General features: G+C 48.2%; 51 protein-coding genes and 2 tRNA genes (2 of these 53 running past the window's edge). 30 read left to right on the top strand and 23 right to left on the bottom strand.

From position 1 onward, the window contains the following. On the bottom strand, window positions 1-784 hold the 5' portion of the coding sequence (locus H7F15_RS07225; RefSeq protein ID WP_185196283.1) for a nodulation protein NfeD. 563 nt of this gene lie to the left of the window's left edge; the window shows 784 of its 1347 coding nt (coding positions 1-784); the start codon lies at window positions 782-784; its stop codon lies off the left edge, out of view. Window positions 785-879: 95 nt separating this feature from the next. Here H7F15_RS07225 and H7F15_RS07220 point away from each other — a divergent pair, with 95 nt between their 5' ends. From H7F15_RS07220 to H7F15_RS07200, 5 genes are all read left to right on the top strand, one after another. Continuing rightward, window positions 880-1647: a DUF4905 domain-containing protein gene (locus H7F15_RS07220; protein WP_185196282.1), complete on the top strand. Its 768-nt coding sequence runs from the start codon at window positions 880-882 to the stop codon at window positions 1645-1647. A gap of 14 nt (window positions 1648-1661) precedes the next feature. Next, window positions 1662-2672 (top strand): LysM peptidoglycan-binding domain-containing protein, encoded by a 1011-nt coding sequence (locus tag H7F15_RS07215; RefSeq protein WP_185196281.1) that lies wholly within the window; start codon window positions 1662-1664, stop codon window positions 2670-2672. A 951-nt stretch (window positions 2673-3623) separates the two neighbouring features. Continuing rightward, complete coding sequence (locus H7F15_RS07210; RefSeq protein ID WP_185196280.1) at window positions 3624-4400, top strand: TIGR02757 family protein; 777 nt, start codon at window positions 3624-3626, stop codon at window positions 4398-4400. Window positions 4401-4554: 154 nt separating this feature from the next. After that, on the top strand, window positions 4555-5349 hold the full coding sequence (locus tag H7F15_RS07205) for an alpha/beta fold hydrolase (protein WP_185196279.1): 795 nt from the start codon (window positions 4555-4557) through the stop codon (window positions 5347-5349). 55 nt (window positions 5350-5404) lie between these two features. Then, a complete protein-coding gene (locus tag H7F15_RS07200; RefSeq protein WP_185196278.1) occupies window positions 5405-5836 on the top strand; it encodes a hypothetical protein in 432 nt (143 codons plus the stop codon). Between the two features lie 17 nt (window positions 5837-5853). On the opposite strand, the gene folK is transcribed toward H7F15_RS07200, so the two are convergent. Then, complete coding sequence (folK, locus tag H7F15_RS07195) at window positions 5854-6336, bottom strand: 2-amino-4-hydroxy-6-hydroxymethyldihydropteridine diphosphokinase (protein WP_185196277.1); 483 nt, start codon at window positions 6334-6336, stop codon at window positions 5854-5856. Continuing rightward, window positions 6329-7186: a S9 family peptidase gene (locus H7F15_RS07190; protein ID WP_185196276.1), complete on the bottom strand. Its 858-nt coding sequence runs from the start codon at window positions 7184-7186 to the stop codon at window positions 6329-6331. Before H7F15_RS07190 ends, folK begins: the two co-directional genes overlap by 8 nt. A 312-nt stretch (window positions 7187-7498) precedes the next feature. On the opposite strand from H7F15_RS07190, the gene H7F15_RS07185 reads away from it, so the two are divergent. Together H7F15_RS07185 and H7F15_RS07180 are read left to right on the top strand one after the other, a co-directional pair. After that, a complete protein-coding gene (locus H7F15_RS07185; RefSeq protein WP_185196275.1) occupies window positions 7499-8476 on the top strand; it encodes a polyprenyl synthetase family protein in 978 nt (325 codons plus the stop codon). Window positions 8477-8833: 357 nt separating this feature from the next. After that, the gene (locus H7F15_RS07180; protein ID WP_185196274.1) at window positions 8834-9451 is read left to right on the top strand and encodes a class I SAM-dependent methyltransferase; all 618 of its coding nucleotides are present in this window, start codon (window positions 8834-8836) and stop codon (window positions 9449-9451) included. 308 nt (window positions 9452-9759) lie between these two features. Here H7F15_RS07180 and H7F15_RS07175 read toward each other — a convergent pair whose 3' ends face one another. Beyond that, on the bottom strand, window positions 9760-11037 hold the full coding sequence (locus H7F15_RS07175) for a peroxiredoxin (protein ID WP_255481130.1): 1278 nt from the start codon (window positions 11035-11037) through the stop codon (window positions 9760-9762). Between the two features lie 171 nt (window positions 11038-11208). Here H7F15_RS07175 and H7F15_RS07170 point away from each other — a divergent pair, with 171 nt between their 5' ends. Next, window positions 11209-13488, top strand: coding sequence for an aconitate hydratase (locus H7F15_RS07170; RefSeq protein WP_185196273.1), 2280 nt, complete (start codon window positions 11209-11211; stop codon window positions 13486-13488). A 185-nt stretch (window positions 13489-13673) separates the two neighbouring features. Here H7F15_RS07170 and H7F15_RS07165 read toward each other — a convergent pair whose 3' ends face one another. Continuing rightward, window positions 13674-16988, bottom strand: coding sequence for a S8 family serine peptidase (locus tag H7F15_RS07165; RefSeq protein WP_185196272.1), 3315 nt, complete (start codon window positions 16986-16988; stop codon window positions 13674-13676). A 190-nt stretch (window positions 16989-17178) separates the two neighbouring features. Between H7F15_RS07165 and paaN the strand changes: the two genes are divergently transcribed. After that, on the top strand, window positions 17179-18852 hold the full coding sequence (gene paaN / locus H7F15_RS07160; protein ID WP_185196271.1) for a phenylacetic acid degradation protein PaaN: 1674 nt from the start codon (window positions 17179-17181) through the stop codon (window positions 18850-18852). Window positions 18853-18911: 59 nt separating this feature from the next. On the opposite strand, the gene H7F15_RS07155 is transcribed toward paaN, so the two are convergent. Beyond that, on the bottom strand, window positions 18912-19208 hold the full coding sequence (locus H7F15_RS07155) for a hypothetical protein (protein WP_185196270.1): 297 nt from the start codon (window positions 19206-19208) through the stop codon (window positions 18912-18914). A 191-nt stretch (window positions 19209-19399) separates the two neighbouring features. Here H7F15_RS07155 and H7F15_RS07150 point away from each other — a divergent pair, with 191 nt between their 5' ends. Together H7F15_RS07150 and H7F15_RS07145 are read left to right on the top strand one after the other, a co-directional pair. Continuing rightward, complete coding sequence (locus tag H7F15_RS07150; RefSeq protein ID WP_185196269.1) at window positions 19400-21802, top strand: TonB-dependent receptor; 2403 nt, start codon at window positions 19400-19402, stop codon at window positions 21800-21802. Window positions 21803-21874: 72 nt separating this feature from the next. Next, the gene (locus H7F15_RS07145; protein ID WP_185196268.1) at window positions 21875-23005 is read left to right on the top strand and encodes a PepSY domain-containing protein; all 1131 of its coding nucleotides are present in this window, start codon (window positions 21875-21877) and stop codon (window positions 23003-23005) included. Between the two features lie 49 nt (window positions 23006-23054). On the opposite strand, the gene H7F15_RS07140 is transcribed toward H7F15_RS07145, so the two are convergent. The 4 genes from H7F15_RS07140 to H7F15_RS07125 all read right to left on the bottom strand — a co-directional run bounded on the left by H7F15_RS07140 (window position 23055) and on the right by H7F15_RS07125 (window position 27283). Then, a tRNA-Pro gene (locus H7F15_RS07140) sits at window positions 23055-23128 on the bottom strand. A 98-nt stretch (window positions 23129-23226) separates the two neighbouring features. Next, window positions 23227-23634 (bottom strand): two-component system response regulator, encoded by a 408-nt coding sequence (locus H7F15_RS07135; protein ID WP_185196267.1) that lies wholly within the window; start codon window positions 23632-23634, stop codon window positions 23227-23229. A gap of 6 nt (window positions 23635-23640) precedes the next feature. Further along, window positions 23641-26535: a PAS domain S-box protein gene (locus tag H7F15_RS07130; protein WP_185196266.1), complete on the bottom strand. Its 2895-nt coding sequence runs from the start codon at window positions 26533-26535 to the stop codon at window positions 23641-23643. 674 nt (window positions 26536-27209) lie between these two features. Continuing rightward, a tRNA-Arg gene (locus tag H7F15_RS07125) sits at window positions 27210-27283 on the bottom strand. Between the two features lie 179 nt (window positions 27284-27462). Here H7F15_RS07125 and H7F15_RS07120 point away from each other — a divergent pair. The 9 genes from H7F15_RS07120 to H7F15_RS07080 all read left to right on the top strand — a co-directional run bounded on the left by H7F15_RS07120 (window position 27463) and on the right by H7F15_RS07080 (window position 36425). Further along, window positions 27463-27879, top strand: coding sequence for an organic hydroperoxide resistance protein (locus H7F15_RS07120; protein WP_185196265.1), 417 nt, complete (start codon window positions 27463-27465; stop codon window positions 27877-27879). Between the two features lie 156 nt (window positions 27880-28035). Then, on the top strand, window positions 28036-28608 hold the full coding sequence (locus H7F15_RS07115) for a YceI family protein (protein WP_185196264.1): 573 nt from the start codon (window positions 28036-28038) through the stop codon (window positions 28606-28608). A gap of 3 nt (window positions 28609-28611) precedes the next feature. Continuing rightward, entirely contained in the window at window positions 28612-31470 is a 2859-nt protein-coding gene (locus tag H7F15_RS07110) for a two-component regulator propeller domain-containing protein (RefSeq protein ID WP_185196263.1), read from the top strand. Window positions 31471-31480: 10 nt separating this feature from the next. Next, window positions 31481-32248 carry a LytTR family DNA-binding domain-containing protein gene (locus H7F15_RS07105; protein WP_185196262.1) on the top strand — a complete coding sequence of 256 codons (768 nt, stop codon included), beginning with the start codon at window positions 31481-31483 and terminating at the stop codon, window positions 32246-32248. 1063 nt (window positions 32249-33311) lie between these two features. Beyond that, window positions 33312-34043, top strand: coding sequence for a c-type cytochrome domain-containing protein (locus H7F15_RS07100; protein WP_185196261.1), 732 nt, complete (start codon window positions 33312-33314; stop codon window positions 34041-34043). 14 nt (window positions 34044-34057) lie between these two features. Next, window positions 34058-34453 carry a cytochrome c gene (locus H7F15_RS07095; protein ID WP_185196260.1) on the top strand — a complete coding sequence of 132 codons (396 nt, stop codon included), beginning with the start codon at window positions 34058-34060 and terminating at the stop codon, window positions 34451-34453. Between the two features lie 4 nt (window positions 34454-34457). After that, window positions 34458-34877, top strand: a complete 420-nt coding sequence (locus H7F15_RS07090; RefSeq protein ID WP_185196259.1) for a hypothetical protein — start codon at window positions 34458-34460, stop codon at window positions 34875-34877. A gap of 30 nt (window positions 34878-34907) precedes the next feature. Beyond that, window positions 34908-35465, top strand: coding sequence for a YceI family protein (locus H7F15_RS07085; protein ID WP_185196258.1), 558 nt, complete (start codon window positions 34908-34910; stop codon window positions 35463-35465). A gap of 63 nt (window positions 35466-35528) precedes the next feature. Next, window positions 35529-36425 carry a DUF5777 family beta-barrel protein gene (locus tag H7F15_RS07080; protein ID WP_185196257.1) on the top strand — a complete coding sequence of 299 codons (897 nt, stop codon included), beginning with the start codon at window positions 35529-35531 and terminating at the stop codon, window positions 36423-36425. Between the two features lie 459 nt (window positions 36426-36884). Here H7F15_RS07080 and sucC read toward each other — a convergent pair whose 3' ends face one another. Beyond that, window positions 36885-38087: an ADP-forming succinate--CoA ligase subunit beta gene (sucC, locus tag H7F15_RS07075; protein ID WP_185196256.1), complete on the bottom strand. Its 1203-nt coding sequence runs from the start codon at window positions 38085-38087 to the stop codon at window positions 36885-36887. Window positions 38088-38282: 195 nt separating this feature from the next. Between sucC and H7F15_RS07070 the strand changes: the two genes are divergently transcribed. The 4 genes from H7F15_RS07070 (at window position 38283) to H7F15_RS07055 (ending at window position 42381) form a co-directional block, all read left to right on the top strand. Continuing rightward, on the top strand, window positions 38283-39374 hold the full coding sequence (locus H7F15_RS07070; protein ID WP_185196255.1) for an AI-2E family transporter: 1092 nt from the start codon (window positions 38283-38285) through the stop codon (window positions 39372-39374). A gap of 105 nt (window positions 39375-39479) precedes the next feature. Beyond that, window positions 39480-40151, top strand: a complete 672-nt coding sequence (locus H7F15_RS07065; protein WP_185196314.1) for an ABC transporter ATP-binding protein — start codon at window positions 39480-39482, stop codon at window positions 40149-40151. Window positions 40152-40642: 491 nt separating this feature from the next. Then, window positions 40643-41425, top strand: a complete 783-nt coding sequence (locus tag H7F15_RS07060; RefSeq protein ID WP_185196254.1) for a hypothetical protein — start codon at window positions 40643-40645, stop codon at window positions 41423-41425. 137 nt (window positions 41426-41562) lie between these two features. Then, window positions 41563-42381: a transporter gene (locus H7F15_RS07055; RefSeq protein WP_185196253.1), complete on the top strand. Its 819-nt coding sequence runs from the start codon at window positions 41563-41565 to the stop codon at window positions 42379-42381. Here H7F15_RS07055 and H7F15_RS07050 read toward each other — a convergent pair whose 3' ends face one another. Then, the gene (locus tag H7F15_RS07050; RefSeq protein WP_185196313.1) at window positions 42382-44289 is read right to left on the bottom strand and encodes an ATP-dependent DNA helicase RecQ; all 1908 of its coding nucleotides are present in this window, start codon (window positions 44287-44289) and stop codon (window positions 42382-42384) included. Between the two features lie 333 nt (window positions 44290-44622). On the opposite strand from H7F15_RS07050, the gene H7F15_RS07045 reads away from it, so the two are divergent. Next, a complete protein-coding gene (locus H7F15_RS07045; RefSeq protein ID WP_185196252.1) occupies window positions 44623-44910 on the top strand; it encodes a putative quinol monooxygenase in 288 nt (95 codons plus the stop codon). A gap of 136 nt (window positions 44911-45046) precedes the next feature. Here H7F15_RS07045 and H7F15_RS07040 read toward each other — a convergent pair whose 3' ends face one another. Genes H7F15_RS07040 through H7F15_RS07030 form a run of 3 tightly spaced genes read right to left on the bottom strand, consistent with a single transcriptional unit; the run spans window position 45047 to window position 46585 of the window. Beyond that, on the bottom strand, window positions 45047-45517 hold the full coding sequence (locus H7F15_RS07040; protein WP_185196251.1) for a GNAT family N-acetyltransferase: 471 nt from the start codon (window positions 45515-45517) through the stop codon (window positions 45047-45049). A 4-nt stretch (window positions 45518-45521) separates the two neighbouring features. After that, complete coding sequence (locus H7F15_RS07035) at window positions 45522-46151, bottom strand: HAD family hydrolase (RefSeq protein WP_185196250.1); 630 nt, start codon at window positions 46149-46151, stop codon at window positions 45522-45524. An 8-nt stretch (window positions 46152-46159) separates the two neighbouring features. Continuing rightward, window positions 46160-46585 carry a nuclear transport factor 2 family protein gene (locus H7F15_RS07030; protein ID WP_185196249.1) on the bottom strand — a complete coding sequence of 142 codons (426 nt, stop codon included), beginning with the start codon at window positions 46583-46585 and terminating at the stop codon, window positions 46160-46162. 59 nt (window positions 46586-46644) lie between these two features. On the opposite strand from H7F15_RS07030, the gene H7F15_RS07025 reads away from it, so the two are divergent. Next, window positions 46645-47262, top strand: a complete 618-nt coding sequence (locus H7F15_RS07025) for a YdcF family protein (RefSeq protein WP_185196248.1) — start codon at window positions 46645-46647, stop codon at window positions 47260-47262. Window positions 47263-47971: 709 nt separating this feature from the next. Here the strand turns inward: H7F15_RS07025 and H7F15_RS07020 are convergent. Further along, entirely contained in the window at window positions 47972-48361 is a 390-nt protein-coding gene (locus H7F15_RS07020; protein WP_185196247.1) for an SRPBCC domain-containing protein, read from the bottom strand. A 2-nt stretch (window positions 48362-48363) separates the two neighbouring features. Further along, window positions 48364-48585 (bottom strand): VF530 family DNA-binding protein, encoded by a 222-nt coding sequence (locus H7F15_RS07015; protein WP_185196246.1) that lies wholly within the window; start codon window positions 48583-48585, stop codon window positions 48364-48366. Between the two features lie 173 nt (window positions 48586-48758). Here H7F15_RS07015 and H7F15_RS07010 point away from each other — a divergent pair, with 173 nt between their 5' ends. Both H7F15_RS07010 and H7F15_RS07005 read left to right on the top strand, forming a co-directional pair. Then, window positions 48759-49703, top strand: a complete 945-nt coding sequence (locus H7F15_RS07010; protein ID WP_185196245.1) for an NADP-dependent oxidoreductase — start codon at window positions 48759-48761, stop codon at window positions 49701-49703. 33 nt (window positions 49704-49736) lie between these two features. Next, complete coding sequence (locus H7F15_RS07005; protein WP_185196244.1) at window positions 49737-50258, top strand: DinB family protein; 522 nt, start codon at window positions 49737-49739, stop codon at window positions 50256-50258. Window positions 50259-50575: 317 nt separating this feature from the next. Here the strand turns inward: H7F15_RS07005 and H7F15_RS07000 are convergent, their stop codons facing one another. The 6 genes from H7F15_RS07000 to H7F15_RS06975 form a co-directional block, all read right to left on the bottom strand. Next, window positions 50576-51781 carry a threonine synthase gene (locus H7F15_RS07000; RefSeq protein ID WP_185196243.1) on the bottom strand — a complete coding sequence of 402 codons (1206 nt, stop codon included), beginning with the start codon at window positions 51779-51781 and terminating at the stop codon, window positions 50576-50578. Window positions 51782-51847: 66 nt separating this feature from the next. Beyond that, window positions 51848-52753: a LysR family transcriptional regulator gene (locus tag H7F15_RS06995; protein ID WP_185196242.1), complete on the bottom strand. Its 906-nt coding sequence runs from the start codon at window positions 52751-52753 to the stop codon at window positions 51848-51850. A 55-nt stretch (window positions 52754-52808) separates the two neighbouring features. Further along, the gene (locus H7F15_RS06990) at window positions 52809-53276 is read right to left on the bottom strand and encodes an SRPBCC family protein (protein ID WP_185196241.1); all 468 of its coding nucleotides are present in this window, start codon (window positions 53274-53276) and stop codon (window positions 52809-52811) included. A 6-nt stretch (window positions 53277-53282) separates the two neighbouring features. Further along, entirely contained in the window at window positions 53283-53609 is a 327-nt protein-coding gene (locus tag H7F15_RS06985; RefSeq protein ID WP_185196240.1) for a DUF1801 domain-containing protein, read from the bottom strand. A 41-nt stretch (window positions 53610-53650) separates the two neighbouring features. Then, complete coding sequence (locus H7F15_RS06980; RefSeq protein ID WP_370523482.1) at window positions 53651-56542, bottom strand: ATP-binding protein; 2892 nt, start codon at window positions 56540-56542, stop codon at window positions 53651-53653. Window positions 56543-56548: 6 nt separating this feature from the next. Beyond that, entirely contained in the window at window positions 56549-57142 is a 594-nt protein-coding gene (locus tag H7F15_RS06975) for a restriction endonuclease (protein WP_185196238.1), read from the bottom strand. Between the two features lie 258 nt (window positions 57143-57400). On the opposite strand from H7F15_RS06975, the gene H7F15_RS06970 reads away from it, so the two are divergent. Both H7F15_RS06970 and H7F15_RS06965 read left to right on the top strand, forming a co-directional pair. After that, on the top strand, window positions 57401-57547 hold the full coding sequence (locus tag H7F15_RS06970; protein WP_185196237.1) for a hypothetical protein: 147 nt from the start codon (window positions 57401-57403) through the stop codon (window positions 57545-57547). Further along, window positions 57544-57671, top strand: partial view of a hypothetical protein gene (locus H7F15_RS06965; protein ID WP_185196236.1) — the 5' end (the start) only. Its footprint extends 184 nt past the window's final position; the window shows 128 of its 312 coding nt (coding positions 1-128); it begins with the start codon at window positions 57544-57546; its stop codon lies off the right edge, out of view. The genes H7F15_RS06970 and H7F15_RS06965 overlap by 4 nt, the downstream gene beginning before the upstream one ends.

Genomic DNA, 57671 nt, shown 5'->3' with positions numbered 1-57671 from the left:
CTACCGCCAGCGGAAATCCAATGCCTGGCGACTGCAGCTCATAGTATAACCCTCCCATGATCAGCAACAGCAGAACACCACTGATGACCGGGTTCAGGAAGAAAGAGATGATCTTGTTGGAGGTGCTAAGCTCGTATTTCACCACTTCGGCATCCTGCAGGTTAAGTTGCTGCAATACCTGCTCCACGTTGGTTGCCACGCCATCGCAAAAGCCATATTTTATAGCTTCGGTTGTCGTTAAGGTCAGTACCTGTCCGGCAGAGAGGGTACTGTCTACACTGGCTTCCACCATGGCTTCGGCCAGGTGCGGGTTGCGGCCCTGCGCCTCGGCTGTAGAGCGCATTATAGAGCGCATATAGCTCTGGTATTTGCCGGGAGCCGCTTCGCCGCTGGCACTTACTACTGTTGCCGCCCCGATGTTTGCGCCCGGCGCCATGTAAATGCTGTCGGAGGCCAGGGATATTAAAGCACCCGCCGATGCCGCATTTTTATTGATGAACACATACACCGGTTTCGGGTATTCCAGTATGCGTTTTCTGATCTCATCCGCATCGTTCAGAGCGCCGCCAAAAGTATCGAGTACCAGTAGAACGTGGTCGGCTTTTATTTCGGTAGCGTGGTTCAGGGCCAGCTCGGTGTAACGGTTGGTGCGCGGGTCTATCTCTGCCTTTATTTCCATCAGCAATACTTTCTGCTGCTGTGCCTGAACTATAGCTGGCAGCAACAGTAGCAGCGGAAGCAGGTAACATAGAATAAAGTGCCGGTGGTTTGCCTCAGATTTCATAATTTTGCGGGTGAAGAAGTGCTATTTTGCCTGAATATAGTAAAAAGTTAAGAGTTATACTTCCACTACTGTATACATACGATTTTGGAGCCCCCGTGTGGCGCCTGCGCCTGGATACCACGGCAAACCGGCTGGGCCTGGAAGTGCGCGACGGCGACCTGCTGCTCGCCGATTTCTATAGTCTGGAGCTAAGCCGGAACGAGCTTACCAAACTACCTTTGCCGGCTGCTAAAAACTGGTGGCTGGGGCTGGAAGATGCGCATGAAAGTTTACTGTTGCTGCATGGCTACGGCAACCGGCAGGTGGGCGAGCATAAGGGCATTTTCGCCTATAGTTCCGAAACAGGTAAACTGGCCTGGGAGCAACCCGAACTGGCTTTTTACGGCATTGCAGCAACCGGTGTACTGGCCCTGGAGCCCGAACAAAAAACACTTGTGCAATTGCAACCAGATTCCGGAACTATAGTCAGGCAAAATGTGTCGCTGGTACGCGGTGCGGAAGAAGTAGCAAACTATAGCAGAGCGCGCTACCAGCACTGCACTTACCCGATGCTGTACCTGGAAGGTGAAAAATATTTTGCGGAGGTGGCTGATTTTCTGAGACAACAGTTACACGTAGAGCCTATGGGCGGCATTGAGTATGCTGAAGCAGGAGAATACATCGTTGTTAGTTATTATACCACTGCCGCAAACTCAAAAACGGATAATATGCTGAGCGTTTTTGACCTGCACGGCAAACCAAAATTAAATAAGCACCTTGCCCGCGGATTAAGTGGAATTGGTTCAGATACTTTTATTATCTTTAACCAAAAATTATACTTTATTCAGGACAGAAACACATTAGTTGTTCATAACCTTACATAGTTTACCTTTTAGCCATGGTACGCATATTTTTACTTGCTCTTTTAGTATCACCTGTATTTGCATTTTCGGCATCGGCCCTGGAGCTTACGGCCCGCCGCGACTCGGTAGGAATAGAGCGCCGCAACGGAAAGCTTTTTGTGAAGCATAAGGTAGAGCCAAAAGAGACCCTTTATGCCCTATCGCGCAAGTATGGTGTGCCTGTGTCGCAGATCGTGGAGTCGAACCCATCTGTTGAGGCAAGTATCAAGATCGGCCAGGTGGTTTTTATCCCGAGCAAGGCACCGCTTTCGGCTGCTGTTAATGCCAATGCAAAGCCTGCCACCCCTGCTAAAGCTACGGTAACTACTGCAGTACCTGCTGCCAGCAACCGGACCTTTACTGTAAATGCCAAAGGCGAGAAGATACATGTTGTAGAAGCCCGACAGACACTTTACAGCATTTCGCGCATGCACGGTATTTCTGTTGATAATCTGAAAGCCTGGAACAAACTGCCTGACAACAACATCGAGATCGGTGCTGAGCTAATTGTGGGCAAAGGCGCTGTGCCAACTGCCAGCAAGCCAGTTTACGTACCCGAAGCTGATGATGAAGTAACCAACAAACCGGTAGCCACCACCACACCTGCTAAACCTGCTGCCACTACTTCTGCTTCTGCAGATGCCACCGTGGCAGAGCCTGCCACCAATACAACTCCGGTAACAGCTGTGAGTGAGCGTGAAGAAGATGCTGGAACTACAGTAACGGAAGCGGGTGTAAAGAAAGTGATCGAAACAGGTATGGCTGAAATGATTGACCCGAAAGCCGATACCAATAAATACCTGGCTTTGCACAAATCGGCCCCGGTTGGTACTATTATGCAGGTGAAAAACGCAATGAATAACAATGTAGTGTATGTGCGTGTGATCGGTAAGCTTCCTGAAACAGGTGCCAACAGCAATGTGGTCGTGCGTATCTCTAAAAAGGCTTATCAAAAGCTTGGCGCTGTTGATCAGAAGTTCAGAGTAGAAGTGTCGTATATGCCGTAATAGTCGGTTTAGCTAAAATAAGGATGAAGCCTGGGCAGTAATGTTCAGGCTTTTTCAATGGTTTTAGCAGGGTTTATCACGTAATTACAAATCGTGAGTTTCAGCTTTATATATCATCCTAAGCGTTATACTAGAGATCATAATTGTCCTATAGCTACATCTTTCTTGTGTCATGTCGAGCACAGCCGAGCCATCTTATGAATCCTATAGTTCATCCCACACTACTGTCATTTCGAGTGTAACGAGAAATCTATCTCAGCCTATAGTTGATGCACTAAGGCTATAGTTCTATAGTTGACTTTGCTTACTGCTGGAACCTAGCCTTCTTTCTATAGTTAAATCCAATCCTGGGAGCTCTACTAACCTACAGTTTTATAGTATGCTCGGCTCCCTCCCGGGCCGGGAGGCCCCGTCTTCGGGCATCGCGCTGCTGCCTTCTTGCTATCCTCGTGTCTCGGATTGCCTGACGGCACCGCAACAAGTCAAAGGCGCTCAACCCAAAGACTGAGATCAAATTCGATAGCTTGCGACTTAGATATAGTTGGTCTATTGACTTTTAGCTGTAGCAGATCGGCTTAGTGTTCGCGGCTGTAGTTCCTTTTGTCAGGCTGCGCCTGCCTGTTCGTGGGCTGTAACTATAGAACTATAGCGTAAACTTTAACATAGACGGAGACTGTCCCCTTGAGGGGACTATAGGGGTGTTAAAACAATCACTATGAAACTATAGCTTCAATTATAACAGTAGCAGAGTTCCCCTCCTTGGATAAGGAGGGGCAGGGGTGGTTGGACCACGGCAACTATAGAACTATAGCTTCCAACTATAGCAACACCCAAATCCTGAAAATCCTTTAATCCTGTAAATCCTGATTCAGACAAACCATTCATAATTTATAATTCAGCATTCATAATTACTTTTACAACCCGTATACTTCAGCTTAAAAGCACAAACCCATGAAGCAAGACATTGCTGCCATCAAAGCCTTACTCGATGACCGGGTGGCGAAATACAACCAGCCTGCCTTCATCCCGAACGACCCGGTATCTATTCCGCACCGGTTCACAAAAAAGCAGGACATTGAAATAAGCGGCTTTTTTGCGTCTATACTTGCCTGGGGGCAGCGCAAAACCATTATCAACAACTGCGTTAAGCTGATGAACCTGATGGACAATGCCCCGCACGATTTTATTCTTAACCACCAGGAGCAGGACCTGCCACGCTTCTTGGGTTTCAAGCACCGCACTTTTAACGACACCGACCTGCTTTATTTCATCCATTTTTTTAACTGGTACTATAGCCTGCACCAGAGCCTCGAGACCGCTTTTACAGGCGTGCACAACGAGATCAGATACCAGAAAGACCGTCTGATGTACTTCCACGACTTGGTATTCAGCCTCGAAGATGCGCCCCACCGTACCAAAAAGCATATCTCTACACCGGCACGTAAATCAGCCTGTAAACGCATAAACATGTACCTGCGGTGGATGGTGCGCCAGGACAACAACGGTGTGGATTTTGGTATTTGGCAAACTATGAAACCAGCCGACCTGGTATGCCCTTGCGATGTGCACGTGGAGCGGGTGGCCCGTCGGCTCGGTCTGATCACACGAAAAGGCATGGACTGGCAAACGGCCGAGGAACTGACAGATCACCTCCGCGCTTTCGACCCGACCGACCCCGTTAAATATGATTATGCGCTGTTCGGGCTGGGTGTGGAAGAAAAGTTTTAAACCATAGAATCTGCCTTAAACAACTGGTGAGCTATAGTTTTGAAGTGAGGCTGCTGAACGCCGGGTATGTAATTTCTAAGATCGGTGGTTAAACTTGCTTTTTTGTGTACCTTTGGTGATTCTGCTCTTTTAAATCATAACTAAACTCCCGCCAATGACAGCTACCGAGAAACTGAATGTGAAAGTATCAGGACAAGGCAAACAACCTATGCTTTTTGCACATGGTTATGGTTGCGACCAGAAAATGTGGCGCTACATTACGCCTGCCTTCGAGAACGATTATCAGATCATCCTTTTCGACCATGTTGGCTTTGGTAACTCAGATGTTTCGGACTATTCTATAAGCAAATACAACTCGCTGGAGGCCTACGCCAACGATGTACTGGCTATTATAGAAGAACTGAACCTGCAGGACGTGATCTTTGTGGGGCATTCTGTAAGTGCCATGATCGGTGTGCTGGCATCTAACAAACAACCGGAGCGGTTTGCAAAGCTGGTACTGATCGGCCCGTCGCCGTGCTATGTGAACGATGAAGATTACATTGGCGGCTTTACCGAAGAAAACATTAACGGCCTGATAAGTACCCTGGAGAGCGACTACCTGACCTGGGCCAACACCATGGCACCTGTAATTATGGGCAACCCCGACAGACCGGAACTTGGCCAGGAACTGGCAGACAGCTTTTGTAGCAGCAACATAGAGGTAGCCAAAGACTTTGCCCGCATCACCTTTTTATCAGATAACCGGCACGACCTGGATAAGGTAACCACCGATACAATGATATTGCAGTGCGCAGACGATGTGATCGCTCCGGAAGTGGTAGGCCGGTATGTGCATGCGCATGTGGCTGGCAGCCGGTTTGTGCAAATGGAGGCCGTAGGTCATTGCCCCAATCTCAGCGCTCCAGACGAAACTATAATAGCTATAAAGGATTTCTTAAATAAGTAAGTAGCAGCGCCGGATTGGCATAACATGTTTATGCTGCCTTGCAGCCAGGTAATTGATGGATAAACAGGAATTAAAGAAATTTAACGGCGATATCTTTTTTGAAGCGCAAAGAGCTGCCGATAATTCCTATATCTATGCCAACTGGATCGGGGTGCAATCGTTGGAGAGCATTGTGATGGGTGGCAACCTGCTGCTGGCCATGCTCCGGAAACAACATTGTCCTGTAATTGTGAACAACACCCACGAACAAGTTGGTCCCTGGGAGGTAGGAATCAATTTTCTGGTTTACAAATGGGCGCCCGAGGCCAAAGTGTTAGGCGTTAAATACTTTGCACATATCCTTTCGTACGGCATCTTTGGCCGCACCTCCTTCGATACATTTGCCCCGCTGGTAAGTTCCTTTTTTGAGGTAGCAGCCTTTGAAGACGAAAACACCGCCAAAATCTGGGCAAAAGCAAAAGCCACCTCCAGTAAAGTTACTATCTGAGCTTAGCCCGGGTACTGTTATTCTACCACATGTACTTCCAACTCATCGGGGCATACCTGCAGCAGTTGTGTTATAGTTTGATGTAGTACCGGGTGTATCAGATTCGATGCAATCTCGTGTAAAGGCAGCAGCGTAAAGCGGCGCAGGTGTAGTTGCGGGTGCGGTATGGTCAGGCGTTGGGTCTGCTGCACAAGGTTATCGTAAAACAGAATGTCGATATCGATCACGCGGGCTCCCCAATGCTCCAGGCGCTCGCGGCCCAGGTCGTGCTCTATCTGGTTTATAGTTTGCAGCACCTCCTCGGCACTCAGGTTAGTTTCTACTTCCAGAACCTGGTTCAGGAAGCTGGGTTGGTCTGTTTTGCCCCACGCAGCTGTCTCGTAAATGGCCGATGTTTGAACTATAGTTCCGACACGTTGGGCTATCGTTTCGCGGGCTTGTTGCAGGTATAGGGTGCGGTTGCCGAGGTTGCCTCCCAGCAATAAATACAGCTTAGGCATGCTTCCTGAAAAAATCTATACTATAGTCTGCAGCAACACGGGCTGCTTCGGGCAGTTCGTTTTTCTCGTATGGGTGCATCCCGCCGAACGAGTGATCGGCGCCGGGCAGCAGGTGCATTTCAGCATCAGGTTTCCAGCTTTGCAGGTCATGGGCCATTTGTACAGGCAGGGTTTCGTCTTCTTCGCCGTGCAGGATAAGCAACGGCTGCTGCATGTTCTTGATCACTTTGGGTATCTCCAGGCGATGGCGGTTGGCCAGGTAGTTTTCCATTATCTGGTAATACATTGGCATTTTCTGGCCGGTGCGGGCATTGGTTATCCATTGTACACCTTCTTTCTGCCACTTATCGTTCTCCAGTTCGTCCCAGCGCTGGTCAAATTTATTAACCGCCGCCCAGGTAGCAACCGCTTTTATACGGGTATCTTCTGCAGCTTTTAAAATAACTGAACCACCACCGCGGCTGTGCCCGATCAGGAACAGTTTTTCCGGGTCCATTTCGTTGTGAGGCAGCGGTCCTTCTACGTTGTGCACCAGGTCTATCAGCGCTTTCAGGTCGTCGAGTTCCAGGCAGAAGTTGTTGTTACCAAAAGCTTCCAGGTCGTGCACATCGGAGTAATCTTCCAGCGTGGTGCCGTTATAGGCAAAGTTAAACTTTATAAATACGAACCCACGCTCGGCAAAATACTGCGCCAGCAGGTTAAAGTGGCCCCAGTCTTTAAAGCCTTTAAAACCGTGCGTAAAGATCACCACCGGCTTCGGTTTATCAGACGGAACATACACAGCATCAGCGGTAAACGGACGACCATGTTCCGGATATACCACAAAGTCAACTTTTAAAGTATCTGCCATAAAATTGTATTTATCGGGTGATTCTGTAGCTTGCTTTAACGTAACTTTATAGCCGATTGTTAGATGGTGTACTGGTTGAAATGTTAAATTACCAGATGGTTTATTAGTCGGATTAAGTTACCGCAACAGTCCCGTTCAAGTATCGTTAATTTCCTGCAAACTATCATTTATTAAAATGAAAACGAACTACGGTCTATCCATTTCGGCTTAAAAGTTCTGGTATCCGGCCATTTAAGCAGTTAACAATTTAACAATTAAGCAAAGCAGGTTTGGAAACCATAACAGGAGACCGTAATATTGCACTCTTAACACATGAGCAGCACCCTTAACCAGATACAAGCGCCCATAGCGGCCGAGATGGAGCTTTTCGAGAAGAAGTTCCGGGCTTCTATGAAGTCGAAAGTGCTGCTTTTGGACCGGATCATGAGTTACATCGTGAAGCGCAAAGGCAAACAGATGCGCCCGATGTTCGTGTTCTTCACGGCCAAACTATACCACGAAACGATAGCTGATGCCACTTACCGCGGTGCTGCCCTTATAGAGCTTCTGCACACGGCCACGCTGGTGCACGACGATGTGGTAGACGACGCCAACTATAGACGCGGGTTCTTTTCGGTAAATGCCCTCTGGAAAAACAAGATCGCGGTGTTGGTAGGCGATTACCTGCTCTCGAAAGGCTTGCTGCTTTCACTGAACAATGATGATTTCGAACTGCTGAAGATCGTATCGAATGCGGTACGTGAAATGAGTGAGGGAGAGTTGCTGCAGATCGAAAAAGCCCGCCGCCTGGACATTGACGAAGCCGTGTATTTTGATATCATCCGTCAGAAAACTGCCTCGCTGATTGCCTCATGCTGTGCTGTAGGTGCTGCCTCTGCGGGAGCATCAAAAGAAGAAATAGAGAAAGCCCGTTTATTTGGCGAGAAAGTGGGCATTGCCTTCCAGATAAAAGATGACCTTTTTGATTACGGTACCGCTGAGATCGGCAAGCCGGTGGGCATCGATATCAAGGAAAAGAAAATGACCCTGCCATTGATACACGCCCTTCGCAACGCCGACTGGCTGACCAAGCGCCGCGTGATCTACAACGTAAAAAATAACAACGGCGACAACAAGCGCGTGCAGCAGGTAATTGATTTTGTAAAGCAGTCCGGCGGTATCGAGTATACAGTAGAGGTTATGAACCGCTACCATGCCGAAGCCCTCGAAATTCTGCACACCTTCCCGGATAACCCTTCCCGTCGCTCACTCGAGCAACTGATCGCCTATACTATAGAGCGGGAGAAATAGACCAGTGATTAAGAGGATTAGACTGATTTAACAGGATTTTCTGAACCGAGATCAATGGGATTTGTTGGATTAATAGGATGTAGAGACGCAATACGTTGCGTCTTTTTTGTTATACCTTTTGTCTAAAACATGATTTTCAGGATTAAAGGATAAATCGGATTATTGGATTCTGAATCAATTAATTCCTTATTGATACCGGTTCAGAAAAAATCTTACTTATTACTTGCCTGAAATCATAATAATCAGAGAAATCCCTTTAATCACTGGTCCGGAAATCTGTAAACTATAGTTGTAAAACTATAAATAAGCGTAGTGATCATCAGGTAGTTTTGTACACGCAAAATAACCTATGAAAAAATGAGTCTGAATACCAATACCTGGAACCGCCTGAGGTACACCTTGTACTTACCCATCTACGACCTTATCGCCGACCGTATTTTTCGGAAATACAGAAAGCGGTCTGTAGAATTGCTGAAAGCTAAACCCGACGATAGCATTCTGTTACTCGGCGCCGGCACCGGCCTGGACCTGCCTTACCTGCAAGGCTATATCAACCTGACTGCCATTGATATCACACCCGGCATGATCACCAAACTACAGCAGCGTGCTGAAAAGCTAAAGATTCCGGTTGATGCCCGCGTAATGAATGGCCAGCAATTGGAGTTTGAGGATAACAGTTTTGATGCTATAGTTGCCCACCTGATTCTCGCGGTAATACCAGACCCGTTGACCTGCATAAAAGAGGTAGAGCGGGTATTAAAGCCGGGTGGTACGGTTATTGTTTTCGATAAATTTCTGCCGGACGGACAGAGACCAACTATAGTTCGCCGGCTCTTCAACCAGATTGCCAACACCCTGTTCTCCGACATCAACCGCAGCATCGGAGCTATAGTTAGCGACACAAATCTGACGATAGAATTGAACGAACCCGCTGCTTTGAATGGCACGTTCAGGTTGGTCAGGTTAAGGAAATAACCCAACCCCGACCCTCCCCTAAAAACAGGGGAGGGAGAAGCATTGCTTAACATGTATTATGGCGCGAGCGTCCTCGCCCCGCAACGCTTCGGGATCTTTGCGACTTGTGTGGAACTATAGTTGGGCGTCCCGCCCAGTTGGATTACAAATCTAACTTTATAGACAAGTCACGGATCGCAGATCCACGCCAACGAAATTTGCGCAGTTTGGGCAAATAAAAAACCCCCTCCAGTTTTTAGGAGGGGGCATGGGGGAGGTTTTATAGTTACTGATCAAACAATCAGCAATTAGCAATCAACAACCAGCAATTAAATCTTCTCCGCCAGCAGTTCGTCCATGGTCTTGTTGAAATCAGCTACCCAGTCTTCGTAGTATTTGCCGGTGCCGGGGCCCGAGAAGCCGGTGTGTATCTTGCGCACTTTACCATCGCGGCCAATGTAAATGGTGGTCGGGAAGGAGAGCACGTGATTTAGCGCAGGCAGGGCTTTGGCGGCTGCTTCTTTATCGGAAATGCCGGCTACTGCCAGGTCATAGTTCACATTCATGCGGTCCTTCATTTTCTGCAGGCGTGGGGCTGCTTTTTCGAATTCCGGGCTGCGCTCAAATCCTAACCCGATTATCTCCAGGCCGCGGGCCTTGTTCTTGTCGTAGTAAGGCGCCAGGAACTTGGTTTCATCCATACAGTTAGGGCACCACGAGCCAAGCAGCTGCACAATTACTACTTTGCCTTTGTACTTGTCGTCGCTCAGCGAAATGTTTCCGTTGCCGTCTATGTCCGGGAAAGTAAAATCCAGTTTTTCATAGCCCGGCTTTAAGAAGGTGAGTTTGTTGGCGTCGGCCAATGCGGCATTTGCATTACGTTTGGCAGTCCAGGTTTCGGTATAGTTCATGCCCGAGTAGAAGTTGCCTTTCAGCGTGTTCTCATCTTCCGGAGTGGCTGTAAATAAGTAAGCGTGATTACCATCGAAGGTAGAGAGGTTTAGCTTATCGCCATCTACCTGGCCATCCAGATATCTGTAGTCTCCGGTTTCGGTCAGGAAAGTGCCGGTTACTTTGTTGTTGTCCTGCTCAAAAACACCAACTGCTTTGTAGCTATTGCCGGTTGTATCGGTAAACACTACTTCCCATTTGCCATCGTAACTATAGTTTGCAGCAGCCGGGTCAGCCTTAAAGCGGTTGGTGTTGCCATGCTCCGCAGTAAAAGGCACTGAATATGGGTAAGAAAGGTCGTTGCGCACAAAGCGGCCAGCCATTTTACCATCGTCTACTTTCGCAATCAGGTCTGCATCAAATATGTGGAGCCTGATCTTTACAGAATCTCCTACGTTCGTGATCTCGTCTACCAGGATGCGCTCTTCGCCATTCACAAGGTATAAAATAGTGCTGTCGTTGCGGGTTTCGGCTTCCATAATAAACGGAATTTCTACCCCGCCGGCATGTTGCAGGGCAACGCGCCAGGTACCGGTTTTTATCGTTTGGTTGGTAGCCTCCATTTTATTTTGGTTACAGGATGTAAATCCTATAGTTAGCAGCAGGACAAATAACAAAATAAGCCTTGCAGAAGTATTAGAATAGGTACGTTTCATGGGGTAAAATTACGTCATCGGATCTGTAAAAGCCAAACAAGGAACGCCCTGAACTTGTTTATAGTGTAAAGGTTATATTCGTGCAAGCTAATGTTGCTGAATAGCCTGCATATTTCGTACATTTGTGAACTTCAGAAAAGAAGCATTTTATACATTAACAATAGCAAAACTATGGCATTTGATTTAGGAATGATCAAGGCAGTTTATGCCGGTATGGGCGAGCGTATTTCGGCTGCCCGTAATACAGTTGGCAGACCGCTGACTCTGACTGAAAAGATCCTGTATGCACACCTATACGAAGGCAACGCGTCGCAGGCTTATGAGCGCGGAAAATCTTACGTGGATTTCGCTCCGGACAGAGTAGCGATGCAGGATGCCACGGCACAGATGGCCTTGCTTCAGTTCATGCAGGCTGGCAAGCCTACTGTAGCGGTTCCGTCTACAGTACACTGCGATCACCTGATCCAGGCCCGCACAGGCGCAGATTCAGATCTGAGAGACGCTTACTCGGAGAACAAAGAAGTTTACGACTTCCTGGCTTCGGTATCAAACAAGTATGGCATCGGTTTCTGGAAGCCGGGCGCAGGTATCATTCACCAGGTAGTTTTAGAGAACTATGCGTTCCCGGGTGGTATGATGATCGGTACGGACTCACACACACCTAACGCTGGTGGTCTGGGTATGGTAGCGATCGGTGTTGGTGGTGCTGATGCCGTGGACGTAATGGCCGGTATGGCCTGGGAGCTTAAATTCCCGAAAGTAATTGGTGTAAAGCTGACAGGTAAACTGAACGGCTGGACATCTCCGAAAGACGTTATCCTGAAAGTGGCTGGTATCCTTACTGTAAAAGGTGGTACTGGTGCTATCGTGGAGTATTTCGGTGAAGGTGCAGAGGCTATGTCTTGTACTGGTAAAGGTACGATCTGTAACATGGGTGCTGAGATCGGTGCAACTACTTCGGTATTTGCTTACGACAACAGCATGCGTGCGTACTTAAACTCTACAAACCGCGAAGAGATCGTTCAGATGGCTGATGAAGTAGCTGAGCACCTGCGCGCTGATGATGAAGTATACGCTGATCCGGCTTCTTTCTACGATCAACTGATCGAGATTGATCTTTCTACACTGGAGCCACACGTAAACGGACCATTTACGCCGGATGCGGCATGGCCAATTTCTCAATTCGCTGCTGTAGTGAAAGAGCACGGCTGGCCAGCTAAACTGGAAGTAGGTCTGATCGGTTCTTGTACCAACTCATCTTACGAAGACCTTACACGCGCTGCGTCTATTGCAGAGCAGGCGGTATCTAAAAACCTGGTTGCACAGGCAGAGTTCACTATCACGCCGGGTTCTGAAATGGTACGTTACACTACTGCCCGCGATGGTCTTTTAGATACATTTGCCCAGATGGGTGGTGTTGTATTGGCTAACGCCTGCGGTCCGTGCATCGGCCAGTGGGCTCGTCACACCGACGATCCAACCCGTAAGAACTCTATCATCACATCGTTCAACCGTAACTTTGCCAAGCGTAACGATGGTAACCCGAACACACACGCGTTCGTGGCATCGCCAGAGATCGTGACTGCTTTTGCAATTGCCGGCGACCTTACTTTCAACCCGCTTACTGATACCTTAACCAACAAAGATGGCCAGCAGGTAAAACTGGATGAGCCACGCGGTATTGAGTTACCGGTTAATGGATTTGCTGTGGAAGATGCAGGTTATGTAGCGCCAGCAGAAGATGGCAGCACAGTAGAAGTGGTAGTTGATCCGAAGTCTGATCGTCTGCAGTTACTGGAAGGCTTTAAGCCATGGGAAGGAACTGATCTGAAAGGTCTGAAGCTGCTTATTAAAGCACAGGGTAAGTGTACTACCGACCATATCTCGATGGCTGGTCCATGGTTGAAATACCGTGGTCACCTGGACAACATCTCCAACAACATGCTGATCGGTGCGATAAACGCGTTTAACGGTGAAGCTAACAAGGTTTACAACGACATGACCCGTGGTTATGATGCTGTGCCTGCAACTGCCCGTACGTACAAAGCAGCTGGCATCGGTACTGTTGTAGTTGGTGATGAGAACTATGGCGAAGGTTCATCTCGTGAGCATGCTGCCATGGAGCCGCGCTTCCTGGGGGTTCGTGCCGTTATCGTGAAGTCATTCGCGCGTATCCACGAAACCAACCTGAAAAAGCAGGGTATGCTTGCCTTAACGTTCAACAATAAAGCGGACTACGACCTGATCGAGGAGAACGACACTATCGACATCCTGGGTCTAGAAAGCTTTGCGCCGGGTACTCCGTTAAAAGTTGTACTTAACCACAAAGATGGTTCTAAAGATGTGATCCAGGTTAACCATACCTACAACGAAGGACAGATCGAGTGGTTCAAAGCAGGTTCAGCACTTAACCTGATCCGTTTACAGCAAAAGCAGAACGCTAACGCATAAGCTTAGCTGCTGACTATAATACAAAAGGCCCTGCCAATCGGTAGGGCCTTTTTGTTTTGGGCTGTTTTATCTGATAGCAAATCCAGGGTATGTAAAGAAGAAGTCGGCCTTTGCTGTAAACTATCGTTCAGACTATAGTTGCCTGCCTTCCCGGACCAAGTAAGATGCCTGGCTATAGTTTGTGCCTAACGCAGCACCACGATCCGCTTGATAAAGTTGGTGTTCCTGTACGTGAAATGAGCAATGTAAAGGCCATTTGCGAGGTTGCTTACGTCAAACTCAATATCCTTGGTGCCTTCGCTTTTTACAGGCAGCGTAAATTTACGGCCAACCTGATCGGTAAACCAGATAGCAGGAGTTGTACCGGCGCTTGCATCAGCTGCCCAGTTAATGTGAACGGTATTTTTTGCAGGGTTCGGAAATACGTCCGTCATCTGTGCGTATCGCTCTGCTTCATTTTCCGATAGAGGAGCGCGAACTATAAACGTTTTGGAAATACTGTCCTCGAGGCAGCCACTTTCGTCGCGGGTATGTAGTTGAATGGTAACCTTGCCTTGCTCCTGGTACATAAACACCGGATTTTGTTCAAATGAGGTAGCTCCCGGTGCAAATTCCCAGTACCAGCTGGCGCTGTTTGTGCTTTTATCCAGGAACTGAACCGGAGTTTCTGCAAAAATAGTTACCGTCTCCACTTCAAAATCTGCTTCCGGGGCCTGGGGCAAACTAAAGGTAGCCGGCGACACAGCGCTCTCAAACAAAGAATCTGCGTTGGCAGCATAAAGGGTAAGTGGTCCGCTGAAATCTTCTATGGTATAGGCTGCGCCTTCGCCCAGCAAGGTTTGCTTATCGGCATCGGCATAAAATCTATAGTTGGTACCACTGCCTGGCTCCCAGGTAAAGCTGCCTCCCTGGCAAATCGTTTCGTGAATGGCCACAGGTACCGGACCACTCTTGATCTGTACATACTTCTGCTGGGCCGCGTCGGCGTGCTGCTGCAGGGCTTCGAGGTTGTCGCCGGACAGGATGGCAAAGGTTATAGTTTGGGATGCGCCGGGAGCCAGGTTGCCCAGTTTCCCGCCAACCACATGCGATACGTTGTTGCCATTCCCGAAGCCATTTGCTTTCGTGCGTGCTACGCCGTTGGCCATCAGGGCATATTTTTCGGCATTGGTAAAACCATCTTCTACCGCTATGCTTCCGGCTTCTCCTAAGTTATCGATGGCATAATAAACAGGGGCCTGTGGAGTAAGCAGCTTTATACCAGCCAGCGGATAAGCACCCGACAGGTTATAGGCATATCCCAACTTACGGGAATCATCCCAGTCGGCCGCGTTCTGGTAATAAACTCCTATATCCCAGTCGGCAAACAGGGCCGTGGCTACATTTTTAAGCGTATCTGCTGTCACGTTTTTGATGATGAACTCTTGGATGATGTAATCCTGGTCAGCAGCGCTGTTCCAGGCCAGCGAGCGGTGTACCACTTCTACACCCACTGTACTGGTTGAGGGGTAAATGTCCTGGAAAACGCCGCGTACTTCCTGTGTTGCCACCGCCGAGCTATAGTTGATGCGGGCGGGCTTCACAACAGTAAAATCGCCATCGTTCTGCCACTGGGCATTGCGCAGGTTATCCGATACACGCTCCGGTGAAGTCCCGATCATCAGGCCGCCTTCGAACAAAAGCGAGCTGCTGCCCTTGTACTGCATGCCCACACCGCGTGTAAAGTTCAGGCCGTCGTAACCCAGGTTGCCTTTGCTGTTGACCGTAATGCGCAGGTCGTTGGCATCCAGGGTATGAAATTCGGGGTTAACGGTTATTTCAAAGTACTGGAAATCGCGGTAGTCGCCATCGGTAAAGTAAAGCCGGAATGCTATAGTTGTGTTAAGCGGAACATCGGGAGAGATAGTAACCTGGAACGGATCCTGGTGGTTATCGGCAGTAGCCATGGTTGCCATCGAACCGAGGGATAGGTTGGGATTAGCGATCGTGACGTAAGGCGATGCGGAACTAAGGCTTACGTACAGGTTGCTTACCGGGTCCAGGATGTTCTGAAAAGTAGCCAGGAAAGGAACAGTGCTGCCAGCTTGTGCTGACCGGTTGCCGGCCACACCAAAGGTGGTGCAGCGTGCAGCCTTCAGGTTATTTAGCTTTAGTGCTTTTTTTATGTTAAGTCGGCCGGTGCCGATCATACCAAAGTAGGGTTGGTTAGCCGGCTGGCCGGTGGTAGGGTCGGTGGTAACCCGGATGCGCTCCATTACCTGTTGGGCATTCAGCTCGGGGTAGCGGGCGCGTACCAGCGCTGCCGCTCCGGCTACCATGGGTGAGGCAAAAGAGCTGCCCCAGCCGTAGCCATACGAACTGGTACTGGTAGCGGTAGTGGAGTAGATATCGATGCTGGGCGCCATCAGGTCAATGTAGTGGCTCCAGGTATAATCGGTATATTTGTTATCGTTCCGGTCCGAGCCCGCTACCGACAGCACATTGGCATAAGAAGCAGGGTAGTAGTTGGCCTTCCGCTTTACGTTACCACCCGCCGAAACGATCACAACGTCGTTGTCCAGTACGGCATAGTTAATGATGTCCTGCTCGTACTGCGAAAAGCCTTCGCCGCCCCACGACAGGTTGATGATTTTACAGCCTTTTCTTACAGCATAAACTATAGCATCATAGCCGCCGCCAAAAGCTCCATCGGAAGAAGAAGAAAATACCTTGAGCGGCAGAATTTTAGTACTATAGCCAATACCAGCCACACCGGTTGCATTATCTGGCGTGGCTCCGGCCACACCGGCTACCATCATGCCGTGGCTGCCCCAGCGCGGCGCAGATTGTACGTTGTTATCGTTATCGGCAAAGTCCCAGCCGGCAAAGTTGTCGGTGTAGCCATCGTTATCGTTGTCTATGCCATCAATAGGGTCGGCATAGTTGTATTTGATGTTATTCTTCAGGTCCTGGTGGTCTATCCGGAAACCGGTATCAATTACGCCGATCACAACGTTGGTGTCGCCATGTGTTATATCCCAGGCGCCGTAGGCTTTCACCAGCTTCAGGTAATAGGCCGTGGTTTTGGTAGAATCTGCAAAAGGGTCGGAAACAGCATGGAAAGGCTCGCGCAGGTAAACCGGTTCGGCATAGGCAACCTGGCCGGTAGCAAGCAGGGCGCGCTGCACCTGTTCAAAGCTGAGTTCCGAACTATAGGTAGCCTGGTAAATGCGGGTAATGTCGGTTTCGGAAGCGCGGCGGGCCGTAGTAGTGCTGGCGGCTGCCTGCGGAAACTTCTGGTGAACATTGCTGGCTCCGATCTGTTTCAAAGCCTGTGGCAAGTCATTAGCTGCAGCCCGGGCCGCGGTCCGGTCGGTTTTAAGCTTGTAAACAACAGTAAGAGGTTTGGTTTTAGCCTCATGAGTAGTCGGCTGCTGTGCCAGGGCAGGCACTGCAAGTAAAAGCAGGCAGGCAACTATAAGCCGCCAGAAACGGCCATTAACCAGAATAAGAGTAGACATCTATATCAAACGTTTTAAAGCTAAAGTTTACAAAGTCCGGCAACTCAGATGAAGCGGGAGCGAAGTAGTAAAATCACCATGTTAAATATAAGGCGATTTATCCAACAACAATCTAACCTTTTCTTTTTTTTACGTAACTTACCACACCCCGAACAAGACAGACCTAAAAAATTAAGTATAACTGAAAACTATGGCGACTAATTTAGCAGACAAACACAAACATACACTTGATACGGCGGTACGTGCCCTGCACGAGCGCACCTTTTTTGCCCATTACCCTGAGAATCCGATGCCGGATATTTACGGAGAAACTGCCGACAAGGAAGGCCGTGAAAACTATACAAAGCACCTGAATAATAAGTTCGGAGAACTGCTGCAGGAAAACCCGGAAAGCTGGGCAGGGCAGGAGGAATCTCCGTACGAGCAGCAGTCGCTGGGCATAAAATATCCTTACTTCGCACCTGAAACCCTGATCACAAGGGCGGAGGAAGCTTTTCACCAGTGGCGTAAAGTAGCACCGGCAGACCGCGCAGCACTGCTGATGGAGACGCTGGAGCGCATGAAGAGCCGCTTTTTCGAGATCGCTTATGCTACCATGCACACCACCGGGCAGGCCTATATGATGTCGTTCCAGGCATCGGGGCCACATGCTGCTGACCGTGCGCTAGAGGCTATTGCTGCCGGTTACGAGGAGCAGACCCGTTTCCCGGAAAGCACTGCCTGGGAAAAGCCGATGGGCAAGTATAACCTGAAACTGAACAAGACCTGGAAAGCCGTACCGAAAGGCGTAGCCCTGGTTATTGGCTGCTCTACCTTCCCTACCTGGAACACCGTGCCAGGCATGTACGCGAGCCTTGTTACCGGCAACCCGGTTATCGTGAAGCCTCACCCGAAAGCGGTATTGCCAATAGCTATAGTTGTAGCTGAAGTGCAGAAGGTGCTGGCAGAAAACGGCCTGAACCCGAACATCTGCCAACTGGCTGTAGATGCCGACGACAGGCTGATCGCGAAAGACCTGGCCGAAGATCCGAAGGTAAAACTGATCGACTATACCGGCGGCACCGAGTTCGGTAACTATATCGAGAGCCTGAAAGGCAAAACTGTATTTACGGAGAAAGCCGGCGTTAACTCCATTATCCTTGATTCCGTGGATGACCTGGACAAAGTAGCGCAGAACCTGGCCTTCTCTATCAGCTTATATTCCGGCCAGATGTGTACTGCTCCGCAGAACTTCTTTATCCCGGAAAAAGGCATAAAAGTAGGTGGCGAGACCGTGCCTTACGACGAAGTGGTGCAGAAACTGGCCGATGCCGTAAGTGGCCTGGTAAACAACCCGAAAGCAGGACCACATATTTTAGGCGCTATCCAGAACCCGGCAACAGCTACACGCGTGCAGGAAGCTGACAGCATTGGTGGCAAAGCCATTCTTTCAACCTGCGATTTCAGTAACCCGATGTTTGCCAATGCCCGTACCTGCACACCAGTTATTTATGAAGTGGAAGCAGCCAACAAGGAAGCTTACAGCCGCGAACTGTTCGGCCCGATCATGCTGGTGATCAAAACCAAAGATACCGACGAGAGCATTGCTATTGCCAGCGACATGGCCCGTGAGCACGGCGCTATTTCCTGCGGTGCCTACACCACTGACCCAGTTGTGAAGGATAAGATAATGGACGAAATGGCCCTGGCCGGAACACCGGTAAGCTTTAACCTGACGGGAGGTATCTATGTAAACCAGAATGCCAGCTTCTCCGATTTCCACGTAACCGGTGGCAATCCGGCGGGTAATGCCTCTTTCACAAATCCTGAGTTTGTGATTAAGCGCTTTACCTGGGTTGGCTTCCGCGAGCCTGCGGTTGGTTAATAAACTATAGTTCTATTATGTAAAAACCCCGGTTGCCTGAGCAGGCAGCCGGGGTTTTTCTATTTAAACAGGTTCTCTATGTCGTTTTTCAGCTTGTCCAGCCCGGTGCGCAGGTTCTGCCACTTGTCCTGGTTATCTTCCTTGTCTTCCAGTTTCTGGGCTATCAGTTCACGCTTTTTCTCGAGGGCTGCGATGTGTTCGTGGTAAGTGTGGCTGGAGTCGGCAGTGGTGGCGTTTACTTTAGCGCGCAACACTTTTATTTTGCTGTCCAGCTCGTTCAGGCTTTTCTGTATCTCTTCGCGGGTGAGATGGTCGGGCGCTCGCATGTGCTCCGGTTTCAGGTTATAGGTATCCATACGTTGCTGTTTTCAGGTTAATGTATACATCCTACATACTTGCCTGCGCCCTAAAAGGATATAACTATAGCCCGTCTACGGGTGTTTTAACCCATGTTTAAACTCTATTTAGAAAAAATCTAAATAAATATTTGCACTTAGTAAATAGCTCCTTACTTTTGCTTCTTCTTAGAATTAATCTAAATAAAAACATGTCCCGACATCTATATACTGTATTGATCTTATTTTTTGCAGCCCATTTTGCCCTGGCACAAAGCACAGGTCGAATTGAAGGGCGCATCGTATCAGAACGAAATGAGCCGCTGATCGGCATAACCGTTGCCTTGCAGGGCACCTCCACGGGCACCAGCACCGACGAAGAAGGAAAATATGCCCTGAAGAACATTACTCCGGGCAACTATACGCTGGTGGCTTCGGGTATTGGTTACGCTACGGTAAAGCATGAGGTGGAGGTAACCGCCGGTACTACTAAAACGGTTTACCTGTTACTGCCTTCGTCGGCAACTGCCCTGGCCGAAATTACAGTTACTGCCAGCAAAAGCGGAGAGTTTGTGCAGCCCATTGGCTCTACAGCCACTAAAATGGAAGCGCCTTTAAAATCGGTGCCACAGTCGGTACAGATCATTTCGCGCCGTGCCATGGACCAGATGCAGGTAGTGCGACTGGATGATGCTATGCGTAATGTGAGCGGCGTAACGATGGAAACAGGTTTTGGCGGCCGTACCGATATTTTCCAGATCCGCGGCTTCAGGACAAGCACCGAAAGTATCTTCAAGAACGGCTTCCGGAACAGCGTACGTACTTTCCGCGAGACTGCCAACATCCAGCAGATAGAAGTAATGAAAGGCCCGGCCTCTGTACTATATGGTGTCAGCGACCCGGGCGGGATGGTAAATATTACCACCAAAAAACCAACAGCCTTTACGTTTTACGATTTCCAGCTTACTGCCAACAGCTTCGGACAGTTCCGTCCGGCCATCGACTTCGGTGGTGCCCTGAACGATGACAAATCGCTGAAGTACAGGTTAAATGCTGTGTTCGAAAAAGGCGATACCTACCGCGATTTTGTATCAACCAAGCGCTTTTTTGTTGCTCCCGCCTTTACCTACGATTTCTCTGAAAGAACATCCCTGACAGTAGAAGGAGAGTACCTGGACCACAACCAGGCATCGGACAGAGGTATAGTTGCTTTTAACGGCGTGATAGCCGATGTACCGGCAAACCGCTCGATCGGGGAGCCGGATAATAAAGGAAAGCACCAGAACCGACTGGCACAATATAACCTGCAGCATCGTTTCAACGATATTTTCAGCCTGCGCCACGCTTCCAGTTTCACGTATTCTTCCGAAGAAAGAACAGTAGTAGAATCGCAGGGCACGCTGAAGGTGAAAGATGCTAACGGAAACAGAGTGGATGCCAATGGCAAAGTGATCCGTCGCCTGCAGGACCAGTACAACTTTGAGCGCAACTTTGCTACTCAGAACGAACTATACGCCACATTTAATACCGGCGCAGCGTTGGAGCATAAAATAGTGGTAGGTGTGGAGCTGGCAAAATCAATGTACGATATCTGGTACAAGCGCGGCACTTACGATACTCTTGATATTTTTAACCCGCAGTACAGCCGTCTGCCAAAGCCTCTGAACACTATAAAACTGGCAGATGATTACCGCGATAACACCACCCTCACCGGCTTTTATGTACAGGATTTCCTGTCGGTTAGTCAAAAACTGAAACTGTTGCTGGGCGCCCGCTACGATATATGGGAACAGGAGACAGAGAACTTTAAGGATGTTAAGACTACATCGCAACGCAATACTGCTTTTAACCCGCGTGTGGGCGTATTGTACGAGGTGGTAGGCCCGTTATCGGTTTACGGTAACTGGTCAAAAGGCTTTCAGCCGGAAGTTGGCAGATCTGCTGTCGGCCTTAGCGCTGATGGAGCTACTGTTGTAACCGAGTCGTTAAAACCTGTAACTTCTGACCTGATAGAAGCAGGAATTAAAGCCGGTCTGGTAAATGACAAGATCAATATTAAAGCCGCTTACTTTAACATTACACGCCAGAACGTACCGCTGGAAGACCTGCGTGCTAAAGATGACCCGCGCTATGCCGGACTGGTAACGCAGGTAGGCGAGGTGCGCAGCGAAGGTTTTGAAGCCGACGTGACCGGTGAAATCGCTGCGGGTCTGAACCTGATCGCTACCTATAGTTATACCGATGCCCGCACCACAAAGGACATTGTAAGACCGGATAATGCCACATTGGTAGGTACGGCTTTCAGGGGAGTGAGCAAGCACAGCGGCAGCCTCTGGACAACCTACGAGCTGCAGAGTGGCACCTTGCGCGGGTTGGGCTTTGGTGGTGGTTTCACCAGTTTCGGCGACCGCCCGGTTGATGCGACCGATAGTTTTCGACTGCCAGGTTATACCCGGATTGATGCCACCGTGTACTACGACAACCATAAGTACCATGCCGCCATTAACGTGAAAAACCTGACAGATGTGAAGTCCTACGACGGATCGCAGTCTGCTACAGCTATTATGCCGGGTGCACCAATTAATGTGCAGGGTACCATTGGAGTGCGTTTTTAAAGATAAAAAACTATAGTTTTGCTATAACCGGCGGCGCTGCTCAGGCTGTGCCGCTGGTTTGTTTTACCCCATATGAGAAAACTGATCCTGCAACTGCACCTTTGGGTAGGCCTTACCGCCGGCGCTGTATTGTCGGTGGTAGGTGTAACGGGCTCGGTTTACGTGTTTCAGCCGGAACTTACCCGCCTGCTGTACGCTGACCTGTACCAGAACGCTAACCCCGGTGCCCGGCCTGTGCCTGCCAATGCTATAGTTACCAGAGCAGAAGCGCAGTTCGGAGGCAATGTAACCACCGTTTATTTTCCGTTGCGGGAGCTGGATAACTATATCCTGAAGGTAGAAGGCAAGAAGGAGTTTGTTTTTTACGATGGCGTCACCGGCAACTACCTCGGGGAGATGAGCAAAAGGAGAGGCATACTGGACGATGTACTGGAAGTGCACCGGCAACTGACGGTAGGAGAGATCGGTTCGGTAATTACGGGTATCAGTTCGTTGTTTCTGGTACTGGTACTTATCTCGTCGGGTTTGTACCTGTGGCTGCCGTATAAAAGAAAGCAGCTGAGAGATGGCTTCCGCCTGAAGCGCGATGTCAGTTTTAAGCGCCGCAATTACGATATTCATAAGGTTTTCGGTTTTTACTTCAGCCTTCCGCTGGTGCTGGTGAGCTTAACAGGTGTATATTTTGCTTTTTCGGAAGAGGTGCAAACTGTTGTGGACTATGTTACTCGTGCCGAAGAGCCGACTCCGGACCCGACGAAGTTAAAATCAACATACCGCCCGGACCTGCCGCAGCTAACTATAGCCCAGACCCTGGACATGATGGAGCAGATGTACCCGGCATATCATAAGCGCAACCTGATCATGCCGAAGGATAGTGCGGACAGGGTTTATTTTTCGGTGGTGAATACAGCTGAAATTGATGCCGGCCCGGAATACAGACCGCAGGTGTACATCGATCAGTATACAGGTAACATTCTTTATGCTTATGAGCCGCATACCGCCCCGGCAGGCCGGCAGCTGACCCGCAACTGGTTTGTTCCGATCCATTTTGGTGAAATCGGCGGTTGGTTTACCCGCATACTCTGGTTCCTGACCGGCCTGATGCCTGCCGTACTATGGATAAGCGGTATCATTATCTGGCGGAACCGGAAAAGAGGGAAGAAAGTGAAAAGTCCCCGTTCTCAGGCTGTTACTTTAAAGTAGATATAAAAAAGCTCTTCCGGCAACTATACCGGAAGAGCTTTTTGTTTTGTCGGAGTGGCGGGATTCGAACCCACGACCTCCAGCACCCCATGCTGGCGCGATACCAGGCTACGCTACACCCCGAATGCAACAGCAAAATATAGCGGTTGATTTAAAAATACAAGGCCTACGGTTACAAACTATAAACTATAGTTGCCAACTATAGTTATCCTGAAAAATACTTAAAAAGGATGTTCATCCGGCTCACCGCTAACCTCCTGTAAAATAAGACGGGCTTCTTCGGTGTCGAAGGGTTTATGGATAAGCCTGGTTACAAGTTTATAATCCCGGGCGCGTACCGTATCAGCCAGGTCCAGCGACGAGGTGAGGATATAGATGTGGCAGGAATCCTTAAAATACTGGCTGTAAGGTCTCAAGGCATCCAGGAACTCCCAGCCGTTGATAGATGGCATGTTCAGGTCCAGGAAAATAATATCGGGTATGTTCTGGGGTACATCCTGCAGCAGCAGGTTCAGCGCCTCTTCCGCCGATTCAAAAGCATGTATTTCGCTTGCAAAGTTCTCTTCTGCCAGCACCTGTTCCGTCAGGAAATTGCTGATCTGGTCGTCGTCGATAAGGAATACCTTCATGCGTTATCAGGGTAAGTAGATCATGAAATTTGTACCAACATCTACCTGGCTTTCCACTTCTATAGTTCCGCCAAGGGCTTCAACACTTGTTTTTACCAGGAAAAGACCGAGGCCTCTGCCTTTGGTATGGATATGAAACCGCTTGTATAGTCCGAAAACGTTGTCGCCGGCTTTCTCCGTATCAAACCCCATCCCGTTATCAGAAAACTGAATGACGGTACCTCCGCCGGTTGCCACAAAGGCAGAAACCTTTACCAGCAACAGTCGCTCCTGCGAGCGGTACTTAATGGCATTGGAAAGCAGATCATGGAAAATACTGTAAAGGTACGCCTTGTTGGTATAAAGCGTCAGGTCGTTATCTACATCCAGCTGCACTTCACCACCACACTTTACCAACGGCTCCTGCAAGTGGGCGTAAACCTGCCCGAAAACATCGGTAAATTTTACTTCCTCTTTTTCCAGCACATCTTTGCGGCTACGCACCGACAGAATGGTATTCACATCTTTCAGCACGGTATCCATCTGCAGCACACTTTTCTTCAGGTGAGACAGGGTGGCATCAAACGCCTCAGAGGTTCTGTCGGCTTTGGTGAGCAGGTGGGCAAGGCCAAGGGCATTGGCTACCGGCGCGCGCAGGTTATGCGACACGATGTAGGTAAATTGCTGCAGGTCCTTGTTGTGCTGGTACAGGTCGCGAGTCATCTTTAGTTGTTTCTCCTCGGCCTCTTTACGGTACGTGATGTCGCGTTGTATGGAAATGTATTTGGTGAGACAGCCCTGCTCGTCAAAGAAAGGCGTAATATCCATCGATACCCAGAACTTTTCGCCGGATTTTTTATAGTTGAGAAGCTCTGCTGTAAAAGGAACGCCTTTTTTAAGATTCTGGCTGATCTTACGGATGGTAGCCTTGTTGGTGTCCGGTCCGCTGAGCAGCGCGCCGGGGTTTTTGCCAAGCATTTCAGCAAGCGTGTAGCCTGTATTGCGTGTAAAGCCTTCGTTTACCCATTCGGTACGTCCTTCGGCATCGGTAATAACTACGCTGTTGTCAATGCCTTTTGCTACCAGCGATAGTTTCTCCAGTTCCTTCGCCGACTTAACCCTTTCTGTAATATCTGTCTGGATGGTAATGAATTGCTGTATCTTCCCCTGTTCGTCCAAGATCGGGTTTATCTGCACCGAGAGCCATAGTTCCTCGCCGTTCTTTTTATAGTTCAGCAGCTCTAAAGATACCGGTTTGCCATACTTCATTTTGCTGACAGCTTCCTTGTAAGCTTTCGCGCCGGCTTCATCGGCCTGCAGCAGTTCGGGTCGCCTTTTCCCGACGGCTTCTGCCAGGGTGTAGCCCGTCATGCGGGTAAATCCTTCGTTCACCCATTCAATTCTGCGCTTTTTATCGGCAATGATAACCCCATTGGTCGTGTGGCTGGCAACCAGCGAGAGCTTCCTGAGTTCCTGCTGCGTTTTCATCTGCCCGGTAATATCGGTATAGTATACCGACAGACCTTCTGCAGATGGGTAGATACTGAACCGGTACGTTACCCCGGAGTCAAAGCTTTCCTCAAATTGGGCTGCCTCGCCGCTTGCAAATGCCTCTGCCGCTTTTTCATAAAACAGGCTGCTTTTGACCTTCGGGTAAATCTCCCAGATGCTCTTACCAAGCAGCTCTGATTTGGAGTAACCTTCCTGCTGCAGAAAAACGGAGTTAGCATACGTAAAACGCCATTCATGGTCCAGGGCAAAAAAGGCATCGGTGATGCTGTTGAGGATCGTATTCAGTTTACCAGCCTGGCGTTCTATCGTTTCAAAAGAACGCACTATAGGCGTAATGTCTTTAGCTATAGTTTGTATGCCCGCCACCTGTCCGGCTACTGTAACCGGAAACTTGATGGTATCAAATACGCAGCGTTTTTTGTCGGACCGAAGTTCCAGGTCAAACCTCAGGGTACTGCCCCGCAGCGCTTCCAGAAACGACTGTTTGTTTACAGCGGCCATATCAGCTGGCAGGAAGTCAGCGGCCGGCTTACCGATCGCTTCTGAAACAGGAAGGTCAAATGCTTTACTGAAGGCTTCGTTAGCTTCTGTTATATTGCTATCGCGGTCTTCAAAAAAGATCACATCGGGGTTGTTATAGAACAGGGCGCGGTATTTCTGCTCGTTCTCTTCCAGTTGGCGGTGCGATAGGCCGCTTTCAGATAAATGGCGAAGGGTTAATGTAAAGCCTTTACCTGCACTATCCTGTACTTGTCTGTTGATGGTTACTTCCAGGCGACGCCATGTACCATCAACCGCCCTTAGCCTGAGAGCTACAGGCTTCGGTATTTCTTCCTGACTCAGTTTCTGCCAGATATGGGATAGTGTGGGTGCATCTTCGGAGTGCAGCAGGTACCGGATATTGGTGCCCGTAAGTTGTTCCGGGACATACCCCAGTATGTTGGTTATGGATCCGGCTATATGTGTTAAATTTCCTGCTTCATCGAGCAAGGCTACTACATCGGACCCGTGTGCTGCTAATGCCTTATGTACTTCGTAAGTTGTGATTATCGGGGAGGCTTCCGGGTTGGTACGGGCAATGCAAAGCATCATATCCTCCTCGTTAGACCAGGCTGCCGACCAGACCATAGAAGATAGTTTGCCGCAACGGCGTACATAATGATTCACGAAGCCCTGGATTTTATGCCCATACATTATTTTACGGGCGATCTGTATGGTGCTTTCCCTGTCTTCCGGGGCTACAAACTTCAGGTAGGGCTGTCCTTCCATTTCGGCGCTTTCATATCCCAGCACTGCTTTACTGGCTTCATTTACTTTTATAAAACGGCCTTGCCTGTCTATACAGCAGATCAGGTCGGGTGAGTAGTCCAGGAGCCGTTCTGTAATGTGTATGTTGCCTGTGTTTTTCATAGTGAACCGGAGTATAAACACCTGCAGCCGCACCATATCTGCGTATGCTGGGTGTTAGTGGTTAAGCCTCGTGTACCTTAATGCATGACTGAAATAAAATAGTTAACGGCCCTTATATCTTTTATGAAAATTCCGGTGCCCCACAGAAAGGCAGGAGCGGGCCGGATCAATAATATTAGGCTAAACGTATATACAGGATGCAGGTATATGGTTATTCTGGCGATCTGTATAACTATGTAAATATATTTCAGGTATCAGTTAGTTTTGTGCAGCATTTAACTGATTTCACCCGCTGCCGGCATCCTGCCGTCAGCCAGAACCAATTATATCTCCTACCATTCTCAGATCATTTAACAGGTCTTGTCAGAACTTAACTATAGTAATTGCATGTAAATGTTACTTACCGGTTAGGGCGATAAAATATCGGGTTTTAAAAATTCAGATAATATAAATTAAAAACAAATTATACCCTTAGTTTACCTGTATATGACAATATTGTATCGGGCATAGTACAAAATATGGGTTGTTGATTTTCCTGAAATCAAAAAAAGGATGCAGGTTTAAATGTTTATAGTTAAGCGAAGTGGCTGGAAAGGGGACAGTAACTATAGAGTTGAGGCGGTTTTTTAAAAAGCAAAAGCCTTACATTGCTGCAAGGCTTTAAACTATAGTTGTGCACCCGAGAGGATTCGAACCCCTAACCCTCGGAGCCGAAATCCGATATTCTATCCAGTTGAACTACGGGTGCAGGACGTGTGCAAAAATAGAAACAAAGCCGATAAAAGGAAACAATCCCTTTAAAAATGTATAAGATAGTTTACAGCTATAGTTGCTGGCGGCCCTTATACTTTTGAAAAGCAAAACATTAGCTCCCGAGATCAGGTTAATTATAATCTGTAAAAGAACTATAAACCCATTTTAAAAGCTATGGAAAAACTATATACGGCAGAAGTAACTGCCACAGGTGGTCGCCGGGGCCATGTTTCGTCGTCGGATGGTGTGCTGGACATGCCGCTGTCGTTACCGGAAGGGCTGGGCGGTGAGAAAGGAAAAACCAACCCCGAACAGCTTTTTGCTGCCGGCTACGCGGCCTGTTTCCAGAGTGCTCTGCTGGTAGTGGCCGGCAAACACCACGAACGGCTCGACCCTGCCTCTACCGTAAAAGCACACGTAGACCTGCTGAAGGACGAAGATGGCAGATATGGTTTAGGCGTAAAACTGGAAGTAGACCTGAAAGGATTGGATAAGGAAAAAGCCCGCCAGATGGTGGAAGAAGCCCATCAGATTTGCCCGTACTCTATAGGCGTGCAGGGGAATGTGGAAGTACACCTGGACGTTGTGTAACTCAGTAAGTTCAGAATTATAAAGCAAGCGGGAGTTGCCTTTGGTAGCTCCCTTTTTTTGTGCTTGGGCAATTCCGGAATTTTATTATTTTTACCTGTTTTATTCAGATACAAAGGGTGCCGGCAGGTACGTTTTAAACTTTAAAAGCTAAGGCAGATGCAAGCGAAAAGATGGAGTTGGCTGTTAACTATAGCTACAGTTATAGTTTGTGCAGGATTTACGGTGCGGCAGCCGGCTACACAGCTATACCGTATTGCTGAAGGCCGTATTCATTTTAAGTCGGATGCTCCGCTCGAGCTCATTGAAGCCAGCTCCACCAAGCTGAAAGGCCTGATCCGCACCGAAGACCAGACCTTTGCCTTTTCGGTGGCTAACGAGTCGTTTGAAGGATTTAACAGCGCCCTGCAACGCGAGCACTTCAACGAAAATTACATGGAGAGTGCCCGTTACCCCAACTGCACTTTCTCCGGTAAGATCATAGAGCCCATCGATTTCACGAAAGATGGCAGCTATAGTGTACGGGCTAAAGGGAAGCTGTCTGTGCATGGCGTGGAGGTAGAGCGCATCATAAAAGCAAACCTGGCCATAAAAGGCGGGCAAATACGCGTGGAGAGCAGTTTTATAGTTCCGCTGCAGGAGCATAACATCACCATCCCAAAAGTAGTGTACCAGAAAATTGCCGAAGAGATACTGGTGGAGATGTCGGCAACACTTACGCCCCAGAAATAACCCATGAAACTACGGGTAAAAGGTGTTGTGGCGGCCTGCATGCTGGCACTGTTGCAGTTTACGGCGACAGGCCAGGTGCTGCATTTCAACACAACCGAAGTAGAACTGAATAACCAGCCCGTGAAAGTGAGGCGCCTGCTGCAGGACAGGCAGGGATTTGTGTGGCTGGGCACCTCCGAAGGTTTGCTGCGCTATACTGCCACAGGTTTTCAGCAGGTGGGGTTGCCGGGAGAAGCCGGTAAAAACTCTATAGTTTCGGCGGTTTACGAAGATGCGGAAAACCAACTATGGGTTGGATTTGAAGACGGCCTGCTTGCCCGTGTAAATGGCTCAGAACTTAAACCTGTCATCCGGAACGGGAAACAGATCAACAGCCCTATTGCTGCAATTCTCCAGGCCAAAAATAAGGATCTGTGGGTAGCGACCTATGGGCAGGGGCTTTATGTTGGCAAAGGCAATCGGTTTTACCACATTGGCACCAAACAAGGGCTGCCCGACGACTATACCTATAGTTTAGCAGAAGATAACCAGGGACGGGTGTGGGTTGGTACGGACCGAGGTGTTGCCATCATCAAACTTAAAAATAACAGGCCAGCTATAGAAGTGCTCGACTCCGGAAAAGGCCTGCCTGACAACATCGTAACAACTATAAGCGCGCTGCCTACCGGCCAAATGCTGATCGGGATGCAGAGTGCAGGCCTGACAAACTATAACCCTGAGACCGGGAAGTTCACTACGCCGGAGGCGAGCAAAAGCTGGAGCTATGGAAGCATCAGTCTGCTGCAACCACACCAGAACGGCACATGGGTTGGTACTGATGCCGGGCTTTACTGGCTACAGGCAGACGGCAAACGCCTGGAACCGGCAGGATTACCAAAACAGAAAGTAACCGACCTGCTAACGGACCGCGAAGGATACATCTGGGTAGCCGGTAACTCCCCGACACTGCAGCGCGCCAATACCGCCATCCGGAGCATTCCGCAACTGAAAGGGCAGACCATACACGCCGTGCTTGCTGCCCGCGACAACAGCACCTGGTTTGCCACCAACCAAGGCTTTTTCAGGAAACCGGCAGGCGCCCCTGCACAGGTATTTATGAACGGCCGCGATAAATTCCAGATAGTGAGCCTGTACGAAGATAAATGGGGCTACATCTGGCTGGGCACCATGGGCCAGGGTGTACTCCGCCTGAACCCCGAAACCGGTAACTATAAGCAATTAACTATAACCGATGGCCTTGTAAACGAGAACGTGCTGAGCATTACCGGCAAAGGCAACGAACTATGGCTTGCCACTTTAGGCGGCGTATCGAAATGTACCATAAACGGAGCAGGACACACGGATGGGCTGAACTATAGTTTCCGGAACTTTACGCAGCAGGACGGGCTGGGCATCAACTACATCTACCAGGCGTTTATAGACTCCCGCAACAGGGTGTGGTTTGCGACCGATGGCAAAGGGCTGACGATGCTGCAAAATGGTAAATTCACCAATTTTTCTGAAAAAGATGGCCTGCTAAGCCGCACTGTTTACTCTATTACCGAAGACCGGAAAGGCAACATCTGGTTAAGTACGCTCAACAAAGGCGTGTATAAATACGATGGCCGCACCTTCCGGAACTATAGTTTAAAAGACGGGCTGCACGACCTGAACATAACCGGGATAGCGGCTGATGGAAAAGGGAATATATTGCTGTTGAACAGGCAGGGGCTGGATGTGCTGCAGCCAGAGCAAAACACGGTTCGCTTTTATGGCAGAGCAGCCGGCATACAGGAACCGGACCCCAACCTGAATGTAATAAGCACCGGACCTGACGGGCGCATCTGGCTGGGCACACAGAACGGGTTGCTCTGCTACGATCCGGCTTTTGCGGCTGCACAGCACGAGGCTACCACACGACTGCAGGATGTACAGGTTTTCTTTAAATCGGTGCAGGGGCAACGCATTTTCGACCACGACAGCAACCACCTTACGTTTAACTATACCGGGCTGTGGTATCAGAACCCCGAGGATATTACCTATAGCGTAAAATTAAACGGCTACGACCGCAGCTGGACCGAGTCCCGGAACCACAGCATTACCTACCCGAACCTGCCACCGGGCAAGTATCGTTTCCAGGTAGTGTCTTCGGCCACGTCGCAATTCCCCTATGCCAATGCTGTGGATTATGCGTTTGAAATCCGGCCTCCTTTCTGGCGTACCTACTGGTTCTATGGTTTAACTTTTCTGGCGGCCGCCTCCGGGTTGTATCTGTTTGTAAAAGGCCGTGAAAAGCGCCTGCGCGAGGCAAACCGGCAGGAAAAAGACAAGGTCATGTTCCAGTTCGAGACCCTGAAAAGCCAGGTAAATCCGCATTTCCTGTTCAATAGTTTTAATACGCTTATTTCTACTATAGAAGAAGACCCTGAGGCTGCCGTGGTGTATGTCGAAAAGCTGTCGGATTTTTTCAGGGTGATGCTGACCCTGCGCGAAAAGGACCTGATACCACTGCAGGAAGAACTGGACCTGCTGCGCGATTACGTGTACCTGCAACAGCAGCGCTACCGCGATAACCTGGAAGTAACTATAGCTGTGCCCGAAGCATCGCTGCAGAAACAGATTGCCCCGCTTACGCTGCAGTTGCTGCTCGAAAATGCCATTAAGCACAACATCATTTCCAAATCCCGGCCTTTACAGGTACAGGTGTTTGAGCAGGATGATTTTATAGTGATGCAGAACAACTTTCAGCCTAAACAGAACCCGGTGTTATCAACTAACATAGGCTTGCAGAACATACGCAAACGCTACCATTTATTGGGTGCACAGAAGATGGTAGTCACACAGACCGATACTCATTTTATAGTTAAAATACCTTTAATTTAACCGCTACGAAATGGATGTACTGATCATTGAAGACGAAGCGGCAGCGGCCGGTCGTATCAGTAAAATGCTGCAACAGCTCGATCCCACTGTGCGCGTGCTGGAAGTTACCGACAGCATCGAAAGTACCCTCGGGTGGCTCGGCAAACATCCGCACCCCGACCTGATCCTGTCCGATATTCACCTGGCAGATGGGTCGAGCTTTGAGATTTTCCGGCAAACGATCGTAGAAGCGCCTGTTATTTTCACTACTGCCTATGACCAGTACGCCATCGATGCTTTTAAACTGAACAGCATTGATTACCTGCTGAAACCTGTGAAATTGCAGGAACTGGCGCAGAGCCTGGAGAAGTACAGGAAATTGAACCAAAAGCGCGTGGCGCCGGCCGTGGATTATAGTATGCTGTTGCAGGCGCTGCAGCCCCAGGCAAAACCCGCCTTCCAGAAGCGCCTGGTCATAAAATTCGGCCAGCATCTGAAGACAGTGGAAATAGCCGATGCTGCTTATTTCTACACGCAGGAGCGAATCACGCAGGTCTGTACTTTTGATGGGAAACGCCTGCCCATTGACCAGAACCTGGATGAAGTGGAAGAGATCCTGGACCCGGCGCAGTTTTTTCGCATCAACCGGCAATTCATCATCAATATCAAAGCCATTGATGCCATGTATAGTTATTCCAAAGCTCGTGTAAAAATAGAGTTGCAACCAGCGTTCCCGTACGAAACAATCGTCAGCACCGAGCGTGCCGGGGCGTTTAAGCAATGGTTAATAGGGAAATAGTTTTTTCTGGAATTGAGGTTAGATGATGGGTTAAATGTGCTATAGTAAGTGTTGTCATGTAGAGGATTCTTGAGATGTGAGTGGAAAAGAGGTAGTGTAGCTGTGAGGGATCTTACAGATCCGTTCTTGTCATTTCGAATGCAGTGAGAAATCTATCTCCGCTTATAGTGATGCTCAAGGGCTATAGTTCTATAGTTGACTTTGCCTACTGCTGGAACTAAGCCGTCCATTTCATAGCCACCTTTAACCCTGGGAGCTCTAAGAGCCTATAGTTTTATAGTTAGCTTTGGTGCGCTCACGGCCGCGGGGCCTCGTCTTCGGGCATCGCGCGGTGTATATTTCCTTTGCTCGTACCTCGCAATGCTTTCAGCACCGGAAATCTACAAGGCGCTCAACCCAAAGACTGATATCAGTTCGATAGCTAAACTATTGTTATAGTTGGTGCGGTTGCTCTTCGCTGAAGCAGTTCTGTTTTTCTCGTGGTTGTATTCCCGTAGGGACAGGTAAACCTGTCCTGTTCGTGGTCTGCAACTATAGAACTATAGTTTGAACTATAACAAAGTCAGAGTTCCCCTCCTTAGATAAGGAGGGGCAGGGGTGGTTGGACCATCCGTAACTATAGAACTATAGCTGCTAACTATAGCAGTAGCAGAAAAGTCCCCCTTTGAAGGGGGCAGGGGGATGACAAACGGTAACTATAGAACAATAGCCTAACAATAACTATAGCCAAAATTCCCCTCTTGAGAGGGGTAGGGGTGTGTTTGCTAACTATAAAGCTATAGCTCAAACTATAACTAAACTCCTCCCTGTCCTTAAGGGATGGCTGTGGCAGGTAAAAAGGCACTTTACTGAAAAAACGATGTAACCTCATCCCTGCAATAGCATCAAAGCAAAAGCTGGTTAAGGAGTTCGGGATACCTGTTCAGATGGTGACTTTTCGGGTTCAGTTACCAGATATACCGGTTCAGTAATATTAAATAGCATCATTTTAAAACATATCGTTATTTAGATGCAGAAACAGAAACGAAGGCATCAGGAATAAGACTTCAGGCATAGAACCAATATGAAAAAACAACACACATGGAGGCTGCTGCTGAGCATACTGCTAACGATGAGTATAGCCGGCTGCAAACACGACGTGCCTGAACCTATAGTTACTGATGAACCCACAGACCCGACTGACCCGACCGGACCGGGAAGCGGCAAATGCGACCCGAATGTGGTGTATTTTCAGCGGGATGTGTTACCGGTACTTGTCTCGAACTGCGCTATAAGTGGATGCCACGATGCTACTACCCGGCAGGATGGCGTGCAGCTGACAGATTATGCCAGTGTGATGCGCACAGCCGAAATTGAACCCGGCGACCCGGAAGACAGCGAACTATACGAAAGGATCACGGAAGATGACCCGGAAGATCGGATGCCCCTGGCTCCGCGCGCTCCGCTGTCGTCGGCGCAGATAGCCCTGATCCGGAAATGGATAGAGCAGGGAGCCAAAGACCTGACCTGTACCGATAACACAGCCTGCAATACAACCAACGTTACGTTCTCCGGAACTATAAAACCGATTTTCAGCAAGTACTGCACTGGCTGCCACAGCGGGGCGGCACCAACCGGCGGCATCAACCTGACGATCTACGACCACGCTGCCGGTGTAGCAAAGAGCGGCCGACTGGTAGGGGCTGTAACGCATGCGGCTGGCTTCGAACCGATGCCACAGGGCGGCGCCAAACTACCAGCCTGCGAAATAAACCAGATAAAAGCATGGGTAGATGCCGGTGCTCCGAACAACTAAAAAATAACAGCGCCATGAAACGCTTCAGCATAGTTTACAACCTCCCTATGGCAGCCCGGCTGCTAACCCTTATGGCTTTGCCCTTCACCCTGCAAAGCTGTTATTACGACGTGGAAGAAGAGCTTTACCAGAATGTGCCTTGTGTAACCGGGAACGTAACCTTCAGCCAGCACATACAACCCATTTTTCAGCGCAACTGTGTGGTGTGCCATACCGGAGCAGCCGGAAACGGTGGGGTAGACCTGGCCTCTTATGCAGGGGCATCGGTGGTGGCAAAAAATGGCAGACTGGTTGGGGCGGTATCGCATGTCAGCGGATTTACACCTATGCCGCAGGGTGCCTCCAAACTTCCTGAATGTACTATAAACCAGATTAAAGCCTGGGTAGAAGCCGGAGCGCCAAATAACTGATCGTATGAAAAAATATATTGTCATAGCTTTTATTGCAGTTGGTCTGATAGCTATAGTTGGGCTGGTGCTCTACAACAAGCCGCACCGCAACACCGCCACAGCCAAATCTGATTTTGCCGTAGAAGCACCCGCATTGCTGCAGGAATTCACCTCCGACGAAGCAGCTGCCAACCAGAAATACCTGGATAAAGTGGTAGCCGTGAAAGGAAAAGTAAACGCTATTGCCCCGGACGAGGAAGGTAACATCAACCTGACACTGGACGCGAACGATGCCATGGCCGGCGTGATCTGCACGATACCCAAAGCAGATGCCGAAACTGCTGCCGGCATAAAGGCAGGCGATGAAGTAACCGTGAAAGGTGTGTGCACCGGTGTGCTGATGGACGTGGTACTGATCCGGTGTGTGGTGGAGAAAGGCACTTAATCATAAACTATAAATCCAGTTAAAACCTATATGAAAAAGATCATTTTAAACACCCTGCTGCTGGTTTTAGTGGCAAATGCTGTGCAGGCCCAGGATAAGTTCTTTACCAAGACAGGTAAGATATCTTTCTTCTCATCTACCCCGATGGAAGATATTGAAGCGCACAACAAAACCACAACCAGCGTGATCGATACAAAGTCCGGTAAAATGGAGTTTGCCGTGCTCATGAAAGCGTTCCAGTTTGAGAAAGCGCTGATGGAAGAGCATTTCAACGAGAATTATGTGGAGTCGGCGAAGTACCCGAAAGCCAGTTTTTCAGGCGCTATAACTAACCTGAGTGCGGTGGATTTTAAAAAGGACGGCACTTATAAAGTAACTGTAAAAGGCAACCTGACCATGCACGGTGTAACCAAACCTGTGGAAGTGCCCGGAACTATAGTTGTGAAAAATGGCGCGATACAGGCAGCCTCTACGTTCAGTGTAGCTCCCGAGGATTTTAACATTACGATACCAAACCTGGTGCGCGAGAAAATTGCAAAACAGATAAAGGTAACGATAGATATGAACTACGAGCCGCTTAAAAGCTAACATACAACCTATACTTCACCAGGCAGCTTCATCACCCTGAGCTGCCTGCTTTTTTGCTCTGTTATGAAAAAGCTTAGATATGTCCTGCTGTTGTTGTGTTTGCTGGCCTGTACATCGGGCTACGCGCAGGACGACCTGTTGTCGTTGCTCGAAGAAGAGGAAGAGACCACCGAATATGCCAAAGCCAGCTTTAAGACCACGCGTGTTATAAACGGGCACTCGCTGGAGAACGTGGCCGGCGGCGTGATGGACATGAAGATCTCGCACCGGTTCGGGATGCTGAACACAGGCGCCTATAACCTGTTCGGGCTGGACCAGGCAAGTATAAGGATCGGGTTGGACTACGGCCTGACCGACCGGCTGATGATTGGAGCGGGCCGCAGCTCGCACAACAAGGTATACGATGGCTTTGTGAAATATAAGGTGCTGCGGCAGAGTTCCGGCAAAAAAACAATGCCGATATCGCTGGCTGTACTCTCGGGAGTGTATCTGAAAACGATTGAGTGGCAGCAGCCGGAGCGAGAAAATTACTTCAGCTCCAGGTTGGAATATACGCACCAGCTTATAGTGGGCCGTAAGTTCAGCGAGAGTACTACAGTGCAGTTTATGCCAACTATAGTTCACCGCAACTTAGTGGCTACCGGAGATGATACGCACGATGTGATCCTGATCGGAGCAGCTGCCCGGCAGAAACTGACCAAACGGGTTGCCATTAACGCCGAGTATTACTACGCTTTGCCCGACCAGCTCCCAACCGACAGGCAGAATTCCCTGGCCATTGGCTTTGATATTGAGACAGGCGGCCACGTTTTCCAACTGCATTTTACCAACTCTACGTCCATGATAGAGCCCGGCTTTTTAACTGAAACGATAGGAGACTGGAGCAAAGGCGATATACACTTCGGCTTCAACGTATCGCGGGTGTTTACTATCAGGAAACCGAAGAAATCAGAAAGCTGATTATAGTTAGAAAGTTAAAAAAGTATAAGTTAGAAAGTTGCAGAGACACTATATCTTGTGACTAAAGGTACAGAGAATACATAGTGTTGTTGTTTGTGTTTTCCGGAGAAGGCTGTCAGTTGATGGCCTTCTTTGGTTTATAGTTTATACTATACGCTGCCCTCGCTCGCGTCCCGCGAGTGTGAGTTACCAATGGCCTCTGGCCGCTATAGTTTGTTATTAAAATCTACTACCAGCTAATTAATAGATATTTCAAAGTGGCGTGACGCCACACGTAGCTTACACTCGCGGGACGCGAGCGAAGGCTAAAGTTGCGAACTCTTCACCTCTCAAACCCCGAAGCACTCAACTCTCTAACTCCTAAACTTTTTAACTTCCAAACTTTCTAGCTTCTCCCGAACCATAAAAAGAAAAGGGCTGCCAGTTTTGGCAGCCCTTTTCTTTTTATAGTTCGGGAGCTTAGGCCCCAACTTCTGCTAATACTTGTTTTACTTTTTCAGCAGCTTCTTTTAAAGCTACAGCAGAGTAAACTTTCAGGCCAGACTCGTCGATGATGCGGGCACCTTCTTCAGCGTTTGTACCTTGCAGACGAACGATGATCGGAACACGGATGTCACCAATGTTCTTGTAAGCTTCTACCACACCATTAGCAACACGGTCGCAACGAACGATACCACCAAAGATGTTGATCAGGATCGCTTTTACGTTCGGGTCTTTCAGGATAATGCGGAAACCAGCTTCAACTGTCTGTGCGTTTGCTCCACCCCCTACGTCCAGGAAGTTAGCAGGCTCGCCGCCAGAAAGTTTGATGATATCCATAGTTGCCATAGCCAGACCAGCGCCGTTTACCATACAGCCAACGTTACCATCCAGCTTCACATAGTTCAGGTTAGAGGCACTTGCTTCCACTTCCAACGGATCTTCTTCCGACGTATCGCGCAGGGCAGCCAGGTCTTTGTGACGGAACAGGGCGTTATCGTCTAAGTCAACTTTCGCATCTACGGCCAGGATCTTGTTGTCCGACGTTTTCAGCACAGGGTTGATCTCGAACATAGAAGAGTCAGTCTCTACGTACGCTCTGTACAGGTTAGTGATGAATTTCACCATTTCCTTGAACGCTTCGCCCTGCAGGCCAAACGCAAAGGCAATTTTATTTGCCTGGAACGGACGCAGGCCTACAGCCGGGTCGATCCACTCTTTAATGATCTTCTCAGGAGTTTTCTCAGCAACTTCTTCAATGTCCATACCACCTTCTGTAGATGCCATGATCACGTTCTGGCCCTTGGCACGGTCCAGCAGAATGCTCAGGTAAAACTCTTTCGGATCAGACTCGCCAGGGTAATATACATCCTGCGCTACCAGTACTTTCTGTACCAGTTTGCCTTCCGGGCCGGTCTGGTGCGTTACCAGCGTCATGCCTAAGATCTGATCTGCAAGATCTCTCACCTGCTCCAGGTTCTTAGCCAGTTTCACGCCACCGCCTTTACCACGGCCACCCGCATGTATCTGTGCTTTAATTACATGCCAGCCGGTACCGGTTTCTTCGGTCAGCTTCATGGCAGCTTTAACAGCCTGGTCCGGCGTTTCAGCCACGATGCCCTCTTGTATGCGTACGCCGTAGCTCTTTAAAATGTCTTTAGCCTGATATTCGTGTATGTTCATGCTTTCAGTTTTAATGGACGCACGAAAGTACGCCTTTATCCCTTTAAATTCAAGTAATGGATTTTTAAAATATTACACCCTTTCTGTTCCGGATACTGTGCTTACGGCTATTGAATTAAGACGGGTGTAACGCAGGGCAACAGTATAGTTTGGTTACGAGTAAACTATAGCTGAACCTACAACCGCAGGCCAGTTATGACGAACATCTACACCTTTGCAAAACGGGCTGCCGTAGCCGCTTTTATTGTGCTTCTGATCGGGGCGGGGCTATTCCTGCTGGTAATGCAGTTCTACTTTTTTCTGCTGGTTTTTGCGGGCATTTTACTGGCGGTGCTGTTCTCGGGTATGGCCCAGTGGCTCAGCAGTAAGTTGCCGCTGAAAAGAGGATGGAGCCTGTTGTTAGCTGTCCTGATCTTTTTCGGGTTGCTGGTGGGGGCCTTTCTGTGGGTGGGGCCAACTATAGCCGAGCAGGGAAAACAGATACGGGAAACCTTGCCGCAATCATTAGGCGAGGTGGAGCAATGGCTGCAGCAATACAGCTGGGGCGAAAAGGTAGCCGACAAATTACCGGAAGACCTGAGTAAGCTGATGCCCAAAACCAGCTCCCTGTTCTCTAAAGTGACCGGCGCAGTTACCACTACCCTGGGCATACTCGCCGACCTGCTTGTCGTGATCATTACTGCACTGTTCTTTGCCTCAAACCCCGAACTATACACCGTTGGTTTTACCAAGCTTTTCCCGCCACGGCACCGCACCCGCGTGCTGGCTGTACTGCACGAGTGCTACCATACGCTTAAGTTATGGTTACTGGCCATGCTGTCGGCTATGGCTATTATAGGTGTGTCTTCGGCAATCGGCTATAGTTTGATCGGGTTGCCTATGGCTTTTGCGCTGGCCCTGATTGCCTTTTTACTCGCCTTTGTGCCTAACATCGGCCCCTGGTTGGCGGGCATCCCGGCCGTGCTGGTCGGTCTTACCCAAGGCTCGCAGATGGCGCTGTATGTGATACTGGTCTATGGCGGCATCCAGATGATCGAAACGTATCTCATCACACCCATCATTTTTCAGAAGACCGTAGCACTGCCCCCGGCGCTGTTGCTGTTTTTCCAGGTGCTGTTAGGCTTGCTGCAGGGTGGCCTGGGCCTGTTGCTGGCGGCACCCATACTGGCCGTGCTGATGGTACTGGTAAAAGAACTATACATAAAAGATGTGCTTGAAAAAGACGATGCCGCTACCGGAAAGTGGGTAAAGGCCGGGAGCGCCGGCAACCCGGAAAGCAAAACCTAAAGCCGGACGGCTGATATTGTGCAAAAAACGGGTCCCCTAATCCCGCAAAAATTTGTAGCTTTGGACCTGTTAGTCATCCTTTTTCATAACTATAGTTTATTCAGCGTGCTGCAGGTATCCAACGTCCATAAAAAATACGGTTCTCTTGAGGTTCTGAAAGGTATCAACCTGACCATTGGTACAGGCGAAGTGGTATCTATAGTTGGGGCATCCGGGGCGGGTAAAAGTACGCTGCTGCATATACTGGGCACGTTGGATGGCGCTGACTCCGGCGAAGTACTGTTTGATGGGAATAACATTGCCAGGCTGAATGCTACTGAACTGGCCAGGTTCCGCAACCGCCACATCGGGTTTATTTTCCAGTTCCACAATCTGCTGCCCGAGTTTACCGCTGTAGAGAATGTCTGCCTGCCGGGCTTTCTGGCTGGCCGCAACGAGAAAGAAGTGACCGAGCGTGCCAAAGAGCTGCTGGCCATGCTGAACCTGTCGCACCGGCTTAACCACAAGCCTTCCGAAATGTCGGGAGGGGAGCAGCAGCGCACGGCAGTGGCAAGAGCCCTCATCAACTCGCCGCGTATTATTTTTGCCGATGAGCCCAGCGGTAACCTCGACTCCAAGAACGCCCAGGAACTGCACGACATCTTCTTCAGACTCCGCGACGAATTCAACCAGACCTTCGTGATCGTGACACACAACGAGCAGTTAGCTTCTATGGCCGACCGCACCCTGGTCATGAAAGACGGCCAGATCGTGCAGGAAGTGCTTTCTGAAGGCTGAGTTTTTGATGGTTAAATTATTGATTGTTAAATTGTTGTATAGTTATAGTTGAAGACGCCATATGTTGCGTCTTATCCGGCTCCGGTAGCTGACCGGTACCGCGCAGTGTATGCGAGTCTCCAGACTCGCTTGGCTATAGCTGCAAAATACTGCCAAACTATACTTGAGCCTATCGCTCCATAGCGGAGACACAACATATCGGGTCTGTACAAATCCTTCTCTTCCCAACTTCCTAAACGCTTTAATTCCCAAACGCTTAAACTATAAATCCTCCCTAACTACAACTCTCTTTTCGTCGTAAATACTCTTTACCCTTTTCTCTTTTAGCCGGCATCAGCACAGCTTTAGCAGAGTTGCTAAAAATTTTGGAAAAATATTTATAACTGGCTTATAATCAGTTAAATAAAATTAAATTTTCTGATAGTTTTTTGCACCATTTCTGTAGCAGCTGTGTTTACTTATTGTACTTAAACAAACGAGAGCTAATAGAGATGAATCAACCAAGTAAAGAACTAAAAGTACAGAAGCCTAAGGTCGAGAGCTATGATATTTCGAAGTCGGATGAGACACTGCATCTGGCTGTAGACCTGGCGAAGTTCATTAAAGAGAACAGACTATATCAGAACATACAAGGCAAAGAGTATGTGAACGTGGAAGGCTGGCAATACGCCGGTTCGCGCTTAGGTATATTGCCGGTAGTAGAGCATGTGGTAAACATCAGTACCGATGACGAAATAAAATACCAGGCAAAAGTAAACCTGCTGGATATGCGTAGCCAGTTAGTGGTTGGTGCAGGTTTTGCGATCTGCTCTAACAAGGAACAGGGCAAGAAATATTACCAGGAGTTTGCAATTGCCTCTATGGCGCAGACACGTGCCATTGGTAAGGCTTACCGTAATATTCTGGCCTGGATCATCAGGGCGGCTGGTTACGAGCCAACCCCGGCTGAGGAAATGGACTATAGCGGCAACGACACAGCAGGAGCAAAACAGGCAGTACCTACCGAGAAAAAAGCAACCATGCGTGCCGCCGAAGCAGCTGCCACAGCCGATAAGCAGGTGGCCGAAGAACCGGCAGGTAGCGTACGTTATGCTTCTGCCAAGCAGAAAGAAGAGATCATCCGACTGCTGAACTACCCGGTCATTACGCGCCAGGAAAAGACGAAGATGTTGCTGAACATTAACCGTTTTGACGAGGAGCGTGCTGCACAGGCCATTGAGAAGCTGAAAAAAGTGATAGAAGAACGCGAGGATGGGCAGTCTGCTGCTGCTTAAACTATAGTTTCTTTTAAAAACATAGCTAAAAAACCTGGCTAATTACAGCCAGGTTTTTGTTTGTCTCGTTTAATATTTAGATTCGTCTAAATTGATTTATTAGCTTGCTCTAAATTTTGTAACTAAACAGATACCTTATGCAACCTGTCTTTACTCAAACTATAGTTCTGAAAGTACTACTTCTATCGCTTGTAGCCTTGTTGCTTATCTCATCCGATGGGTTTGGGCAAAACAGGGATGCAAAACCTGAGCAGCCGCCCTTAGAAACAGACCGCCCTGATCAGGCTGATGCCGCTGCTATAGTACCAGCCCGAACGCTGCAACTGGAAACAGGTCTGTACTTCGAGAAAGACAGAGCAGAGAACACGACCCTGCACTATACAGCATACCCCACCGCCTTGCTCCGTGCCGGCATCCTGGACTGGCTGGAGTTACGTGTGGAGGCTACGTACCAGCAACTTAACATAGAAGCAGACCAGGAGCAACGGCTAAAAGAGAAAGGGTTCGGGCCGCTGACCGTAGGAACCAAGATAAAACTATGGGAAGAGCAGGGGCTGCGTCCGCAGGCAGCCTTTATGACCATGGTGGATCTGCCTGTAGGAGATAAAACTTTCTCGCCGGAGAACCCGGAACCACACCTGCGTCTGCTGCTTAAAAACTCCCTGACCGATAAACTGGATCTGAACTATAACCTGGCATATGGCTGGCAGGATGGCGACCCGCTGAAAAGTTATGCTGTTAGCCTTGGCGCAGCCCTGAGTGATAAGGTTACAGTTTATGGCGAAGTGTTCGGGGAAAAGCAGAAAGGGGAGAAGGCAAGCCATTCTGCTGATGCCGGTATCCTGTTTTTGATAAGCCCGACGCTGCAGGTAGACGCTGGCGCAGGCATTGCCCTGAACAAGTACGCGCCGGATTACTTTGTAACGACTGGTGTTAGCATCCGTGTGCCGCGGTAACTATAGTTTCTGCAGCCTGCCATCGGGGCTATAGTTTACCTGGCCGGTATCTACCAGTTCGCGCAGCAGGTTAGTTATAGTTGCGTGGTCTTTGGCCGTAAATTGCTGTACCAGTTCTTTGGGCAGGTAAGGTTTCTGTTGCAGCAGTTCCAGAAGTTGCGCCCGGAAAGCCTGTAGTTCTTCTGCTTCGCGTTGCTTTTTACGCTGGGCCAGGCAGTAATCACAGATGCGGCAGCTTTTATCGCTTATCTCGTTAAAGTAAGCCAGCAGGAGTTGGGTACGGCAGCGGTTGGTATTCTCTACATAACGGCCCATTTCGGTTACCTGGTGCAGGGCACGGCTGCGCAGCTCTTCCAGTTTCTTATGGTTCAGAGGCAGGTTCAGGGCATCCTGGCGGGCTTGTGTAAAAACCAGTTGCGGAGCATCGTGTTGTGGTTCGTAAACTATAACCTGTAGTTTGTGCAGGTACTGCAACTTGCGCCTGATCTCCTGTTCCGGTTTGCTCAGCTGCTCGGCCAGTTTGCGTTCAGATATTTTTACAAAGTTGGTGAAAGCTTCGCCGCCGTACATGCGCAGCACCATACGCAGCAGGGCATCGTGTTCCGGGTTCATCACCTGAAATTCGTACAAAGCCGTGTTGTTTAACTGTATGAATAGCCGAGACGGACTATAGTAGCCTTCGTTTAGTTGCAGGTAGCCTTCGCCCTCCAGCCGTTTTATGGCATGGTGCACTTCCAGTTGTTTAAGCTTGTACTGCTTGGCAAAATCGACCAGGTCAAAATCAAAACTGCTCATGGCGCCGCTGCCCACGGCCAGCTGGTAATAATTGGCGAGGCACTGGTATACACGCCTGATCAGTTCCAGCGGTGGGTGGGCTTCCTCCACTTTTTTGTGCAGATCGGCCACATCACTCGGGCCATACAGGATAACCGCGTAACTATATTTTTCGTCGCGGCCGGCACGGCCTGCTTCCTGGTAATAGGCTTCCAGGCTTTCGGGCAGGTCCAGGTGCACTACCAGGCGCACATCCGGTTTGTCAATTCCCATCCCGAAGGCATTGGTCGCTACCATCACCCGCACTTTATCGTCTATCCATAGTTGCTGGGCAGCGCTGCGTTCTTCAAACTTTAAGCCGGCATGGTAAGCTGCCGCCGAAATGCGCCTGCTTTGCAGAAATTTAGCCAGCTCCATAGTTTGTCTGCGGCTGCGCACATAAACTATAGTTTGCCCCTGCATGCGCTGCAAAATCTCCAGCAGTCGGGTAACCTTGTCTTCGGTGTAAAGGCAGGAGTAAGACAGGTTGGCGCGGGCAAAGCTCTTTACAAATACATTCGGCTTTTTAAAGAGTAACTTTTCCTGTATGTCCTGGCGCACCTGTTCGGTGGCAGTGGCTGTTAGGGCCAGTACGGGTACGCCGGGCAACAGCTCGCGCAGGGCAGCTAACTGCAGGTAAGGCGGCCTGAAATCGTAACCCCACTGCGAGATACAGTGTGCCTCGTCCACAGCCAGCAAGTTCACCTTCATCCGTTTTACCCGCTCCTGGAAAATATCGGTCAGCAAACGTTCCGGCGACAGGTACAGAAACTTAGTATTGCCATACACGCAGTTATCCAGCGCAATATCTATTTCACGGCGACTCATGCCCGAGTAAATGGCAACGGCCGGTATGCCGCGTTTCTTCAGTTGCTCCACCTGGTCCTTCATCAGGGCAATAAGCGGCGTAACAACCACGCAAATACCATCCAGCGCCATGGCCGGTACCTGAAAGCAGATCGATTTGCCACCACCGGTAGGCAGCAGCGCCAGGGTATCCTGGCCATCCAGCACAGAGCGCACAATATCTTCCTGCAACGGCCTGAATTGGTCGTAGCCCCAGTAGGTTTTAAGAATGTGGTGGATATCCTGCACGGGTAGCAAATTTGGCAACGAAGATACTAAATAATCAACCTGTATCAGCAGCCTGACTTCCGGGTATGCTTTTAGGTAACATAAGACAGGCGCATTAATGCGTATAAAAGAGTAGTATTTTATTAGAGATTTTTAATATTGTTTTGTGATATATTAATAAAAACTGGAGTTTAATGGTCATTAAAAAGTGTGCGCTGGCCCATCTAAACCATGTTTCTACTAAAATAATTAATAATGGCTGTGTGCCATTTATAGAATGCGTATAACATTTTACAGAATACGATTTAATACTTATTGCAAGTATTAAACTTTTTAATAAACGGCTATATGGCTATGAGAGTGATTTTGGAAGCACGCATTCGGGAAGAATCTGTGAACGAAGCCAAAGCGTTCTTTCAGAAAGTCATTCCGGGGGCCAGGCACTATGAAGGCTGTCTGTACAGTGATCTTTTTCAGAATGAAAATGAGCCGACAGCACTGCTGATGGTGGAAGACTGGGAATCGCAGGACCACCATAAAAAGTACCTGGCATGGTGCACAAAATCAGGAATGCTGCATGAGTTGGTGGGGTTCCTGTCGGGGCCGCCCAGCCTCAGGTACTTCCATACAGTGAGCATATAGTTGGGGTAGGAACATAGCCGGCTGGCTGAGATGTGAATATGTAAGATAAACTTCCTTTGAGGTAGAGGGCAAAGGGAGCTGACGGGTACAACCATTGGATAACAGTGGTTGTACCTTGTTTTTAATTACCGGCCGTTTACGATCTATCAAGTACCAGCACCAGGTGCTGTGTGGCAGGCGCAAAGCCCTGTTGTTGCCAGAACGCGAGTGCAGCCTGATTTTTAACAGATACCTGCAACTCAATATGGTCGGCGCCATTATCATGTAACCAGTTGCGGGCCGCTTCAAAAAGCTCTTTACCAATTCCCTTGCCACGCTGGGTGCTTTTAACTATAGTTTCGGCAATGTATCCTTTCCGGCTTAGCTCAAAACCAACTATAGTTTTCCGGATCTGGCAAATGATCATACCTACCCACTCGCCATCCTGTTCATAGGCAAATACCTGAGTGCCTTTTTCTTTTATCCGGCTCAGCAGTTCAGCTTTCAGGGCCTGTTGTTGGTTAGGCCTACACTTAAAAATCTTGTGGTAGTGCTGGTGCTGTTGCATCAGTTCCAGCCAAAGCGGAAACAGCTCATCTATATCATCCGGGGTGGCTTCTACAATCATGGTCTTAAAAGTACTTTTTCAGATCGGATGGGGCATTCAGGTTTAGATCATAGCGGGGCACGTTTCCAAACCCATAAGCGGCATAAACAAACGGCGTTCCTGCTTTGGCGCTTGCTTCGTAGTCTCCGTTTGTATCGCCCACATAAACGGGGTGTTGCAGGTTATTTCTGCTGATAATATCTTTCAGGTTGTCGCCTTTGGGGTTGCCCGTTCGGCCGGAACATTCATGGTCGCTGAACAAACAGCCAAGCTTTGTAAAGTCGTAAAATGCTTCGATGTAGCCGTCCTGGCAATTGCTGACTATAAAGAGTTTATACTTACCATGCAGATACTCTAGCGCATCCTTCATGCCTCCGAACAAGGTGCCACCGTACTTTTTCAGGTGCTCCATTTCCTCCCGGCCACTTATTTCCATCAGCTCTTTTTTCTGCTCATCCGTTAGGTCCGGGAACAGTTTGTTATAGATCAGGTCGTGCTGCATACCGGCTACATTCCGGATGTCATCCTGAGTTATCTCCTGAATGTCGAAATCTATTTGTTTGCGGGCTGCACGCCAGGCACGGGCCACTGTTTCGGTAGCATCCCAAAGCGTGCCGTCCAGGTCAAAAATCAGGCTGTCGGTTTTTTCTAACATAAGCTTACTTACTTGGTTTCCGGATCAGGATAAATAAAGGTTACTTCGTAAATTTTCCCTTCGCGAATCCGGTAAACGGCAATGGCTTCTATACGTGGCTTATTCTTATCGGTCTGCACGCGTTCGTGGTCTATCACCACATTCCCGGAAACTATTCGGTTTACCAGCTCGCAATGCAGGTCCGGCGTTTCAGCAAACTTCTGGCCGTAGCATTTGCGCATTTCTTCTTTTCCCTGGTAGCTGAGCAAGCCTGGTTGGCGGTAAACTTTTACATCATCGGTATAAGCCGTCAGAAAAGTTTCGATGTCGCGGTTGTTGTAAGCAAGTAGCTGCACAGTGGCAGGAGCTTCAGTGCCAGTGGTTTTAGGCGTTACCTGAGCGAGGGAAGTATGCATAGCCATATAAAGAACTATAGTTAGCAAGTAGAATTTCATGCCCGAACTTAGGTAATTTTCTGTAAATCCTGATGCTGCAGCCCGCGTATACGCCACTTATGTTAGAAGAACTGATCATCCGCACGCTTTGCGACACCCTGTCGGCCACACCCGCCGATGCCCTGTTTTTATTTGGACAGACTGAAGATAACCAGGAAGCCGCTTTTGCCGCTGCAAAATTTTTGTTACAGAAGAAGTATACTACCCGAGTACTGTTTTTAGGCACCGAAGCCATGAGCGGCTACCCGGGCGGCGCCAGCTGGAAACAGGCCATGATGAATGCAGGCATACCAGAAGAAGCCATGGAGTTGATAATGCCTGTACCAGCCAATACCGACATGCTGCACACTGGTATAGAAGCCAACTCCATGGTGAAGCACGCAAAGGAGCGCAACTATAGTTCCGTCATCGTGACAGCAGCACCTTTTCAGCAACCCCGTGCTTTTATGGCCGCCGCAACTGCAGCTTTGCGTCTGTACCCGGAACTAAAAGTGTATAGTTTGCCAGGAAAACCACTGCCGTGGCAGGAAGTAGCCGTACACTCCCAAGGCAGAGCCGAAAGCACCCGCGCGGGTTTAATTGCCGGAGAAATGAAACGGATAGAGAAGTATAGTAAGCAGGGAGATTTAGCTACTGTAGAAGAGGTGTTGGGGTATTTGAATAACAGGGATAGTTAAGGAGCGTATACCATTCGTCATGTCGAGCGCTAGTCGAGACATCTTATGTGTCTTATAGTTTGATAGTATATCCTGCTATAGTTTGTAAAGACCTAGCGGCGTGCGCAGCTCCTGCTAGTGTCTGATACTATAGTTGAAGCTAATTGCAACTGGAACCAAGCCGTTCCTTTCATAGCCACTATTCATCCTGGGAGCTTTACTTACCTATCGTTTTATAGTCAGCTTGGCTCCCTCCTGGGCCGGGAGGCCCCGTCTTCGGGCATCGCGCGGTGCCAGCTTCCTGCGCTCCTGACGTCGCGCTGCCGATCGGCACCGGAACCTGCCAAGGCGCTCAACCCAAAGACTGTGATCTTTCGATAGCCACCTTCATCTATATTTTGTATCTATTAAGCTTCGACTTTTCTCGTGGTTATAGCTCCTTGGGGCAGGCTGCGCCTGCCTGTTCAGGGACTGTAACTATAAACTAAAGCTGGAGCTACACTAAGGGCAGAAATTGTCCACTTGAGGACAAGTGAGAACGAGAGTTCGAAACTTGCGAGCATAGCTCATAGGGGTGTCAAATGTCAACTATAGAACTTATTCCAAACTATAGCAATAGCAGAAATTCCCCTCCTGGGAGGGGTTGGGGTGGGTTAACTGGTAACTATAAAACATTAACTCCAACTATAAAACCATAGCCTGATCCTGTTAATCAGAAAAATCCCTGGAATCACCGGTCATTGTCTTCATAAAATTCGATCAGCGAGCCGAAGTAAACGGTATCCCAGCCCTCAACTATATCATCATAATCCTGGTCGGGGATGTTGGTGTGGCGTAGCTCGGCGGAGGTGCCGTATTTGTGCGGGTGAAGTTTTATAGTTACAACAGAGGGCTCTTCCTGCTCGCCGAAGTACCATTGCTGCACCAGTTTCTTACCTTCCTCAAATTCCAGGTTTTTGCCAACTATACTGCCTTCAAACAGCGAGAATTCGGAACCGGGTTCGGTGCTCATTTCAGCCTCTTCGCCGGTCCAGGCCTGCAGGGTGAGCGGGTTGGTGAGAGCGGCATATACCAGTTCGGGCTCGGCCGGAATAATGTAATATTTCTTATAGTCTTTCATGCTTATTTTTTGGCAAAGGTATGGATGTATAGTTCTTCTACTTTCTGGCGGGCCCAGGGCGTTTTGCGCAGAAACTTAAGGCTGGAGTTTATGCTGGGGTTATTGTTAAAGCTGTTGATGTTGATCTTGTAACCCAGTTCATCCCAGCCATAATAATCCACGAGCTGCACCAGTATGCGCTCCAGTGTTTTGCCGTGCAAAGGGTTGTTCTTTTGTTCTTCCATAGTACTTACCCATACGCTGCTATTTACGTGTGCAGCCAATGGGGGCAGCAAGTTATAAAGAAGTGGCGGCCTTTGCCTGTTTTTCTGAATGAGACCAAACACAACTACTTGGTACAACCTTTTGTCACAGCTATAGTTTAGGAAGTATAATAAAGCTAACCTAAACTATAACTATGAAAGCATTAGTGGTAAAAGAACCTGGTGCACCGGAAAGCCTGCAGCTGACCGAGCTTGATAAACCAACTATAAAAGACGATGAAGTACTGGTAAAAGTGCGCGCCATCAGCATAAATCCTGTAGACACCAAAACCCGTGAAGGCAAAGCACTTTACAATACCCTGAAAGAAACTGCACCTGTGATACCTGGCTGGGATATTTCGGGGGAAGTGGTGGAAGCAGGAGCGAAGGTTACTTATTTTAAACCCGGTGACGAAGTGTTTGGGATGGTCAATTTTCCGGGACATGGCAAAGCGTATGCCGAGTATGTAGCTGCACCTGAAGCACACCTGGCACACAAACCTGCCAACATACCGCACCACGAAGCTGCCGCTGCAACCTTGGCTGCCCTAACTGCCTGGCAGGTGCTGGTAAACGAAGCCGATATACAGCCGGGGCAGCGCGTACTGATACATGCCGCTGCAGGTGGCGTAGGACATTTTGCTGTACAGATTGCCAAATATTTCAAAGCTTTTGTGATTGGCACGGCATCCAAAGAGAACCACGATTTTATAATGAACATGGGAGCAGATGAGCAGATCGATTACAACGAATACAAAGTAGAAGACGTGGTGATGGATGCCGACATCGTGCTCGACTCGCTGGGTGAGGAAAATTCGCTGCGCTCGTTAAAGTGCCTGAAAGAAGGCGGTAAGCTTGTGTCTATACTTGGCGGAGCAAAAGAAGCGGTGCAGGAGGAAGCCAAAAAGCGGAATATTGAAGCCAAAAATTACCTGGTGCACTCCAGCTGCGAAGATATGGCAAAGATCGCGGATCTGATGAGCCAGGGAAAACTGACTGCGCACGTATCGCATGTGTATGATTTCGAAGATATGGCCAAAGCGCACGAGCAGGTCGAGACCCGCAAAACACGTGGCAAAGTAGTAGTGCATGTAAGCTAATCCAAACTATAGTTCATACTTAATTCCAACATCATGACACAAACCAAAAACCTGGAAGTATGGCTTCGCGGCCCAGTAGCCGGTGTACCTGCCATGTTGCAGCCCGTGGCGCACGCATTGTTGCAGGCCCGCGACGAAGTAGAGAATTACATGCACGAGTTTCCGGAAGAGCTGATCTGGGAACGGCCGGCCGGTGTCGCTTCAGTAGGGTACCACCTGCAGCACTTAACCGGCATCCTACAACGCCTGCTAACCTATGCCCGCGGCGAAGCGCTCTCTGAAGAACAACTGGCCTACTTGTACGCCGAAGGCAAGCCAACCGAAGCATCAGCACAGGACCTGGTGCAGGCTTTTCATGAGCAGGTAGATACGGCATTGGACCAGATCAGGCAAACCGATGAAAGCACATTAAAGGATGTACGCAGGGTAGGACGGGCGCAGGTAGAGTCTACAGTGATAGGCTTGCTGTTTCATGCGGCCGAGCACAGCATGCGCCATGTGGGGCAGCTGCTTGTAACGGCCCGTGTACTGCGGGGACAGTCCAACGGCGCGTAGCTATAGTTGGACTTATTCTTTATGTAGCAAACCCACCCCCTAACCCCTCCAAGGAGGGGAATTTAGATTCCTTTGCTGGCGCGGATCTCTGATCCCTCTGCCCTCGCTCGCGTCTCGCGAGTGTGTGTTACCTGCGGACTCTGGCCGCCTTAATCTGTGTCTTAGGCACAAGTGGCGGGACGCCACTAAGTAGCTCACACTCGCCAGATGCGAGCGAGGGCACCTTATTAATTGATTTCATGTGAATGAAGCAAATTCCCCTCCTTGGAGGGGCAGGGGTGGGTTCTTACACTATGAAATAAAATTGTAAAACTAAACTACTCCAGACTATAAACATCCGAAAGATTGTCCATGTATTTTTGACCGGAGCCCGTATTCAGCAGCAGGATCTTTTCATCTGGCGAGATAAGCCCGGACGCCAGTAATTTGCGGGTTGCCATCCAGACAGCAGCGCCTTCGGGTGCTACAAACAAACCTTCTGCTGCGCCTAATTCTTTCAGCCCGGTTATCATTTCAGCATCAGTAATACTAATGGCCGTGCCGCCAGACTCTTCTATAGTTTGCAGCATAATTGCTTCGCCTAAAGGACGGGGTACAGCTAGTCCGTTGGCTATAGTTGGTTTGCCTACATAGTTTTGCGCGTTTGGTTGTCTGCCAGCTAAGGTTTCGATGAGCGGTTGGCAATTAGCGGCCTGCACGGCTACCATGCGGGGTAATTTTATAGTTGCATCCAGCCAGCCAAGCTGCTGCATTTCCTTAAACGCTTTCCAGATGCCAATTAAACCCGTTCCGCCGCCGGCAGGGTAGAGTATCACATCCGGTAAGGTCCAGCTCAGTTGCTCGGCAATTTCGTAGCCCATTGTTTTTTTGCCTTCCAGGCGGTATGGTTCCTTCAGCGTCGATACATCCAGTAGCTCCCCGTGCTGGTTCAATTCTTTTACTTTGGCAGCACAATCGTTTATCAGGCCGTCAATCAGCACCACTTCGGTGCCATACCAGTAGCACTCTTCTTTAAAGGCTTTTGGCGTATGGCGGGGCATCACTACGGTAGCCCGCATGCCGGCTTTGGCGCAATAAGCAGCCATGGCTACACCAGCATTACCGGCAGTTGGTATAATGCAGCCTTCCACGCCATGTTCCTTTGCTTTGGATATAGCCATACTCAGCCCGCGCGCCTTAAACGAACCCGTCGGGTTTTGTCCTTCATCTTTCAGCAGCAACGTACTTAACTCGTATTTTGCCGATAAATTTTTAAGCGAAAGGATGGGAGTAAAGCCCTCGCCCAGGCTCACAATGTTTTCAGGATGCAGTACGGGTAACATTTCCGCATAGCGCCACATAGTGCCTTCGCGGTGCTTCAATTCAGATTTCGGGAAGTGAATACCTTTTAAATACTGCACCAGCAGCGGCATGTGGCAGCAAGGCGAAACAGTCTGCTTTTGAAAAGCGGAATAAGGGGTACCACAACGGGAGCAGGTCAGGGTGCTAAGGTGGTTTATTTGTTTGTCAATTGTCGTTGCCATATATGCATCTGTGTACGGCAAATAGCAGACAGCATATGACGAAACAAAATGGCAAATTGGAATAGGCTATGCCTGTTTGGAATAGTGACGTTTAGTAAATTGTATGAAGTCTTTATAAGGAAAATTGCTTTCAGTGCCTTTGCGTTGTATAAAATTGAAGCTTCGCACCACCTTCAGGTCTTTTATAGTTACTTCCACCAGTTCGCCGGTCTGTAGTTCTTTCAGCACGGCCTGGCGGGGCAGAAAGGCAAGGCAGGTATCTACGCGTACAAAGTTTTTCAGGGCTTCGGTGCCACCCAGCCGGATGCGGATCGGCAGCGAACGCAGGTTAATGTTCTTTTGCTCGAGCGCCGCTTCCAGCACAGCCAGCGTTCCAGAACCATGCTCGCGCAGTGCCAGCGGAATATCGTACAGGTCTTTTACTTCGAGCTGTTGTTTTTTAAGCGGGTTACGTGCCGAGCAAACGGCTATCACATCATCGGTCAGGAAAGGGGTATAAGTAACGTTGCTTACCTTGCTGATGCCTTCCACAATGCCCAGGTCAAGTTCATGGTCGAGCAGGGCTTTCAGAATGTTTTCACTGTTGCGGTTGCGGAGTGTAATGTTTACGCTGGGGTTTTGCTGCAGGTACGCCGACAGCACGGGCGGCAGAATGTACAGTGAAATGGTGGTGCTGGCCCCTAATAGCATGTTTACCTGGGGCGAGAAATTCTCGCTCAGTTGCTGAAACTCGTGGTAAAGCTCATGTTGCAGTTGCTTGGCTACCAAAAGTTTGTCGTAAAGCAGCTTGCCGGCAGGTGTAAGAATAATGGTATTTCCCAGGCGCTCAAACAAACCGGTTTTATAGTATTCTTCCAGCGCCTTTACCTGCTTGCTGAGCGCCGACTGGCTGATAAACAGCGTTTGGCTGGCTTTGGTAAAGCTAAGCAGCCGCGCCACTTCCATAAAAATTTCGTGTTTATGCGAGAGCATGTAGCAGCTAAAATAAGTGCATAACTATAGTTTGTTGTATGTACGCGTGCTGTAACTATAGTTGGTCCGGCTTCATAAAATCAAAAGCGCCTTTGCGGAGGTTAATACCGTGCTCCAGGTACGCTTTCAGGCAAGCCAGGAAGTTGGCCCAGCCGGCTGTGTTGCCCATTAGCCAGGCTAAACCTTCTTCGTTGTTATCCATTTCCTTTTCGGTTATAGTTACAACGGTGGCATTTTCGCCTTTTGGTGTCAGGGTGATCTCTACCAGCAGCTCGGTTCCGTCGGTGCCATCCCAATAATAGGAGATGTACTTGTCCTGCTCTACTTTGCCCGCCCGCACCGGGAAGCTTCCATCAAACTCCGGGAATTTCCAGGTAACCGTTTTGCCTTCTTCCATCGGACCGGAACCTTCCGAAATAAAGTAGTTCGACATTTTGGCCGGATCAACTATAGCCTGGAACACTTCGTGCGCCGGTTTCAGGATTTGCAGGGCGGTCTGGATGTGTAGTTTCTGGTTTGTCATCTTAGTTTATTTTGCAGCTTTAAACCACGAAGTCAGCAGGTCGTAGTCTATGTAGTTTATAGTTTTAATCTTGATGTGGCGCATGTCTTTGCCGGTGCCTTCCAGGCGGTTATCCGGGTCGTGCAGCTTTTCAAATTTAAAGAAGCCCAGCGTGACATAAGCCTTTGCAGTTTTAAGATATGCAAAATCTTTCTTAGCTCTGAAAACCGGTCTGCCCCACTTAAATTCTTCGGTTACATTTGGTATGGTTTCATGTATGAGCTGCCTTATAGTTTGCAGGATTTCCTGTTGGTTGCCGGAGTTTGTTATGTAGTCCGTTACTTGTGGGTGCATTGATACTATTCTTTGTTAACGTCTAGTATAAAATTGTCATATTAAAACCGTTTATGCTTTGTTGGCAATACTTTATTATTTTCTATAATCGAACGAATGGCTTGAATTGTGCCTTGCACATATGATACCATACCAATGTCTTCTGCAATTATATAATTTTCTTCTGCTTTGAGAAAATCGTATAGTATTATGTTAAATACTGTTACGGGATCCCCATTTGATGTGTATCGACTTGTTCTTCTAGGAACAGTATTAATTACTCTCTCATAGAGCCTTCGCAGAACATTGGTATTTACAGATAGCTTCGTAATGTTATCCCCGTGTTGGTAATCTTCCACGAAGTAATTCTCAAAATCACTTATGTAGAACTCGATACCGCAAAAGTGTAAAATATTTTCATAATGAGATTCTGAATTTGAGCCTGAGGAAAATTCAAAGCTTTTTTCCTTTTTCTTCCAGGCTAACTCAAACTTTATACTAAAGAAATCAATAAAGGAGAGAAGTATAGTTTGTTGATCTGTAAAGTTTATACTGCCAATCAATTTTTCTAATTCGGGAATAATATAAAACTCCCAAAACTTAGTAGCATTGGCGCTTTGTAGAAATTGAAGAATCCTATGATCATAAGGTATATATAAGGATTTTGTGACCAGCTCTGAAGATTCATCTCCCCCAAAGCAATCAATATACTTTGCTATGATGTAGGTTATGATGTCAGAATGACCGAACCGGTACCAAGTATTATAGGGAATAAGAATGGGTTTAAGATCTTCAATGCGGATTTTCTGTGTTCCTGCCTCCTTAAAAGCTTTAACTACTCTTGACTTTGTAGCACTGTAATGATTGGATTGCTCCAGTCCCTCAATAATTTTATAGGCAGCCTTGACAAATAATTCAGCCTGAACATTGATTCGGACACAGTGGTAGTTAAAGAACGTCTCTATAAGCTGGTAAGTGTCTAAATATCTTATGGTAACTTTATTCTCAACTATGAAATGGCAAATACTTTCAAATATTTCCTTTTCATCTTTTAAACTGGATAAGGCAGACTTATTGCTTTTAAGGTTCTTTAGTAACTCTGTATAACCGTGTGTTGTCAGAAATCTAATGGGCTGATAATCTACTTCTTCAGCCGGTAGATACTCTTCAATAATTGCAGCATAAGGTTTGGGCTTATACTCTTTTTCTTTCTGTTCAAATTTTGAAGCAGGATACCTGGTCTTTTTTCGGGATTTGTTCTCCTTGCGAAGTGAGGTAAGATCCAATTCAAAGGTGGTTTCAAGCTCCTTAAGGTATCTTTCTGTGAGTCTAAAACTGTATTGTGTGCGTAGTTCTTCTATACCTCCCATTAAAAGAGAGTCCAACTCTATCCCTATTTCCTCTTCATCTTGTTCGAGATAATATTCAATTTCATCAAAAATCAACTCCTTAATGTGTTTTCTGATCCTTTGAATATTATTGACATAAAACTTCTGAAACGCTACGGGATAAATTTCTTTGAATTTATAGAAGTACCTGTATTCAGTAGCAAAGGTGATGCTCTCATAATAAATTTGAATAATATCGTTCGGACTGGTTTCAAGGTAAGGAAGAAGCAATCGGACAACACTTGGGAAATAAATCATAGAGCGATGAGCAACTACATGTCTGTTGTCATCATAACTCTTGATATCTGCCAGTACACTTTCAAGCATGAAGTTTCTAATATCCTTATTTTCATCCCGCTCAATAGGAAATAAGTGATTCAGTGTTATTAGCTTAAAATACTCGGTCTCATCATTAGAATGGTATCGGGTTAGCTGATCTGTTAATTCTTTCTCTTCGTGGTTACAAAAACTCAACTCTTTGAATTCACTGAGTAGCTTTTGCTTTAGTAAGCGCTTTAGGTCGAGACTTAACAGTATTTTCTGGCCATAGAGAGGAATATCGGAATCATAATCATCAATCTTTTCCTCTTTCGTACCGAATACTAAGGTCAACTGATTGAAAAACCTGGCTTTCAAGATGATCGCATGTATCCATAAATAACCATCGTGCCTAAGAAATTCTAAGAGGTAATCCTTTATTCCGGGGCTTTGAAATTTAATGGTAGTACCATAGTAGTATTCATCCTGGTTGATCGAAATATAAAGTTCCTCAAGCTTTTTAAGTTCTTTATAGAAATCTCCAGGAATTATGGCTTCATATAAAATTTCACGGGCCTTAATTTGAATATCGTTAAAAGATGCTTTTAAATCTTCAATACCCATAGGATCTCCCGAAACTAATAAGATCAGAAGGATAGCTTTGGCTGTTGGGTTTAGCTTTTGAAAGACCTCGTTCCAAAAGGCTCTGGGGTTGTCTAAGTACTTATACAGGGATTCATAAAAGGTATATGAAGATTGGTAGTCTCCATTTAAATAACTTTTAATAAAAAAGTCTAGATGTCGTGGAGAATAATTCCGGTGCATGATGATATATTCAAAAGTGTCATCATACTGAGCTCTATGAAAATAGCTCAAATCGAAATCATAAAACAGTAAGTGATTGAGCAGGATCTTAACTTTGTCCTCACTGGATAGATCCTTAATATTTATAATATGCTTATTGGTATCCAGCAGATTTTCAGTCTCAGGTTCTGCTCCCCTAAGCACATCTCTTATCACATAATCCCGAGAAGTAAGAATTAGATAGCGGTTTTTAGTATTTGCAATACTTCCAATAATTCTTTGAAATTCTCGTTGGAAATTGCTGTGACTTTTAACCTGAGGGCTGAAGTTTTGACCCCAAAAATCATCAACTATAATTAATCTGTTTTCTTCAGCCACACTTAAGGTGTCGGTATAATCTCTTTCTTCAAGAAATATCAAGTCCTTTACTTTTTTGCTCAAAAAGTAATTGGCTATCATCATTGCTGTAGTTGTTTTACCCACCCCTGGATTACCGGTGAGGATAATTACTTAGTTTTCCTCAAGCTGCTGAATGAGGGAGGGAAGCTGAACTGTGTGATGAAAGAGTCGGTGTTTTGCTTCTATTTCATGTAGAAAGTAAGCCGTTTTCTGATAATATTTTCGATGTACAACTTTATCAAGGGCTAATTCAACTGCTTTAAAATTAGGAACTAGTAATTTTGAATGAGATTTAAATATGTGGCTGTAGTTCTTATCATCCCTCAAAAATTCATTTAGTTTTTCACTATCAATTATGTCACTCTTTTTAAGATATCCCTCAAATAAATCTACAATCTCTTTGAACTGTGTGACACCTAAAGTTACGCTGGTAAAGAGAATATATCTTTCGGGATCTTCTTTTTTACATTTCTTTGCCTCTTTTTTTAGGCTTTGTTTGAGAGAGTTATAGTTATTAGGATTATAGCGTTTACATTGGCCAATAATATTTCTGTTTTCAGTGGTGCATAGCAGGTCTATTCCATTATCTGCCCATTCTCCTGATGTTTTGAATTCTAGTTCAGGTTCACATATCTTTAAAATATCAAGACAGAATCTCTCAAATTCAGCTGGAAACAGTAACCTATGGAAATCAAAGTTTGTCATTTAAAATATTGTAATCTAGCTATGAATTATATGATAGCCATTTGCTGATTGAATTTGGCACTTTTGGTTAAAGTGCACGTGTATTTATATAGCTAAGCTAATGTAATGAATTATAAATTATCCAGCGAGCTCACGATTTCATCCAAAAGCATAGATGGTGTCAATGTGTATGGATCATGGTGGTCTTGCTTAAGCGGTGCCCCGACAGCACCTGCATGTCCCTCAGGCGTATTTCTTGCTCTAGCAGATGTGTAGCAAATGATTCACCTTAAAGTATGTAGTTTGGCATTCGATTTTACGCCAACCTTTTCACACGTTACACAGGTTGTCTGCCGCAAAGGCCGCCAACCCTGGTACCTGCTCACAGGCGAGACGTTAAAAGTGAGCGTGATGCCTGGCACTTGATCTTTGCCTATGCCCGCCGCTGGCAGATAGAGCAGTCTTTCCGCTTCAATAAATCAGAAATGGGCATGGAGAGTTGCCGTTTATGGTTTTGGGAGAACCGCATGAAGCCCTTGCAGATCGTCAC

Source organism: Pontibacter sp. Tf4 (assembly GCF_014212495.1).
Classification (GTDB): Bacteria; Bacteroidota; Bacteroidia; order Cytophagales; family Hymenobacteraceae; genus Pontibacter.
This window is presented reverse-complemented; position numbering and strand designations above follow the sequence as displayed.

Bases quoted from the DNA above. Each gene is read 5' to 3' on its own strand.
- H7F15_RS07155 (WP_185196270.1), bottom strand. From the start codon at position 19,208: ATGGATACCTATAACCTGAAACCGGAGCACATGCGAGCGCCCGACCAT.
- H7F15_RS07020 (WP_185196247.1), bottom strand. From the start codon at position 48,361: ATGAAAGACTATAAGAAATATTACATTATTCCGGCCGAGCCCGAACTG.
- H7F15_RS07015 (WP_185196246.1), bottom strand. From the start codon at position 48,585: ATGGAAGAACAAAAGAACAACCCTTTGCACGGCAAAACACTGGAGCGC.
- folK (WP_185196277.1), bottom strand. From the start codon at position 6,336: ATGCCTAAGCTGTATTTATTGCTGGGAGGCAACCTCGGCAACCGCACC.
- H7F15_RS07190 (WP_185196276.1), bottom strand. From the start codon at position 7,186: ATGGCAGATACTTTAAAAGTTGACTTTGTGGTATATCCGGAACATGGT.
- H7F15_RS07145 (WP_185196268.1), top strand. From the start codon at position 21,875: ATGAGAAAACTGATCCTGCAACTGCACCTTTGGGTAGGCCTTACCGCC.
- H7F15_RS07150 (WP_185196269.1), top strand. From the start codon at position 19,400: ATGTCCCGACATCTATATACTGTATTGATCTTATTTTTTGCAGCCCAT.
- H7F15_RS07110 (WP_185196263.1), top strand. From the start codon at position 28,612: ATGAAACTACGGGTAAAAGGTGTTGTGGCGGCCTGCATGCTGGCACTG.
- H7F15_RS07070 (WP_185196255.1), top strand. From the start codon at position 38,283: ATGACGAACATCTACACCTTTGCAAAACGGGCTGCCGTAGCCGCTTTT.
- H7F15_RS07165 (WP_185196272.1), bottom strand. From the start codon at position 16,988: ATGTCTACTCTTATTCTGGTTAATGGCCGTTTCTGGCGGCTTATAGTT.
- H7F15_RS07215 (WP_185196281.1), top strand. From the start codon at position 1,662: ATGGTACGCATATTTTTACTTGCTCTTTTAGTATCACCTGTATTTGCA.
- H7F15_RS06970 (WP_185196237.1), top strand. From the start codon at position 57,401: ATGATTCACCTTAAAGTATGTAGTTTGGCATTCGATTTTACGCCAACC.
- H7F15_RS07030 (WP_185196249.1), bottom strand. From the start codon at position 46,585: ATGAAATTCTACTTGCTAACTATAGTTCTTTATATGGCTATGCATACT.
- H7F15_RS07205 (WP_185196279.1), top strand. From the start codon at position 4,555: ATGACAGCTACCGAGAAACTGAATGTGAAAGTATCAGGACAAGGCAAA.
- H7F15_RS06985 (WP_185196240.1), bottom strand. From the start codon at position 53,609: ATGCACCCACAAGTAACGGACTACATAACAAACTCCGGCAACCAACAG.
- paaN (WP_185196271.1), top strand. From the start codon at position 17,179: ATGGCGACTAATTTAGCAGACAAACACAAACATACACTTGATACGGCG.
- H7F15_RS06995 (WP_185196242.1), bottom strand. From the start codon at position 52,753: ATGCTCTCGCATAAACACGAAATTTTTATGGAAGTGGCGCGGCTGCTT.
- H7F15_RS07010 (WP_185196245.1), top strand. From the start codon at position 48,759: ATGAAAGCATTAGTGGTAAAAGAACCTGGTGCACCGGAAAGCCTGCAG.
- H7F15_RS07210 (WP_185196280.1), top strand. From the start codon at position 3,624: ATGAAGCAAGACATTGCTGCCATCAAAGCCTTACTCGATGACCGGGTG.
- H7F15_RS07170 (WP_185196273.1), top strand. From the start codon at position 11,209: ATGGCATTTGATTTAGGAATGATCAAGGCAGTTTATGCCGGTATGGGC.
- H7F15_RS07105 (WP_185196262.1), top strand. From the start codon at position 31,481: ATGGATGTACTGATCATTGAAGACGAAGCGGCAGCGGCCGGTCGTATC.
- H7F15_RS07175 (WP_255481130.1), bottom strand. From the start codon at position 11,037: ATGAAACGTACCTATTCTAATACTTCTGCAAGGCTTATTTTGTTATTT.
- H7F15_RS07120 (WP_185196265.1), top strand. From the start codon at position 27,463: ATGGAAAAACTATATACGGCAGAAGTAACTGCCACAGGTGGTCGCCGG.
- H7F15_RS07135 (WP_185196267.1), bottom strand. From the start codon at position 23,634: ATGAAGGTATTCCTTATCGACGACGACCAGATCAGCAATTTCCTGACG.
- H7F15_RS07005 (WP_185196244.1), top strand. From the start codon at position 49,737: ATGACACAAACCAAAAACCTGGAAGTATGGCTTCGCGGCCCAGTAGCC.
- H7F15_RS07045 (WP_185196252.1), top strand. From the start codon at position 44,623: ATGAGAGTGATTTTGGAAGCACGCATTCGGGAAGAATCTGTGAACGAA.
- H7F15_RS07035 (WP_185196250.1), bottom strand. From the start codon at position 46,151: ATGTTAGAAAAAACCGACAGCCTGATTTTTGACCTGGACGGCACGCTT.
- H7F15_RS06975 (WP_185196238.1), bottom strand. From the start codon at position 57,142: ATGACAAACTTTGATTTCCATAGGTTACTGTTTCCAGCTGAATTTGAG.
- H7F15_RS07115 (WP_185196264.1), top strand. From the start codon at position 28,036: ATGCAAGCGAAAAGATGGAGTTGGCTGTTAACTATAGCTACAGTTATA.
- H7F15_RS07080 (WP_185196257.1), top strand. From the start codon at position 35,529: ATGAAAAAGCTTAGATATGTCCTGCTGTTGTTGTGTTTGCTGGCCTGT.
- H7F15_RS07000 (WP_185196243.1), bottom strand. From the start codon at position 51,781: ATGGCAACGACAATTGACAAACAAATAAACCACCTTAGCACCCTGACC.
- H7F15_RS07130 (WP_185196266.1), bottom strand. From the start codon at position 26,535: ATGAAAAACACAGGCAACATACACATTACAGAACGGCTCCTGGACTAC.
- H7F15_RS07090 (WP_185196259.1), top strand. From the start codon at position 34,458: ATGAAAAAATATATTGTCATAGCTTTTATTGCAGTTGGTCTGATAGCT.
- H7F15_RS07095 (WP_185196260.1), top strand. From the start codon at position 34,058: ATGAAACGCTTCAGCATAGTTTACAACCTCCCTATGGCAGCCCGGCTG.
- H7F15_RS07200 (WP_185196278.1), top strand. From the start codon at position 5,405: ATGGATAAACAGGAATTAAAGAAATTTAACGGCGATATCTTTTTTGAA.
- sucC (WP_185196256.1), bottom strand. From the start codon at position 38,087: ATGAACATACACGAATATCAGGCTAAAGACATTTTAAAGAGCTACGGC.
- H7F15_RS07025 (WP_185196248.1), top strand. From the start codon at position 46,645: ATGTTAGAAGAACTGATCATCCGCACGCTTTGCGACACCCTGTCGGCC.
- H7F15_RS07180 (WP_185196274.1), top strand. From the start codon at position 8,834: ATGAGTCTGAATACCAATACCTGGAACCGCCTGAGGTACACCTTGTAC.
- H7F15_RS07185 (WP_185196275.1), top strand. From the start codon at position 7,499: ATGAGCAGCACCCTTAACCAGATACAAGCGCCCATAGCGGCCGAGATG.
- H7F15_RS07060 (WP_185196254.1), top strand. From the start codon at position 40,643: ATGAATCAACCAAGTAAAGAACTAAAAGTACAGAAGCCTAAGGTCGAG.
- H7F15_RS07085 (WP_185196258.1), top strand. From the start codon at position 34,908: ATGAAAAAGATCATTTTAAACACCCTGCTGCTGGTTTTAGTGGCAAAT.
- H7F15_RS07100 (WP_185196261.1), top strand. From the start codon at position 33,312: ATGAAAAAACAACACACATGGAGGCTGCTGCTGAGCATACTGCTAACG.
- H7F15_RS07040 (WP_185196251.1), bottom strand. From the start codon at position 45,517: ATGATTGTAGAAGCCACCCCGGATGATATAGATGAGCTGTTTCCGCTT.
- H7F15_RS06990 (WP_185196241.1), bottom strand. From the start codon at position 53,276: ATGACAAACCAGAAACTACACATCCAGACCGCCCTGCAAATCCTGAAA.
- H7F15_RS07055 (WP_185196253.1), top strand. From the start codon at position 41,563: ATGCAACCTGTCTTTACTCAAACTATAGTTCTGAAAGTACTACTTCTA.